Source organism: Mycolicibacterium vulneris, from assembly GCF_002104765.1.
Taxonomy (GTDB): Bacteria; Actinomycetota; Actinomycetes; order Mycobacteriales; family Mycobacteriaceae; genus Mycobacterium; species Mycobacterium vulneris.
Genome location: NZ_NCXM01000002.1, coordinates 1 through 57671 on the forward strand (window position 1 = coordinate 1; position 57671 = coordinate 57671).

Annotated in this window: 43 protein-coding genes, 2 pseudogenes and 1 riboswitch (1 of these 46 running past the window's edge); of the genes and pseudogenes, 29 read left to right on the forward strand and 16 right to left on the reverse strand. The window is 68.9% G+C overall.

All coding sequences use genetic code 11. From position 1 onward, the window contains the following. The 8 genes and pseudogenes from B8W69_RS01995 to ileS form a co-directional block, all read left to right on the forward strand. Window positions 1–6570, forward strand: a 6570-nt coding sequence (locus B8W69_RS01995) for a non-ribosomal peptide synthetase (protein WP_085288341.1), incomplete at its 5' end; no start/stop codon positions are given. A 364-nt stretch (window positions 6571–6934) separates the two neighbouring features. Next, window positions 6935–7132 carry a hypothetical protein gene (locus B8W69_RS31030; protein WP_085288342.1) on the forward strand — a complete coding sequence of 66 codons (198 nt, stop codon included), beginning with the start codon at window positions 6935–6937 and terminating at the stop codon, window positions 7130–7132. A 445-nt stretch (window positions 7133–7577) separates the two neighbouring features. After that, window positions 7578–7768: pseudogene (locus B8W69_RS02005) on the forward strand (helix-turn-helix transcriptional regulator); the annotation flags it as partial. Between the two features lie 4 nt (window positions 7769–7772). Beyond that, a pseudogene (locus B8W69_RS31920) lies at window positions 7773–7928 on the forward strand (VOC family protein); the annotation flags it as partial. A 75-nt stretch (window positions 7929–8003) separates the two neighbouring features. Beyond that, window positions 8004–8573 (forward strand): carboxymuconolactone decarboxylase family protein, encoded by a 570-nt coding sequence (locus tag B8W69_RS02015; RefSeq protein ID WP_085288343.1) that lies wholly within the window; start codon window positions 8004–8006, stop codon window positions 8571–8573. A gap of 132 nt (window positions 8574–8705) precedes the next feature. Continuing rightward, window positions 8706–9830, forward strand: coding sequence for an NAD(P)H-dependent flavin oxidoreductase (locus B8W69_RS02020; RefSeq protein ID WP_085288344.1), 1125 nt, complete (start codon window positions 8706–8708; stop codon window positions 9828–9830). A gap of 183 nt (window positions 9831–10013) precedes the next feature. Next, window positions 10014–10199: riboswitch (M-box (ykoK) riboswitch) on the forward strand. A gap of 282 nt (window positions 10200–10481) precedes the next feature. Next, window positions 10482–10733 (forward strand): Rv1535 family protein, encoded by a 252-nt coding sequence (locus tag B8W69_RS02025; protein ID WP_085288555.1) that lies wholly within the window; start codon window positions 10482–10484, stop codon window positions 10731–10733. 372 nt (window positions 10734–11105) lie between these two features. Continuing rightward, the gene (ileS, locus tag B8W69_RS02030) at window positions 11106–14234 is read left to right on the forward strand and encodes an isoleucine--tRNA ligase (protein WP_085288556.1); all 3129 of its coding nucleotides are present in this window, start codon (window positions 11106–11108) and stop codon (window positions 14232–14234) included. A 4-nt stretch (window positions 14235–14238) separates the two neighbouring features. On the opposite strand, the gene B8W69_RS02035 is transcribed toward ileS, so the two are convergent. Next, on the reverse strand, window positions 14239–14760 hold the full coding sequence (locus tag B8W69_RS02035) for a hypothetical protein (protein ID WP_181447316.1): 522 nt from the start codon (window positions 14758–14760) through the stop codon (window positions 14239–14241). 122 nt (window positions 14761–14882) lie between these two features. Here B8W69_RS02035 and B8W69_RS02040 point away from each other — a divergent pair, with 122 nt between their 5' ends. Beyond that, window positions 14883–16292 (forward strand): DNA polymerase IV, encoded by a 1410-nt coding sequence (locus B8W69_RS02040; RefSeq protein ID WP_085288345.1) that lies wholly within the window; start codon window positions 14883–14885, stop codon window positions 16290–16292. Here the strand turns inward: B8W69_RS02040 and B8W69_RS02045 are convergent. Next, entirely contained in the window at window positions 16257–17213 is a 957-nt protein-coding gene (locus tag B8W69_RS02045) for an asparaginase (protein WP_085288346.1), read from the reverse strand. The two genes, B8W69_RS02040 and B8W69_RS02045, sit on opposite strands and share 36 nt — an antisense overlap. A gap of 54 nt (window positions 17214–17267) precedes the next feature. On the opposite strand from B8W69_RS02045, the gene lspA reads away from it, so the two are divergent. Together lspA and B8W69_RS02055 are read left to right on the forward strand one after the other, a co-directional pair. Continuing rightward, window positions 17268–17948 carry a signal peptidase II gene (gene lspA / locus B8W69_RS02050; protein ID WP_110881812.1) on the forward strand — a complete coding sequence of 227 codons (681 nt, stop codon included), beginning with the start codon at window positions 17268–17270 and terminating at the stop codon, window positions 17946–17948. Then, a complete protein-coding gene (locus B8W69_RS02055) occupies window positions 17941–18867 on the forward strand; it encodes an RluA family pseudouridine synthase (RefSeq protein WP_085288348.1) in 927 nt (308 codons plus the stop codon). Before lspA ends, B8W69_RS02055 begins: the two co-directional genes overlap by 8 nt. A 1-nt stretch (window position 18868) precedes the next feature. On the opposite strand, the gene B8W69_RS02060 is transcribed toward B8W69_RS02055, so the two are convergent. Continuing rightward, entirely contained in the window at window positions 18869–19627 is a 759-nt protein-coding gene (locus tag B8W69_RS02060) for a methyltransferase domain-containing protein (protein ID WP_085288349.1), read from the reverse strand. Window positions 19628–20135: 508 nt separating this feature from the next. On the opposite strand from B8W69_RS02060, the gene B8W69_RS02065 reads away from it, so the two are divergent. From B8W69_RS02065 to B8W69_RS02110, 10 genes are all read left to right on the forward strand, one after another. Then, window positions 20136–21176: an SDR family NAD(P)-dependent oxidoreductase gene (locus B8W69_RS02065; RefSeq protein WP_085288350.1), complete on the forward strand. Its 1041-nt coding sequence runs from the start codon at window positions 20136–20138 to the stop codon at window positions 21174–21176. Window positions 21177–21180: 4 nt separating this feature from the next. Next, complete coding sequence (locus B8W69_RS02070) at window positions 21181–21984, forward strand: SDR family NAD(P)-dependent oxidoreductase (protein WP_085288351.1); 804 nt, start codon at window positions 21181–21183, stop codon at window positions 21982–21984. Between the two features lie 26 nt (window positions 21985–22010). Then, window positions 22011–24263 (forward strand): MMPL family transporter, encoded by a 2253-nt coding sequence (locus tag B8W69_RS02075; protein WP_085288352.1) that lies wholly within the window; start codon window positions 22011–22013, stop codon window positions 24261–24263. Window positions 24264–24357: 94 nt separating this feature from the next. After that, window positions 24358–24789, forward strand: coding sequence for a type II toxin-antitoxin system Rv0910 family toxin (locus tag B8W69_RS02080; protein ID WP_085288353.1), 432 nt, complete (start codon window positions 24358–24360; stop codon window positions 24787–24789). 67 nt (window positions 24790–24856) lie between these two features. Beyond that, window positions 24857–28429: a DNA polymerase III subunit alpha gene (dnaE, locus tag B8W69_RS02085; RefSeq protein ID WP_085288354.1), complete on the forward strand. Its 3573-nt coding sequence runs from the start codon at window positions 24857–24859 to the stop codon at window positions 28427–28429. 131 nt (window positions 28430–28560) lie between these two features. Beyond that, window positions 28561–28962, forward strand: a complete 402-nt coding sequence (locus B8W69_RS02090) for a MerR family transcriptional regulator (protein WP_085288355.1) — start codon at window positions 28561–28563, stop codon at window positions 28960–28962. Next, on the forward strand, window positions 28959–29435 hold the full coding sequence (locus B8W69_RS02095) for a VOC family protein (protein WP_085288356.1): 477 nt from the start codon (window positions 28959–28961) through the stop codon (window positions 29433–29435). Before B8W69_RS02090 ends, B8W69_RS02095 begins: the two co-directional genes overlap by 4 nt. Before the next feature lie 101 nt (window positions 29436–29536). Continuing rightward, entirely contained in the window at window positions 29537–31363 is a 1827-nt protein-coding gene (gene fadD11, locus B8W69_RS02100; RefSeq protein WP_085288357.1) for a fatty acid--CoA ligase FadD11, read from the forward strand. Further along, window positions 31360–33252, forward strand: a complete 1893-nt coding sequence (locus B8W69_RS02105) for a lysophospholipid acyltransferase (protein WP_085288358.1) — start codon at window positions 31360–31362, stop codon at window positions 33250–33252. Before fadD11 ends, B8W69_RS02105 begins: the two co-directional genes overlap by 4 nt. 118 nt (window positions 33253–33370) lie before the next feature. Continuing rightward, window positions 33371–34156, forward strand: coding sequence for a DUF6065 family protein (locus tag B8W69_RS02110; RefSeq protein WP_085288359.1), 786 nt, complete (start codon window positions 33371–33373; stop codon window positions 34154–34156). A gap of 7 nt (window positions 34157–34163) precedes the next feature. Here the strand turns inward: B8W69_RS02110 and B8W69_RS02115 are convergent, their stop codons facing one another. Continuing rightward, on the reverse strand, window positions 34164–35627 hold the full coding sequence (locus B8W69_RS02115; protein WP_085288360.1) for an FAD-dependent oxidoreductase: 1464 nt from the start codon (window positions 35625–35627) through the stop codon (window positions 34164–34166). Further along, complete coding sequence (locus B8W69_RS02120) at window positions 35624–36031, reverse strand: hypothetical protein (protein WP_085288361.1); 408 nt, start codon at window positions 36029–36031, stop codon at window positions 35624–35626. Before B8W69_RS02120 ends, B8W69_RS02115 begins: the two co-directional genes overlap by 4 nt. Before the next feature lie 96 nt (window positions 36032–36127). Here B8W69_RS02120 and B8W69_RS02125 point away from each other — a divergent pair, with 96 nt between their 5' ends. From B8W69_RS02125 to ilvA, 3 genes are read left to right on the forward strand one after another with little or no spacing between them, the layout of a single operon-like run. Further along, complete coding sequence (locus B8W69_RS02125) at window positions 36128–36685, forward strand: TetR/AcrR family transcriptional regulator (protein WP_085288362.1); 558 nt, start codon at window positions 36128–36130, stop codon at window positions 36683–36685. A gap of 55 nt (window positions 36686–36740) precedes the next feature. Beyond that, window positions 36741–37178, forward strand: a complete 438-nt coding sequence (locus B8W69_RS02130) for a nitroreductase family deazaflavin-dependent oxidoreductase (protein WP_085288363.1) — start codon at window positions 36741–36743, stop codon at window positions 37176–37178. A gap of 38 nt (window positions 37179–37216) precedes the next feature. Further along, complete coding sequence (gene ilvA, locus B8W69_RS02135) at window positions 37217–38512, forward strand: threonine ammonia-lyase (protein ID WP_085288364.1); 1296 nt, start codon at window positions 37217–37219, stop codon at window positions 38510–38512. Here the strand turns inward: ilvA and B8W69_RS02140 are convergent. Then, window positions 38509–39171, reverse strand: a complete 663-nt coding sequence (locus B8W69_RS02140) for a pyridoxamine 5'-phosphate oxidase family protein (protein ID WP_085288365.1) — start codon at window positions 39169–39171, stop codon at window positions 38509–38511. The genes ilvA and B8W69_RS02140 overlap by 4 nt on opposite strands. 40 nt (window positions 39172–39211) lie before the next feature. On the opposite strand from B8W69_RS02140, the gene B8W69_RS02145 reads away from it, so the two are divergent. Beyond that, window positions 39212–40540, forward strand: coding sequence for an aminotransferase class I/II-fold pyridoxal phosphate-dependent enzyme (locus B8W69_RS02145; RefSeq protein WP_085288558.1), 1329 nt, complete (start codon window positions 39212–39214; stop codon window positions 40538–40540). Window positions 40541–40547: 7 nt separating this feature from the next. Here the strand turns inward: B8W69_RS02145 and B8W69_RS02150 are convergent, their stop codons facing one another. The 7 genes from B8W69_RS02150 to B8W69_RS02180 all read right to left on the reverse strand — a co-directional run bounded on the left by B8W69_RS02150 (window position 40548) and on the right by B8W69_RS02180 (window position 50991). After that, window positions 40548–40733: a hypothetical protein gene (locus B8W69_RS02150; protein ID WP_085288366.1), complete on the reverse strand. Its 186-nt coding sequence runs from the start codon at window positions 40731–40733 to the stop codon at window positions 40548–40550. Window positions 40734–40789: 56 nt separating this feature from the next. After that, window positions 40790–42520: a malto-oligosyltrehalose trehalohydrolase gene (gene treZ / locus B8W69_RS02155; protein ID WP_085288367.1), complete on the reverse strand. Its 1731-nt coding sequence runs from the start codon at window positions 42518–42520 to the stop codon at window positions 40790–40792. Next, window positions 42513–44813, reverse strand: coding sequence for a malto-oligosyltrehalose synthase (gene treY / locus B8W69_RS02160; protein ID WP_085288368.1), 2301 nt, complete (start codon window positions 44811–44813; stop codon window positions 42513–42515). The genes treZ and treY overlap by 8 nt, the downstream gene beginning before the upstream one ends. 3 nt (window positions 44814–44816) lie before the next feature. Further along, window positions 44817–47018, reverse strand: a complete 2202-nt coding sequence (gene glgX, locus B8W69_RS02165) for a glycogen debranching protein GlgX (protein WP_085288369.1) — start codon at window positions 47016–47018, stop codon at window positions 44817–44819. A 61-nt stretch (window positions 47019–47079) separates the two neighbouring features. Continuing rightward, window positions 47080–49242, reverse strand: a complete 2163-nt coding sequence (sucT, locus tag B8W69_RS02170) for an acetyltransferase SucT (protein WP_085288370.1) — start codon at window positions 49240–49242, stop codon at window positions 47080–47082. Between the two features lie 147 nt (window positions 49243–49389). Then, entirely contained in the window at window positions 49390–50184 is a 795-nt protein-coding gene (gene ripD / locus B8W69_RS02175) for an NlpC/P60 family peptidoglycan-binding protein RipD (RefSeq protein ID WP_085288371.1), read from the reverse strand. Between the two features lie 330 nt (window positions 50185–50514). Then, a complete protein-coding gene (locus B8W69_RS02180) occupies window positions 50515–50991 on the reverse strand; it encodes a hypothetical protein (RefSeq protein ID WP_085288372.1) in 477 nt (158 codons plus the stop codon). 62 nt (window positions 50992–51053) lie between these two features. Between B8W69_RS02180 and B8W69_RS02185 the strand changes: the two genes are divergently transcribed. From B8W69_RS02185 to B8W69_RS02200, 4 genes are all read left to right on the forward strand, one after another. Further along, the gene (locus tag B8W69_RS02185) at window positions 51054–52364 is read left to right on the forward strand and encodes an adenosylmethionine--8-amino-7-oxononanoate transaminase (RefSeq protein ID WP_085288373.1); all 1311 of its coding nucleotides are present in this window, start codon (window positions 51054–51056) and stop codon (window positions 52362–52364) included. Between the two features lie 111 nt (window positions 52365–52475). Beyond that, on the forward strand, window positions 52476–53621 hold the full coding sequence (locus B8W69_RS02190; protein ID WP_085288374.1) for an 8-amino-7-oxononanoate synthase: 1146 nt from the start codon (window positions 52476–52478) through the stop codon (window positions 53619–53621). A gap of 9 nt (window positions 53622–53630) precedes the next feature. Then, complete coding sequence (bioD, locus tag B8W69_RS02195) at window positions 53631–54311, forward strand: dethiobiotin synthase (RefSeq protein WP_085288375.1); 681 nt, start codon at window positions 53631–53633, stop codon at window positions 54309–54311. Continuing rightward, the gene (locus tag B8W69_RS02200; protein WP_085288376.1) at window positions 54311–54820 is read left to right on the forward strand and encodes a 2'-5' RNA ligase family protein; all 510 of its coding nucleotides are present in this window, start codon (window positions 54311–54313) and stop codon (window positions 54818–54820) included. Before bioD ends, B8W69_RS02200 begins: the two co-directional genes overlap by 1 nt. Window positions 54821–54904: 84 nt before the next feature. On the opposite strand, the gene B8W69_RS02205 is transcribed toward B8W69_RS02200, so the two are convergent. The 3 genes in view from B8W69_RS02205 to B8W69_RS02215 are tightly spaced (at most 4 nt apart) and all read right to left on the reverse strand, a layout consistent with a single transcriptional unit that may run on beyond the window. Further along, the gene (locus tag B8W69_RS02205) at window positions 54905–56269 is read right to left on the reverse strand and encodes a hypothetical protein (RefSeq protein WP_085288377.1); all 1365 of its coding nucleotides are present in this window, start codon (window positions 56267–56269) and stop codon (window positions 54905–54907) included. After that, window positions 56266–56628, reverse strand: a complete 363-nt coding sequence (locus tag B8W69_RS02210; RefSeq protein ID WP_085288378.1) for a hypothetical protein — start codon at window positions 56626–56628, stop codon at window positions 56266–56268. Before B8W69_RS02210 ends, B8W69_RS02205 begins: the two co-directional genes overlap by 4 nt. 4 nt (window positions 56629–56632) lie before the next feature. Further along, window positions 56633–57671: the 3' portion of a hypothetical protein gene (locus tag B8W69_RS02215; protein ID WP_085288559.1), read on the reverse strand. The gene runs 794 nt beyond the window's last position; 1039 of the gene's 1833 nt are visible here — the last part of the coding sequence; its start codon lies beyond the right edge, outside the window; it ends in the stop codon at window positions 56633–56635.

Sequence of the window (57671 nt, forward strand, 5' to 3'; positions counted from 1 at the left end):
CGGCCCGCGCCGGAAGGCGTGGTCGGCGAGTTGTATGTGGCCGGCCGTGGCGTCGCCACCGGGTATGCCCGCCGGGCCGGACTGACGGCGTCGCGCTTCGTGGCCTGCCCGTTCGGTGGGCCGGGCGCGCGGATGTATCGCACCGGTGACCTGGTCCGCTGGGGCGCCGACGGGCAGCTGCAGTACCTGGGCCGCGCCGACGAGCAGGTGAAGATCCGTGGGTATCGCATCGAGCTCGGCGAGATCCAGTCGGCCCTCGCCTCGCTGGAGGGCGTCGAGCAGGCGGCCGTGATCGCCCGCGAGGACCGCCCCGGCGACAAGCGTCTGGTGGGTTACATCACCGGTACCGCCGACCCGACCGAGCTACGCACCCAGCTGGGCAAGCGGCTGCCGGCCTACATGGTCCCGGCCGCGGTCGTCGTGCTGGAGGCCCTGCCGCTGACGGTCAACGGCAAGCTGGACAAGCGCGCCCTGCCCGCGCCCGAGTACCACAAGCGCGGCGGCCAATACCGCGCGCCCGGCAACCACACCGAGGAGATCCTGGCCGGCATCTACGCCCAGGTGCTCGGCGTCGAGCGGGTCGGCGTGGACGACTCGTTCTTCGACCTCGGTGGCGACAGCATCCTGTCGATGCAGGTTGTGGCCCGGGCCCGCGCGGCCGGGGTGATGTGCCGCCCGCGCGACGTGTTCGTCGAGCAGACCGTCGCCCGGCTGGCCCGGGTGGCCACCGACGGCGCCGGCGAGGACGCCGTGGTCGACGAGGGGATCGGGCCGGTGCTGGCCACCCCGATCATGCATTGGCTGCAAACCGTGCAGGGCCCGATCGACGACTTCAACCAAACCATGGTGCTGGCCGCACCCACGGGCGTCACCTCCGAGGACGTCCTGGTCGTGCTGCAGGCCTTGCTCGACCGTCACCCCATGCTGCGGCTGCGCGTGGAGGACGACGGCAAAGGCGGCTGGTCGTTGCAGGCGCCCGAACCGGGCAGCGTGCAGGCCGCCGACTGCCTGCAGTCGGTCGACCAGCTGTCCGACGCGACCCTGGTGGCCGCCCGATCCCGGCTGAACCCGGGCGCCGGCGTGATGGTGAGCGCGGTCTGGGCAAGCGAGACAAGCCAATTGGCGTTGATCATCCACCACGTGGCCGTGGACGGCGTGTCGTGGCGGACCCTGATCGAGGACCTCAACATCGCGTGGGCGCAGCACCACAGCGGCCAGCCGGTGGCGCTGCCCGCGGGTGGCACCTCGTTCGCCCGGTGGTCTTCGCTGCTGGCCGAGCACGCGCAGAGCCCGGCAGTGGTCGAGCAGGCCGACGCGTGGCGCGAGGTGGTCGCGACCCCGGCCGTGCTGCCGGCGGTGCGCCCCATGGAGGACACCTACCAGACCGCCGAGCAGTTGTCGGTGTCGCTGGATGTCGAGACGACCCGCCTGCTGCTGGGCGAGGTGCCCGCGGCGTTCCACGCCGGGGTGCAGGACATCCTGCTGATCGCGTTCGGGATGGCCTGGACGGAATTCCTCGGCAGCGCAACGCCGATCGGCATCGACGTCGAGGGCCACGGTCGTCAGGAAGAGCTCGGCCCGCACGTCGACCTGTCCCGCACCGTGGGCTGGTTCACCACCAAGTACCCGGTGTCGCTGACCGTCGACGGCCTGGACTGGGCGAACGTGGTCGCCGGCGACGACGCGCTGGGCGCGGCGATCAAGACCACCAAGGAGCAGCTGCGCGCCCTGCCGGACGGCTTGACCTACGGCCTGCTGCGCTACCTGAACCCCGACATCGATCTGGGTGGATCCGACCCCGTGATCGGGTTCAACTACCTCGGACGGCTGGGTGCGGCCGCCGACCTGCCCGGTGAGCTGTGGCGGTTGAGCCCCGACAGCCTGTCGCTGAGCGGCGCGGCCGCGGCGGTGGCGATGCCGTTAATGCACACCGTCGACCTCAACGCCGGCACCATGGACACCGAAGAAGGTCCCCACCTGCACGCCAACTGGACGTGGGCGGCCTCCGCGATGGACCGCGAGCAGATCAGCCGGCTCAGCCAGCTGTGGTTCGAGGCGCTGACCGGCATCTGCGCCCACGTGCAGGGCGGCGGCGGCGGGTTGACCCCGTCGGACATCGCGCCCGCGCGCCTGAACCAGCCGCAGATCGACGAGCTGAGCAAGCAGCACCAGATCGCCGACATCCTGCCGCTGACCCCGCTGCAGCAGGGGCTGCTGTTCCACGCCAGCTTCGCGCAGGACCCGGGCGACGACGTCTATGCCGTACAGCTCGGTATCACCGTGACCGGTGAGCTGGACTCGCACCGGCTGCACGACGCCGTCCACACCGTGGTCAACCGCCACCCGAACCTGGCGGCCCGCTTCTGCCCGCAGTTCGGTGAGCCCGTCCAGGTCATCCCGGCCGACCCGGTCATGGCGTGGCGGTACATCCAGTTGGGCCCCGAGGATCTCGACCCCGAGCAGCGGGTCGAGGAGCTGTGCGCCGCCGAGCGCGCCGCGGTGAGCGACCTGGCCAACCGTCCGGCATTCCGGGCCGCGCTGATCCGCACCGCGGACAACAGGTACCGGTTCGTCCTCACCAACCACCACATCGTGATGGATGGCTGGTCGCTGCCCATCCTGCTGCGCGAAATCCTCGCCAACTACTACGGCGACCAGTTGCCCGCGCCGGCGACCTACCGCAGCTACCTGACGTGGCTGGCCGGACAGGACCGCACCGCCGCGCAAGCGGCGTGGCGCCAGGTCCTCGACGGGTTCGAAACGCCCACCCTGGTGGGCCCGGCGGGGCGGATGCGGCTCGGCCGGCGGGCCGTGGAGTCCTACCGGCTGTCCGCGGAGACCACGCTCGCCCTGGGCGAGCTGGCCCGCTCGTGCCACACCACCGTCAACACCGTGCTGCAGGCCGCCTGGGCGCAGCTGCTGATGCGCCTGACCGGCCAGCATGACGTCGCGTTCGGTACCGCGGTGTCGGGCCGGCCGGCCGACCTGATCGGCGCCGAGTCCATGGTGGGTCTGCTGATCAACACCGTGCCGGTGCGGGCCAGCATCACATCGGAGACCACCGTCGCCGACGTGCTGGAGCAGCTGCAGCAGCACCACAACGACACCCTCGAACACGAGCACCTGGCGCTGAGCGACATCCACCACGTGACCGGTCACGATGCGCTGTTCGACACCTTGTTCCTGTACGAGAACTACCCGATCGACACCAGCGTGCCGTTGGGCTTCCACGAGTTGGCCATCACCGATGTCACCAACCGGGAGTACAACCACTACCCGCTGTCGGTGATGGCGCTTCCGGGCCGCGAGCTGGGCCTGCGCGTCGAATTCGACACCGACGTGTTCGACTCGGCCGGCATCGAGAAGCTGACCGAGCGGTTCCAGCGGGTGCTGTCGGAGATGACGGCCGACCCGACCCGACGGCTGATGTCGCTGGACGTCGTCGACGAGCACGAGCACGCGCGGCTGGACGAGCACGGCAACCGCGTGGTGTTGAGCCAGCCGGCGACCGGCAAGTCCATCCCGGCCATGTTCGCCGCGCAGGTGGCCAGCACCCCGGACGCGGCGGCGCTGACCTTCGACGGCCGCTCGATGACGTATCGCGAGCTCGACGAGGCCGCCAACCGGATGGCGCGCCTGCTGATCGAACAGGGCGCCGGTCCGGGCGAGCGGGTCGCGCTGCTGTTCTCCCGCTCTGCCGACGCGATCGTCGCGATCCTGGCGGCGCTCAAGACCGGGGCGGCCTACCTGCCGATCGACCCCGCGCTGCCGGCCGCGCGGATCGAATTCCTGCTCGCCGACGCCGAGCCGGTCGCCGTGGTCACCACCGCGGCCCTGCGCGGACGGCTGGACGGCTGCAGCCCGACGGTCATCGACGTCGACGACCCGGCGCTGGCCTCCCAGCCCAGCACGGCGCTGCCGATCCCGTCGTCGGACAACATCGCCTACGTCATCTACACCTCGGGAACCACCGGTGTGCCCAAGGGCGTGGCGGTCACCCACGAGAACGTCGCGCAGCTGCTGGAGACGCTGCACGCCGACCTGCCGGAGGCGGGCGTGTGGGCGCAGTGGCACTCACTGGTGTTCGACGTGTCGGTGCACGAGATCTGGGGCGCGCTGCTGCACGGCGGCCGCCTGGTGGTGGTGCCCGAGTCGGTGGCGGCTTCGCCCCACGACCTGCACGCGCTGCTGGTCTCCGAAGGGGTCACCGTGTTGAGCCAGACCCCGTCGGCGGTGGGAATGCTCTCGCCCGAGGGCCTGGAGTCGACGGCGCTGGTGGTGGCCGGTGAGGCCTGCCCGGTCGAGGTTGTCGACCGGTGGGCGCCGGGACGCGTGATGATCAACGCGTACGGCCCGACCGAGGGCACGGTGTACGCGGCGATGAGCGCGCCGCTGCAGAGCGGAACGGGATCGGCGCCGATCGGTTCGCCGGTGCCGCGCGCCGCGCTGTTCGTGCTGGACCGGTGGCTGCGCCCGACACCCGAGGGTGTCGTCGGCGAGTTGTACATCGCCGGTCACGGTGTTGCCACGGGTTATTCGCGCCGGCCTGGTCTGACGGCGGGGCGCTTCGTCGCCTGCCCGTTCGGCAGCCCGGGTGCGCGGATGTACCGCACGGGCGACCTGGTCCGATGGGGCCGGGACGGTCAGCTCGAGTACCTGGGGCGGGCCGACGAGCAGGTCAAGCTGCGCGGCTACCGCATCGAGCTCGGTGAGGTGCAGTCGGCTCTCGCCGGACTGGACGGAGTCGAGCAGGCCGCGGTGATCGCCCGCGAGGACCGTCCCGGTGACAAGCGCCTGGTCGGTTACATCACCGGAACCGCCGACCCGGTCGGGATCCGCATCCAGCTCGCTGACCGGCTGCCGGCCTACATGGTGCCGGCCGCGGTGGTGGTGTTGGACGCGCTGCCGCTGACCGTCAACGGCAAGCTGGACAAGCGCGCCCTGCCCGCACCGGAGTACCAGAAGCGGGGTGGCGAGTACGTCGCGCCGGCCGACCCGACCGAGGAGATCGTCGCCGACATCTTCGCCCGCGTCCTCGGCATGGAGCGGGTCTCGGTAGAGGACTCCTTCTTCGAGCTGGGCGGGGATTCGCTGTCCGCGATGCGAGTGATCGCCGAGATCAATACCGCCGTCGACGGCGCACTGTCGGTGCGCACCCTGTTCGAATCGCAGTCGGTCCGCGCGCTGGCGCACCGGATCACCAGCGGTGCCGACACCGAGGGCGCCGCGGGACCCGGCTTCGCGGCGGTGCACGGCGCCGACGCCAAGGAGGTGTTCGCCCGCGACCTCACGCTGGACAAGTTCATCGACGCGACGACGCTGTCGACCGCGCCGACGCTGCCCGGCCCGAGCGCCGAGGTCCGGACGGTCCTGCTGACGGGGGCGACCGGTTTCCTGGGTCGCTACCTGGCACTGGAATGGCTCGAGCAGCTGGAACAGGTCGACGGCAAGCTGATCTGCCTGGTGCGTGCCAAGTCCGACGAGGACGCGTGGCGCCGTCTGGAGAAGACCTTCGACAGCGGTGACCCGGAACTGCTGCAGCACTTTCAGGAACTGGCCGAGGAGCACCTGCAGGTGGTCGCCGGTGACAAGGGACAGGCCAACCTCGGCTTGGACGAGGAGACTTGGCAGCGGCTGGCCGACACCGTCGACCTGATCGTCGACTCGGCGGCCGTCGTCAACGGTGTCCTGCCCTACAACGAGCTGTTCACCCCCAACGTCGGGGGCACCGCGGAGCTGATCCGGTTGGCGCTCACCACGAAGAAGAAGCCGTACGCGTACGTGTCGACTTCGGACGTGGGCCGCCAGATCGACCCGGCGGAGTTCACCGAGGACGGCGACATCCGGGTCATCAGCGCCCGGCGCGTCATCGACGGCGGCTACGCCAACGGGTACGGCAACAGCAAGTGGGCGGGGGAGGTCCTGCTGCGCGAGGCCAACGACCTGTGCGGGCTGCCGGTCTCGGTGTTCCGCTCCGACATGATCCTGGCCGACACCACCTACGCCGGTCAGCTCAACGTGGCGGACATCTTCACCCGGATGATCCTGAGCATCGTGGCCACCGGCACCGCGCCCAAGTCCTTCTACCAGCTGGACGCCGACGGCAACCGGCAGAACGCGCACTTCGACGGCCTGCCCGTCGAGTTCGTCGCCGAGGCCATCGCCAAACTGGGCGCCCAGGTGATGGACGGGTTCGAGACGTACCACGTGATGAACCCGCACGACGACGGCATCGGGCTCGACGAATACGTCGACTGGCTGATCGAAGCCGGCTACCCGATCGAGCGCGTCGGCGACTTCGGCGAGTGGCTGCGGCGCTTCGAGACCGGCCTGCGCGGCCTGCCGGAACGTCAGCGGCAGAACTCGGTCCTGCAGATGTTGACATTGCTGCTGCGGGATCCGAAGAGCCTGCAGCCCGCCGAGCCGGCCCGGGGTGCCTTCGCGCCGACGGATCGCTTCCGCGCCGCGGTGCAGGAAGCGAAAGTCGGTTCCGACAACGACATCCCTAATGTCAGCGCGTCGGTGATCCTCAAATACGTCACCGACCTGCAACTGCTCGGTTTGCTGTAATCCCTTTGAGGAGCTCGAAAGCGGCGTGGTCCACCCGGGCCACGCCGCTTTCGAGTAATGCGCAATTCGCTTTGGTGGCCGGCCACTGCCGGCGGGGATCTGGCGATCTATAACTGGGCGATCACGGTCAATGCCGCAATGCGTGGCGACCAATGCCGAAACCCCCCCGAACCACGCCATACCGCCTGTTGCTGTCACGATCTTAACCAGTACTAACGGTATGCATCAAGGCCCAGCGTTGAGTCGCGATCTATTGTTTTGGGTAATTCACAGCACATTAAGTTTGAATAACCCTGGACCTACGGGGTGGTTCTCTACTAACGTTGCCAACTGTTGCACCCATGTTGACAACGGGGTCTTCGGAGTGGGTAAGCGTCGACCGTTCGGTGACGGCACACCTCCCAATTTCGTCGTCCCGGCCAACGACAAGGAGCAACGAAGATTGCGGTCAGTCTTTGCCGACCCGGCATCCGGCCTGATCAACCGGACGCCCACGGCAAACGGTGTCGACGAGGATGCCTGCTGGCCCAACGTGCAGCAGAACGAGGTGAAGCACCCATGACCGAAGTGCGATGCGAACGATGCGCGAGAACCATCAGGACATCCCATGGGTCACCGTCACGGCCGGCCCTGCAGTTACTGGGGTGGACCGTCATCGACGGCGACCGGTATTACTGCCCCACGCACGCGGGAGATAAGTACGCAGCCAGGACTATTTCGAAGCCAGAAGCGGGCCGGGCGTCGGCCTGAGCGACTGCGGGAGCCGCACCAGTCAAGCGGTTTGGCGTGGGGGCAGGCGGTGGTGGTTGTTCGTGACGAGGGTGCCGGCGAGAAGCGTCTCGTCTTGTGACCGGAGCCACTGACCCGGCCGACATTCGGGCCCGGCTGGGTCAGCGGCTCCCCACCTATGTGCTCCCCGTCGGCGGTGGTCCCGCCAAATGCGCTGCCGCTGACACCCAGCGGCAATCTCGACACCCGTTCGCTCCGCGGAACGCACTCCACCCTCAGGGCGAATTCCTGTGAACGCGTTGGCAGATCGCGTCGGGGTGAGCGCCAGATGGATGACCGCGCTGTTCCAGCGGGAGGTTGGCAGATCCCCAAAGACGGTGTTGATGGTGCATGCGATTCCAGCACGCGACGGCCAGGATCGCGGCGTCGGCACGTCGGAACGGCCGGGGTCGACCTCGCCGCGGTCGCAGATCCCGGCTGCCCTCTACGGACGGGTGCTCTCACACGAGGCGGAAATCGTTCGCCCGCTCGGCAGAACCTATTACGGTGCAACCGAATTCGCCGTCCGCGATCCCGAAGACAACTTGTGGTCATTCGGCGACTACGTCGGCGAGCCTATGCCGAGCTGATCATCGAGACCATTCCGCTGACTACCATGACCGTAGAACGCGATGGTCCCGCCAGCACGGAGGAGTGCTCATCCGATGACAACAGCGCGCCTGCCTCGACTGCCACTCGACGAAGCCAGGGCCGCCGCCGACGAAGCGGCCGTCCCCAACTACATGGCCGAGCTCAGCATCTTCCAGGTGCTCCTCAATCATCCGCCACTGGCGCGCGGCATCAACGACCTGCTCGCCACCATGCTCTGGCACGGGACCCTCGACTCGCGGCTGCGCGAGCTGGTGATCATGCGGATCGGCTGGCTCACCTCCTGTGATTACGAATGGACACAGCACTGGCGGGTGGCGTCCCGGCTCGGCGTGCCGGCCGACGATCTGCTGGGCGTGCGGGATTGGCCGAACCACGCGGGGTTTGGGTCCATCGAGCGGGCCGTGCTCGCCGCCACCGACGACGTGGTCCGCGACGGCGCGGTGAGCGCCGCGAGCTGGGCGGCATGTGAGCGCGAATTCCAGTTCGACACAACGATTCTCGTCGAGCTGGTGACGGTGATCGGCGCCTGGCGGATGGTCGCGTCGATCCTGCAGAGCCTCGAGGTGCCGCTGGAGGAGGGCGTGTCGAGCTGGCCGCCGGACGGCCGGTCTCCCCGGTCTTAGGGGCGATCGCGAGCGCGGCGCAGCCGGGCGAAGCGGGTCGCCCCCATCGGCCCTAGCGCCGGCGCGCACACATGAGTTGCCCACGCGCCCTGGCCGATTGACTTAGCAGTCGATAACTCTTAGCGTCGGGCGATGAGAACCAGGGTCGCCGAGATGCTCGGAGTCGAATTCCCGATCTGCGCCTTCAGCCACTGCCGCGACGTGGTGGCGGCGGTGACCAATGCGGGCGGTTTCGGGATCCTGGGCGCCACCGCGCACAGCCCCAAGCGCCTGCAGAGCGAGCTGACCTGGATCGAGGAACAGACCGGGGGCAAGCCCTACGGAGTCGACCTGCTGCTGCCGCCCAAATACGTCGGTGCCGAGGAAGGCGGCATCGACACCACGCAGGCCCGCACCCTGCTGCCCGAGGAACATCGCGCGTTCGTCGACGACCTGCTGGCCCGCTACGGCGTCACCGCGACCGCCGAGCAGCCGCGCGCATCGCTGGGTGGCCTGAACATCTCGCCCAAGACTTACGAGCCGCTGCTGGACGTGGCCTTCTCCAACAACATCCGGCTGATCGCCAGCGCGCTCGGCCCGCCTCCGGCGGACCTCGTCGAACGCGCGCACGACCGGGACGTGCTGGTGGCCGCGCTGGCCGGCACCACCCGGCACGCGCAACGGCACGCTGCCGCGGGCGTCGACCTGATCGTCGCGCAAGGCACCGAGGCGGGCGGGCACACCGGCGAGGTGGCGACCATGGTCCTGGTGCCCGAGGTCGTCGATGCCGTGGCGCCGGTGCCCGTGCTCGCCGCCGGCGGAATCGCCCGCGGTCGTCAGATCGCCGCGGCGCTGGCCCTGGGTGCCGAGGGCGTGTGGTGCGGCTCGGTGTGGCTGACCACCGAGGAGGCCGAGACGGCGCCCGTGGTCAAGGAGAAATTCCTGGCCGCCAGCTCGTCGGACACGGTGCGGTCGCGCTCGATGACGGGCAAGCCGGCGCGGATGCTGCGCACGGCCTGGACCGACGAGTGGGAGCGGCCGGAAAACCCGGATCCTCTGGGCATGCCGTTGCAGACCGCGCTGATCACCGAGCCGCAGGTGCGCATCAACCAGGCCGCCGCCCATCAGGGCGCCAAGGCGCGTGAGCTGGCCACCTACTTCGTCGGGCAGGTGGTGGGCTCGCTCGACCGGGTCCGTCCGACCCGTTCGGTGGTGCTGGACATGGTCGAGGAGTTCATCGACACCATCGGCCGGCTCGAGGGCCTGGTCGAGAAGTGATTCGCGGCGGCCGGGCCAACCGCGCGGAATTGACGGATTCTTGACGGCCGTCGGGCGCATCCCCAGCTCAGCGCCGTGAACCTGGCCGAATGCTGTGTGCGCCCCTAATGAATGCGTACAGAATCTCCGACACGCTGTCCGGGGATTTGACCGCGTCATAGTCGTCGTGCATCATCGGTCGAGTAAGCACCTCGTTAGGTGAGGCGTCTACACGAATACAGGCCACTGACCCCGAACGTCGAAAGACGCCCCGGGTCAGGACAGCTCCTCCCGGCTTAAGGGTTGAGCCCAGGTGGCTTCCGGCTCGGATTGTTTTCCCGGGCCAGGACACGTCGTGTGGTGCCGAAGCTACGACGAGAGGGGTGCGGCTCCGACGGTCGTCGGGTTCTGCTCCCTTGCTGCGCATAGATTGCATGCGACCCGCGCATGCGTCGTGACCGCGAGGAGGTGAGGGACACATGAGTTCTAGCGATAGCGACAGTCCGGACCGAAGTCCGAACTGTGTTTCGTCCCGATCCGGGCTCCGGCGCGACTTTCTCGGCTGAGACGTCGCAACGCTGAGTGGTTATCGCCCAAGCGTTCTGAGATCACACGGGATGGGACACGTCAGTCCAGTCAGTCCCCGTTGGATCTCCCCTTTAGGAGGCGATGATGACCGCAGCTTTCTACGACGAAGTGCTCACCGTAGCTCCCACCCCCACGCTGACCGTGGTGCGCGACACCGACACGATCCCGGCTCCCGCCCAGGCTCCCGTGGCCAAGGGCCGCCGCCGGTCCGACAGCGCACCGTTCGGCGCCGGGGGCGACCCACTGGTCGACGGCGCCGCCCGCCTGCTGAGCGTCCCGCTGCGTCACGTGTACGCCGCGCTGTGGCGGGTTGGCGTCCTCGAAGTCCGGGCCTGAAAGCCGAACTTCGATGGACGTCGAACAACCGTGGCTCCAAGGGGTCGCCTGGCCGCAAACCTAGTTCTGCGCCTTGGCGACCCCTTGGAGTGCACCCGGATTTGCGGGTCTTCGTAGAATCGATCTACTGGCGTCGATCCGGCCATCACCGGGGAGCCTTCGGAAGAACAGCCGTCCCGGCTCAGTAGAACCGAACGGGTAGGCCCGTCACAGCCGTCATCGAGCGGCCACGCGAAAGCGCGGCAAGCGGGGTGGTACCGCGGCGCTCGCGCAGCCCGCGCGTCGTCGTCCCCGGTTTGCACCGTGGCACAGGAGACAACGCGCATCGTGACCGACACACCCGGCCCCGAAGCTGACCTCGAGGCTCAGCCGGTGGGCTCCGTCCGGGCCTACCCCAAGCCGGCCGGCGGAGCGCCCGACTTCCCGGCGCTCGAGCTCGAGGTGCTGGACTATTGGGCCCGCGACGACACCTTCCGGGCCAGCATCGCCCGCCGTGACGGCGCGCCGGAATACGTGTTCTACGACGGGCCGCCGTTCGCCAACGGGCTGCCGCACTACGGGCACCTGCTCACCGGCTACGTCAAGGACATCGTCCCGCGCTACCGCACCATGCGCGGCTACAAGGTTGAGCGCCGCTTCGGCTGGGACACCCACGGGCTGCCGGCCGAACTCGAAGTCGAGCGCCAGCTGGGCATCACCGACAAATCGCAGATCGACGACATGGGCATCGCAGCGTTCAACGACGCCTGCCGCGCCTCGGTGCTGCGCTACACCGACGAGTGGCAGGCCTACGTCACCCGCCAGGCCCGCTGGGTCGACTTCGACAACGACTACAAGACGCTGGACCTGCCCTACATGGAGTCGGTGATCTGGGCGTTCAAACAGCTCTGGGACAAGGGCCTGGCATACGAGGGCTACCGGGTGTTGCCCTACTGCTGGCGCGACGAAACCCCGCTGTCCAACCACGAATTGCGGATGGACGACGACGTGTACCAGAGCCGCCAGGACCCCGCGCTGACCGTGGGATTCAAAGTCACCGGCGGTGACTTGGACGGCGCTTATTTGTTGGTGTGGACGACGACGCCGTGGACCCTGCCGTCCAACCTGGCCGTCGCCGTCAACCCCGACGTGACCTACGTCGAGGTCGAGGCCGAGGGCAAGCGTTTCGTCCTCGCGGAGCCGCGGCTGGCCGCGTACGCGCGCGAATTGGGCTTCGAAAAAGGAGATGCGCCCGCGATTTTGGCCACCTATCGCGGCGCCGACCTGCTCGGCACCCGCTACCTGCCGCCGTTCCCGTACTTCATGGATACGGCCAACGCGTTTCAGGTGCTGCCCGGTGAGTTCGTCACCACCGAGGACGGTACCGGCATCGTGCACATGGCGCCGGCCTACGGCGAGGACGACATGGCCACCACCGACAAGGTCGGCATCACCCCGGTCACGCCCGTCGATTCCAAGGGGCGCTTCGACGCCACGGTCCCGGATTACCAGGGACAGCACGTCTTTGACGCCAACCCGCACATCATCCGCGACCTGAAGAACGGCAGCGGTCCCGCCGCGGCCAACGGCGCGGTGCTGCTGCGCCACGAAACCTACGAGCACCCCTACCCGCACTGCTGGCGCTGCCGCAACCCGCTGATCTATCGGGCGGTGTCCTCGTGGTTCGTCGCGGTCACCGAATTCCGGGACCGGATGGTCGAGCTCAACCAGCAGATCACCTGGTACCCCGAGCATGTCAAGGACGGCCAGTTCGGCAAGTGGCTGCAGGGCGCGCGCGACTGGTCGATCTCACGAAACCGCTACTGGGGCACCCCGATTCCGGTATGGAAGTCCGACGACCCCGCCTACCCGCGGGTCGACGCCTACGGCAGCCTCGACGAACTCGAACGCGACTTCGGGGTGCGGCCCACCAACCTGCACCGGCCCTACATCGACGAGCTGACCCGGCCCAACCCCGACGACCCGACCGGGGCCAGCACAATGCGCCGCATCCCCGACGTGCTCGACGTGTGGTTCGACTCGGGATCGATGCCTTACGCCCAGGTGCACTTCCCGTTCGAGAACTCCGAGTGGTTCGACGGTCATTACCCCGGCGACTTCATCGTCGAGTACATCGGGCAGACCCGCGGCTGGTTCTACACCCTGCACGTGCTGGCCACCGCGCTGTTCGATCGTCCCGCCTTCAAAACCTGTGTGGCACATGGCATCGTGCTGGGATCCGACGGCCAGAAGATGAGCAAGTCGCTGCGCAACTATCCCGATGTCAGCGAGGTGTTCGACCGCGACGGCTCCGACGCCATGCGCTGGTTCCTGATGGCCTCGCCGATCCTGCGCGGGGGCAATCTCATCGTCACCGAGCAGGGCATCCGCGAGGGTGTGCGCCAGGTGCTGCTGCCGTTCTGGAACGCCTACAGCTTCCTGGCCCTCTATGCGCCCAAAGTCGGTACCTGGCGCACCGATTCGACGCAGGTGCTGGACCGCTACATCCTGGCCAAGCTCGCCGAGCTGCGCGACGACCTGACCCACGAGATGGACACCTGTGATATCTCGCGGGCCTGCGAGCAGCTGCGCCAGTTCACCGACGCGCTGACGAACTGGTATGTGCGACGGTCGCGTTCACGGTTCTGGGAAGAAGACGTCGACGCCATCGACACCTTGCACACCGTGCTGGAGGTGACGGCGCGGCTGGCCGCGCCGCTGCTTCCGTCGGTGACCGAAATCGTTTGGCGCGGCCTGACTTCGCAGCGGTCGGTGCACCTCACCGATTGGCCGCAGGCCGGCGACGTTCCCGCCGACCCCGACCTGGTCGCCGCGATGGATCAGGTCCGCGCGGTCTGCTCGGCTGCGTCCTCGTTGCGCAAGGCCAAGAAGCTGCGGGTGCGGCTGCCGCTGCCGAAACTCACAGTGGCGGTGGAGAATCCGCAGCGGCTGGAGCCCTTCGCCGACCTGATCGCCGATGAGCTGAACGTCAAGAGCGTCGAGCTGACCGATGCGATCGACACCTACGGCCGCTTCGAGCTCACCGTCAACGCGCGGGTGGCCGGGCCGCGGCTGGGCAAGGACGTGCAGGCGGCGATCAAGGCGGTCAAGGCGGGGGAGGGCGTCGTCAATCCGGACGGGACCCTGACCGCCGGGCCCGCGGTGCTGCAACCCGAGGAATACAGCTCACGGCTGGTCGCGGCCGACCCGGAATTCACTGCGGCGCTGCCCGACGGGGCGGGGCTGGTGGTGCTGGACGGCACGGTGACCCCGGAACTCGAGGCCGAAGGCTGGGCCAAGGACCGGATCCGCGAGCTGCAGGAGCTGCGCAAGTCGACGGGTCTGGATGTGTCCGACCGGATTTCGGTGGTGATGGCCGTGCCCGGCGAGCGGGCCGACTGGGCGCGCACCCACCGCGACCTCATCGCGGGCGAGATCCTGGCCACCAGTTTCGAGTTCGGCGATCCGGCCGGTGGCGTTGAGATCGGCGACGGCGTGCGGGTGAGCATCGCCAAGGCCTGACCGGTCAAGCGCGAGATCGCAGCGCCCGGTGGGCATGCGGCCAGAACGGCATGCCCACCGCCACCGTTGCCCCGGTGGCGATCAGGGCGACCGCGACGTCGACGCTCTCGCGGCCATCGGAGGCCCAGTAGACGTCCTTGAGATCCAACAGCAGCGCCAATTCGTCGACGATCATCGCGTTGGCGGCACCGTACGCCACCGCTGCCGCGGGATGGCGCCGTTGCTTCTCGCTTCCGCGCAGACCCACGCCGGCCACCGTCGCCAGCATCCCGATCCCGATGTTGTAGTGGTGAAAGTGCTTGCCGCCCAACGACACACCGCCGCCGGACGGTCCATGGCCGGCGCGGATCCAGTGGGTGAGGCCGCGCAGGCCCGCGAAGGTGAGGGTGAACGACGCCCACGCCAGCACCGTGGCCTGCTCCCCGGGTTGCAGGCGTTCGTTCCATTGATGGCGCAGCCGCGCCCATTTCGTCGAGGGCGACGCGCCCTTGTGCGGGGCGGCCGTGTCGCCATGCCCGGCGTTCATCGGCCGTCCTCGACCGCGTTGGCCCAGCGCTGCGAGTTGCAGATCCGCCGGTGCGCCAGGTTCATGGCCATGACAAAACGTTAGTCCAACTGGCCGCTCGTGCGGGCCCTAGCATCGAGCGTGTGGAGTCGCGGTGGGTGCTGCACCTGGACATGGACGCGTTCTTCGCCTCCGTCGAGCAACTCACCCGCCCGACGTTGCGCGGACGCCCGGTGCTGGTCGGCGGTGTGGGCGGGCGCGGCGTGGTGGCCGGGGCCAGCTACGAGGCGCGCGTCTTCGGGGCGCGCTCGGCCATGCCCATGCATCAGGCCCGCCGGCTGGTCGGTGTGAGCGCGGTGGTGCTGCCGCCGCGCGGCGTGGTGTACGGGCTGGCCAGCAGGCGCGTATTCGACACCATCCGCGCCGTGGTGCCCGTGGTCGAGCAGTTGTCCTTCGACGAGGGATTCGGCGAACCCGCGCAGCTCGCCGGGGCGTCCGCCGAGGACGTCGAGGCGTTCTGCGAGGACCTGCGGCGCCGCGTCCGCGACGACACCGGCCTGATCGCCTCGGTGGGCGCCGGATCGGGCAAGCAGATCGCGAAGATCGCCTCCGGGCTGGCCAAGCCCGACGGGGTCCGGGTGGTGCGCCCCGCCGAAGAACGATCGTTGCTCGGCGGGCTGCCGGTGCGCCGGCTGTGGGGGATCGGCCCGGTCGCCGAGGAAAGGCTGCATCGCCTGGGTATCGAGACCATCGGCGAGCTGGCCGCGCTGACCGAGGCTGAGGCGGCCAACATCCTGGGCGCCACGATCGGGCCGGCGCTGCACCGGCTGGCCCGCGGTATCGACGACCGCCCGGTCGCCGAGCGCGCCGAGGCCAAGCAGATCAGCTCCGAATCGACCTTCGTCGCCGACCTGACCAGCCTGGAGCAGTTGCGTGAGGCCATCGAACCGATCGCCGAGCACGCCCATCACCGCCTGCTGCGCGACGGGCGTGGCGCGCGCACCGTCACCGTCAAGCTGAAAAAATCCGACATGAGCACGCTGACCCGGTCCGCGACGCTGCCCTATGCCACCACCGAGGTCGCCGCGTTGGTGGGCATGGCCCGCCGGCTGCTGCTCGATCCGCGCGAGATCGGGCCCATTCGCCTTCTCGGCGTGGGCTTTTCGGGGCTGAGCGATGTGCGCCAGGAATCGCTGTTCCCGGATTTGGAACTGGCGGCGCCGCAGCCGGATTCATCGTCGGTGGAGACCGCGACCGAAGCCATGTATGGGCCCGGCCCCCAGACAACAGAAGCCGCGGGGTGGCGGGTCGGCGACGACGTCGCCCACCGCGAGCTCGGGCACGGCTGGGTGCAGGGCGCGGGCCACGGCGTGGTCACCGCGCGGTTCGAAACCCGCAGCTCCGGCCCCGGCCCCGCCCGGACGTTTCCCGCCGACGGCGGCGAGCTGGTGCGCGCCAACCCGATCGATTCCCTGGATTGGCCCGAGTACGCGGGGGGGCTGCAGGCCGATGCGATGTCAACCCCACCGGGCCACGACGTCGGGGACCGGTAGCTCGGCGGCCAGCGCGGCGATCAGCAGGACGCGCGCCTGAGGCGGTCGCAGCCGCGGCACCATCACCGCCCCGGCCGCCGCCATGTCGTGCCCGGGGCCGTAGCTGGCGCCGACCCGTCCGCCGGGTACACGGGTGGACACCGCGACGACGACCCCGTCGCCGCAGTGCCGCCGCACCGCGTCGACGACCGCGGGCCCGGCGTTTCCCGAACCCAGCGCCTCGAGCACCACGCCCCGCGCCCCGGCGGCCACGCACGCATCGAGGGCCACCCCGTCGCTGCCCAGGTACGCCGCGACGATGTCGACGCGCGGCGCGTCGGCGGCCCGCAGATCGCCGACGTACGGGCGGGTCTTCGGGCCGGTGAGGGTCACGCCGCCGGCCACGGTGCCGAGCAGCCTGCCGGTGAAGCCGCTGAGGTCCTCGGTGGCCACCTTGCTCATGCCCAGCGGCTGCCGCACCCGGCCGGCGAAACACAGCACCACGCCCAGGTCGCGGGCGGCGGGGCTGGCCGCCACCGCCAGGGCGTCACGCACATTCGCGGGGCCGTCCGCGTCGGGGGCGTCGGCGCTGCGCATGGCGCCGGTCAGCACTACCGGGGCCCGGCCCGCGTAGGTGAGATCGAGCCAGAGCGCACTTTCTTCCATGGTGTCGGTGCCGTGCAGCACCACCACACCGTCGGCCCCGCCGTCGACCGCGGTCGTCACCGCGTCGCGGATTCGGTCCCAATCGGCCAGCGTCAGCTCCGAGCTGTCGACCGCCAGCAGGTCGACGACGTCGACATCGTGTTCGCCGCGGAAGGGCGCCGTCAGGTCCGAGCCGCTGTACGAGGGTCGGTGCACCCCGTCGGCGCCGGTGCCGGTCGATATCGTGCCCCCGGTGGCGATCACGGTGAGGCGGGCCATGGTGGCATCATTGCGCATTGCCGCTGCGCGGACATGGCTAGCCTGCGTGGGGCAGTAGGGGATGATGGGGAAGTGCCTGAAGAACCAACGAAATCGACTGAGCCGGTGACCTCAGCCGAAGAGGCTGGTGAGGCCGCCCCGGTCGAGCGAGACGCGGAGCCCGAAACCGCCGCTTCGCCCCAACCCGCTCCACGGCGGATACGGCTGCTGCTGTCGATCGCGGCGATAGTCCTGGCCCTCGATGTCGTCACCAAGGTGCTTGCCGTCAAACTGCTGCCGCCCGGCCAGCCGGTGCCGATCATCGGCGATACCGTGACCTGGACCCTGGTGCGCAATTCGGGTGCGGCCTTCTCGATGGCGACCGGCTACACGTGGGTGCTGACGCTGATCGCGACCGGTGTGGTGGTCGGCATCTTCTGGATGGGACGCCGGCTGGTGTCGCCCTGGTGGGCGGTGGGCCTGGGCATGATCCTCGGCGGCGCGATGGGCAACCTGGTCGATCGCTTCTTCCGCGCCCCCGGGCCGCTTCGTGGGCATGTCGTGGACTTCTTGTCGGTCGGCTGGTGGCCGGTCTTCAACGTCGCCGACCCGTCGGTGGTCGGCGGCGCCATCCTGCTGGTGGTGCTGTCGATCTTCGGGTTCGACTTCGACTCGGTTGGTCGGCGCCACGCCGACGGCGACTCTCCGGGTCGGCGCACCGCCGGCGACCGGCACAAGGACGAGGGCGACAGCCAGGACAGCGCGGGTGAGTGACCGCTCGATGCCCGTCCCGGAGGGACTGGCGGGGATGCGCGTCGACGCCGGGCTGGCCCGCCTGCTGGGGCTGTCGCGCAGCGCGGCGGCCGCGCTCGCCGAAGACGGCGGCGTCGAACTCGACGGCGTCCAGGCCGGCAAGTCCGACCGGCTGACCGGCGGCGCCTGGCTGCAGGTGCGGCTGCCCGCGGCGCCCGCACCGCTGCAGAACACGCCGGTCGACATCGAGGGCATGACGATCCTGTACTCCGACGACGACATCGTCGCGGTCGACAAACCGGCGGCGGTGGCCGCGCACGCGTCGGTCGGCTGGACCGGGCCCACGGTGCTCGGCGGCCTGGCCGCCGCCGGCTACCGGATCACCACATCGGGCGTGCCCGAGCGGCAGGGCATCGTGCACCGCCTCGACGTCGGCACGTCCGGGGTGATGGTGGTGGCGCTGTCCGAGCGGGCCTACACCCTGCTCAAGCGGGCGTTCAAACAGCGCACCGTCGACAAGCGCTATCACGCGCTGGTGCAAGGACATCCGGACCCGTCCAGCGGGACCATCGACGCGCCGATCGGGCGGCACCGCGGCGGCGAGTGGAAGTTCGCGGTCACCAAGGACGGCCGGCACAGCCTCACCCACTACGACACCGTGGAGGCCTTCGTCGCCGCCAGCCTGCTCGACGTGCACCTGGAAACCGGCCGCACCCACCAGATCCGGGTGCACTTCTCCGCGCTGCATCACCCGTGCTGCGGTGACCTCGTCTATGGCGCCGACCCCAAACTCGCGAAAAAGCTTGGGCTGGAACGCCAATGGCTGCATGCCCGCTCGCTGTCCTTCGCCCACCCGGCCGACGGCAGGCGGATCGAGATCGTCAGCCCCTACCCGCCCGACCTGCAGCACGCGCTGGACGTGTTGCGCGACGAGGGCTGACTCAGGCGGGCTTGCGGGCCTCGACGAGCAGCCGCACGGAGTGCGTGACGAACGGCCCGCTGGATTCGATGCGCTCGTGCAGTTCGGCCAGCCGCTCCCGGTACCGCTGCACGCTGAAGTCGGGCACCGTCCAGATCACCTTGCGCAGGAAGTACACGACGGCGCCGATGTCGAAGAACTCGGCGCGCATCCGCTCCATCCGCACATCGACGATCTCCAGCCCGGCGGCCTCGGCCTGTGCACGCACGGCATCCGGGTGGAACTCGGCCCACTTCTCCGGCTGCGGCCCGATGAAGTACTCGACCAGCTCGCCCATGGTGGCCGGGCCGATGTGCTGCGCGAAGTAGGTGCCGCCCGGCCGGAGCACCCGGAGGACCTCGGTCCACCAGACGGAGATCGGGTGACGAGTGGTCACCAGGTCGAACGCGTCCTCGGCGAACGGCAGCGGCGGCTCGTCGCGGGTCGCGACGACCACCACGCCGAGCGCGTGCAGGCGCTTGGTGGCCAGCGCCGCGTTCGGCGGCCACGTCTCGATGGCCGCCATGGTCGGCGGGAACGGTGCCGCGCCGGACAGCACCTCGCCGCCGCCGGTGTGAATGTCCAGCGCGGCCGACACCGTCGCCAACCGGCCCCGCAGCAGCCGCTGATACCCCCACGACGGGCGTTCCTCGGTGGCCCGGCCGTCCAGCCACGAAAAGTCCCAGCCGTCGACCGGCGCGGCTTCCGCCTCGGCGATCAGGTCGTCAAATGTGCGCCGCATGTCAGGCATGCTAGGCGGCAGACCTGGCCCGCGACATGCCGAGATTGCCACCCTGGTCGTGCTTGGGGCCGCGATCGCAGCCCTCACGGCAATCTCGGTGCGCGGCCCGCCTCAACCTAACCCGTCAGACCCGGCCTTGCCGGCGTCGCCCGTGGCGATCTCGGGGGCCAGGGTGCTATCGCGCCGAGTATCTCGGTGACCGTCTCCGACGGCACCCCGGCGGCGGCCAGCGCGTGGAACATGCGGCGTTGCTCATCAGTTAGTGCGCGATCACTTCGGGATTGCCCTGTGTAACAAGCGGATTGCCCACGACTGGCGGCCGCTGTCGGCGAACCGTGAGAGCCGGCGTCGCGTTACATGACGGCAATCTGCGTCGAGGTGAGCGGCTGATGTCCTAGGTTGGCTTAATGATGCACATCACATCACTCGCGCAGCCCCGCAAGGCGGTCGTGGCCAACGGGCAGGCCAGTTGCGGTCGGGGGGCTCACATCATCAGGAGCGAAAGCCGATGAATCTTGGTGACATAACGAACTTGGTGGAGAACTCGATCGGGAACCTGGTGGAAAAACCACTGGCCGCGGTGTCCCACATCGTCAACACCCCGAACTCGGCCGGACGGTATCGGCCGTTCTATCTGAGGAACCTGCTGGACGCGGTGCAGGGCCGCACGCTCGAGGAGGCCGTCGAGGGCAGGACCGCCCTGATCACCGGGGGATCCTCGGGCATTGGTGAGGCCGCCGCGAAGAAGATCGCGGAGGCCGGCGGTGCGGTGGCGCTGGTGGCGCGCACCCAAGAGAACCTCGAGAAGGTCGCCGACGAGATCCGCGCCGACGGCGGGGCCGCCCACGTCTACCCGTGCGACCTGTCCGACATGGACGCCATCGCCGCGATGGCCGATCGGGTGCTCGACGATCTCGGTGGCGTCGACATCCTGATCAACAACGCCGGGCGCTCGATCCGGCGCTCGCTCGAGCTGTCCTACGACCGGATCCACGACTACCAGCGCACGATGCAGCTGAACTACCTCGGCGCGGTCCAGCTGATCCTCAAGTTCATCCCCGGGATGCGTGAGCGGGGATACGGGCACGTGCTCAACGTCTCCTCGGTCGGCGTCCAGACCCGCGCGCCGCGCTTCGGCGCCTACATCGCCAGCAAGGCCGCGCTGGACAGCTTGTGTGACGCGCTGCAGGCCGAGACGGTGAACGACGACGTGCGGTTCACCACCGTGCACATGGCGCTGGTGCGCACGCCGATGATCAGCCCGACCACGCTCTACGACAAGTTCCCGGCGCTGACGCCGGAGCAGGCGGCCGGGGTGATCACCGACGCGATCGTGCACCGGCCGCGGCGGGCCAGCTCGCCGTTCGGGCAGTTCGCCGCCGTCGCCGACGCCGTCAACCCGGCGGTGATGGACCGGGTGCGCAACCGGGCGTTCGTCATGTTTGGTGATTCCGACGCGGCTAAGGGTGATGAACCATCAACCGAAGCAACGAAATTCGATAGACGCAGCGAAAACTTCGTGCGGGCGACCCGAGGGATACATTGGTGACACCATGAGCCTTCCAAAACCTGACATTCAGACCACCGTCGTCATCACCGGCGCCTCGTCCGGCATCGGCGCCGAACTGGCCCGCGGGTTGGCCCGCCGTGGCTTCCCGCTGCTGCTGGTCGCGCGGCGCCGCGAGCGCCTCGACGAGTTGGCCAACGAGGTGGGCCAGGAGTACTCGGTCGCCGTCGAGGTGCTGCCGCTGGATCTCAGCGACGGCAAATCCCGCGCCAAGCTGGCGGGCCGGCTGCGCAGCGAGCCGATCGCCGGCCTGTGCAACAGCGCCGGTTTCGGCACCAGCGGGGTGTTCCACGAGCTGCCGGTGGACCGCGAGAGCGAAGAGGTCACCCTCAACGCGCTGGCGTTGATGGAACTCACCCACGCGACGTTGCCCGGCATGGTCGAGCGCGGTGCCGGCGCTGTGATGAATATCGCGTCGATCGCGGGATTCCAGCCCGTTCCCTTCATGGCGGTCTATTCGGCGACCAAGGCCTTCGTGCAGACGTTCTCCGAAGCGGTGCACGAGGAGCTGCACGGGACGGGGGTCTCGGTCACCTGCCTGTGCCCGGGACCGGTGCCGACGGAGTGGGCCGAGATCGCCAACGCCGAGCGGTTCAGCATCCCCATCGCGCAGGTGTCGCCGCGCGACGTGGCCGAGGCGGCCATCGGCGGCATGCTGGCCGGCCGACGCACGGTGGTGCCCGGCGTGGTGCCCAAGGTGGTCAGCACCGGCGGCCGGTTCGTGCCGCGCAGCCTGCTGTTGCCGGGCATCCGGATCGGCAACCGATTCCGCGGCGGGCCCAAGAACTGACGCGGGGCGCATAGGGAGAGCACTGCGTGCTACGGGGAGCCGCTCGACTTGCCATAATCGCGCCGCGCAGGATCGTCGCCGCGGCTTTCCTGCTCATGGTCGCGGCCGGAATTTTCGGCTTCTCCGCCCTCGACGTGCTGTCGGCGGGCGGCTATCAGGATCCGTCATCGCAGTCTTCGCGGGCTCAGCGGGTGCTCGCGGAGAAGTTCGACTACGGCGACCAACAGATGGTTTTCGAGGTGACTACCGGGGCGGGTGCCCAAAGCGAGTCCGCCCGAAAGGTGGCCACCGACATCGTCGCGCAGCTGAAAGTGTCGCCGGACGTTGCTCAAGTCAGCTCGGCGTGGACCGTTCCGTCGCCGGCCGCGGCGGGCCTGATCAGCAAGGACGGTAAGACCGGATTGATCGTCGCCGGCATTCGTGGCGGCGAGACCGGCGCCCAGAAGAACGCCGCGGCACTGGCCAAGAAACTCGTGCGCGATCGTGACGGCGTCACCGTGAAGGCAGGCGGCGAGGCCCTGACCTATGCGCAGATCAATAAACAAAGCGAAAAAGACCTGTTGGTCATGGAATCCATCGCGTTTCCATTGAGCTTCGTTGTACTGGTCTGGGTGTTCGGCGGCATGCTCGCCGCGGCGATTCCGATGGCGGTAGGCGGCTTCGCCATCGTTTGCACGTTGGCGACACTGCGGGCGATCACACTCTTCGCTGACGTCTCGATATTCGCGCTCAACCTGACGGTGGCCATGGGACTGGCGTTGGCCATCGACTACACCCTGCTGATCATCAGCCGATACCGCGACGAGCTTGCCGACGGGATGCAGCGCGAGGATGCACTGGTTCGCACCATGTGCACGGCCGGGCGAACCGTGCTGTTCTCAGCGACGACCGTCGCACTGTCCATGGCCACGATGGTGCTGTTTCCGATGTACTTCCTGAAGTCGTTCGCCTACGCGGGCGTCGCGGTGGTCGCCTTGGCGGCCGTTGCCGCGGTGGTGATTACGCCTGCCCTGATCGTGCTGCTTGGCGACCGGCTGGACTCGTTCAACGTGCGGCGGCTGATTCGCCGGGTGGGCGGGCGTCCCGAGCCGGTGTCAGGCCCGATCGAAGAGAGCTTCTTGTACCGCTCCACGAAAGCCGTGATGCGACGGCCGATTGTGATCGGCGTGGCGGTCATCGCGTTCTTGCTGGTGCTGGGGGCGCCTTTTCTCGGGGCGAATTGGGGCTTCTCCGACGACCGAGTGCTGCCGACATCGGCATCGGCGCGGCAGGTCGGCGACGACATGCGCACAAATTTCGCGGTCAGCACGGACAGGGACGTGACCGTCGTGATCCCTGATGCGTCCGGGTTGGTGCCCGGCGAGATCGAGCGCTATGCCGCCCAACTCTCGCAGGTAGCCGACGTCGTGTCCGTGTCGTCGCCTGGCGGGACCTTCCAGAACGGCGCGCCGGTCGGGCCGCCTTCCGCACCCACCGGCGCGAAGGACGGCAGTGTCTTCCTCACGGTGCGCAGTGCCGCCGCGTTGTTCTCCACCGCATCGGAAAGACAGCTGGATCGTCTTCAGGCCATCGCCGGACCCGGCGGCCGCGACGTGCTATTCACCGGCAGGGCGGAGATAAACCGCGACAGCGCGGGAGCGGTGACGTCGCGGCTGCCGCTCGTCTTGTCGATCATCGCGGTGATCACCTTCGCGCTGTTGTTCTTGTTGACCGGCAGTGTGGTGATGCCGCTGAAAGCCTTGGTGCTCAACCTCTTTTCGCTGACCGCTGCATTCGGCGCGCTGGTATGGATCTTCCAGGAAGGCCACCTGGGTGCCCTGGGCACCACGGCCAACGGCACCCTGATGGTCCACATGCCGGTGCTGCTGTTCTGCATCGCGTTCGGTCTCTCCATGGATTACGAGGTCTTCTTGGTGTCTCGGATCCGGGAGCACTGGTTGGCCTCCGACCGAACGCCGGAGGATAACGACGAGGCCGTCGCGCAAGGTTTGGCTCGGTCCGGTCGGGTTGTGACCGCGGCGGCGCTGTTGATGTCGATCTCGTTCGCCGCGTTGATAGCCGCGCGGGTGTCGTTCATGAGGATGTTCGGTCTGGGACTCACTCTGGCGGTGGTGGTCGATGCGACGCTCGTTCGTATGCTGTTGCTTCCGGCGTTCATGCGCTTGATGGGCCGCGCCAACTGGTGGGCGCCTGAACCGTTGGTCAAGCTGCACGAGCGCATTGGCATCAACGAGGAAGCAGGCGACGTTCGGCCTGGCGCCCTCGGTGCCGAACAGTGAATTCCGCGATTTCCGCCGGGCGTGAGTCGAGGATCCGGAGACGCGCGGTACCGAACGACCGACGTAGTTGGTCGACACAATCTAGGCTCAGGCGGTGGCTGCTGTGGACCTGACCGCCGACCTCCCGATGACCCCGCAGGACATGTGGGACCGCGTCTCCGATCTGTCGGACCTGGGCGACTGGCTGGTCATGCACGAGGGATGGCGCAGCGAACTGCCCGACGAGATCGCCGAGGGCACCCAGATCGTCGGCGTGGCAAGGGCCAAGGGCCTGCGCAACCGGGTGAGCTGGACGGTCACCACGTGGGACCCGCCGCACGAGATGGCGATGTCCGGTTCGGGCAAGGGCGGCGCCAAGTACGCCGTCACGCTCACCGTGCGGCCCACCGGTGAGGGATCGACGCTGGGTCTGCGCCTCGAACTGGGCGGACGGGCGCTGTTCGGTCCGGTGGGCTCGGCGGCGGCGCGCGCCGTCAAAGGCGACGTCCAGAAGTCGCTGGAGAACTTCGTCGAGTTGTACGGATAAACCGGTCAAGACACACGCCGCGACACGCCGAACTCGTGTCGGTCGACGGTCATAGACTGGCGTCCCTATGACCGGTTCGTCTGCTCCGAGCGCGAGCGCTCCTCGCGGGTCGTCCTTCGTGCACCTGCATAACCACACCGAGTATTCGATGTTGGACGGTGCCGCGAAGATCGCGCCGATGCTGGCCGAGGTGGACCGGCTGCAAATGCCCGCGGTCGGGATGACCGACCACGGAAACATGTTCGGCGCCAGCGAGTTCTACAACGCGGCGACCAAGGCTGGGATCAAGCCGATCATCGGCGTCGAGGCCTACATCGCGCCGGCCTCGCGCTTCGACACCCGGCGGATCCTGTGGGGTGACCCGGGCCAGAAGTCCGACGACGTGTCGGGCAGCGGCTCCTACACGCACATGACGATGGTGGCCGAGAACGCCACCGGCCTGCGCAACCTGTTCAAGCTGTCCTCGCTGGCGTCGTTCGAGGGCCAGCTCGGCAAGTGGTCGCGGATGGACGCCGAGATCATCGCCGAACACGCCGAGGGCATCATCGCCACCACCGGGTGCCCGTCAGGGGAGGTGCAGACCCGGCTGCGACTGGGGCACGAGCGCGAGGCGCTGGAGTCGGCCGCGAAGTGGCGCGAGATCTTCGGCGCCGACAACTACTTCCTGGAGCTGATGGACCACGGGCTGTCCATCGAGACGCGGGTCCGCGAAGGGCTGCTGGAGATCGGCCGCAAGCTGGGCATCCCGCCGCTGGCCACTAACGACTGCCACTACGTCACCCGCGACGCCGCCCACAACCACGAGGCGCTGCTGTGCGTGCAGACCGGTAAGACGCTCTCGGACCCCAACCGGTTCAAGTTCGACGGCGACGGCTACTACCTCAAGTCGGCCGCCGAGATGCGACAGATCTGGGACGACGAGGTGCCCGGCGCCTGCGACTCCACCCTGCTGATCGCTGAGCGGGTGCAGTCGTATGACGAGGTGTGGGCGCCGCGGGACCGGATGCCGATCTTCCCGGTGCCCGAGGGACACGACCAGGCGACATGGCTGCACCACGAGGTGCTGGCCGGCCTGCAGCGCCGCTTTCCGTCCGGCGTCGGACAGGACTACATCGACCGGGCCGAGTACGAGATCAAGGTCATCTGCGACAAGGGTTTCCCGTCGTACTTCCTGATCGTCGCCGACCTGATCAACTACGCACGGTCGGTCGACATCCGGGTGGGTCCGGGGCGTGGCTCGGCGGCGGGCTCGCTGGTGGCCTATGCGCTGGGCATCACCAACATCGACCCGATCCCGCACGGTCTGCTGTTCGAGCGGTTCCTCAACCCGGAACGCCCGTCGGCGCCCGACATCGATATCGACTTCGACGACCGTCGTCGCGGCGAGATGGTGCGCTACGCCGCCGAGAAGTGGGGCTCCGACCGCGTCGCCCAGGTCATCACCTTCGGCACCATTAAAACCAAAGCAGCACTGAAGGATTCGGCGCGCATCCACTACGGCCAGCCCGGGTTCGCGATCGCCGACCGGATCACCAAGGCGCTGCCGCCGCCGATCATGGCCAAAGACATTCCGCTGTCGGGCATCACCGACCCGGGCCATGAGCGCTACAAGGAGGCCACCGAGGTCCGCGGCCTGATCGAAACCGACCCGGACGTGCGCACCATCTACCAGACCGCGCGCGGCCTGGAAGGCCTGATCCGCAACGCCGGCGTGCACGCGTGCGCGGTGATCATGAGCAGCGAGCCGCTGACCGAGGCCATCCCGCTGTGGAAGCGGCCCCAGGACGGCGCCATCATCACCGGCTGGGACTACCCGTCGTGTGAGGCCATCGGCCTGCTGAAGATGGACTTCCTGGGCCTGCGGAACCTGACGATCATCGGCGACGCCCTGGAAAACATCAAGAGCAACAGGGGAATTGACCTCGACCTGGAATCGGTGCCGCTGGACGATAAGCCCACCTACGAGCTGCTCGGCCGCGGCGACACCCTGGGCGTGTTCCAGCTCGACGGCGGTCCGATGCGAGACCTGTTGCGCCGCATGCAGCCCACCGAATTCAACGACATCGTCGCGGTGCTGGCGCTGTACCGCCCCGGCCCGATGGGCATGAACGCCCACAACGACTACGCCGACCGCAAGAACGGTCGTCAGGCGGTCAAGCCGATCCACCCGGAGCTCGAGGAGCCGCTGCGCGAGATCCTGGCCGAGACGCACGGCCTGATCGTCTACCAAGAGCAGATCATGTTCATCGCCCAGAAGGTCGCGTCCTACACGATGGGCAAAGCCGACGCGCTGCGCAAGGCGATGGGTAAGAAGAAGCTCGAGGTGCTCGAGGCCGAGTACAAGGGTTTCTACGACGGCATGACCGCCAACGGCTTCTCCGAAAAAGCGGTGAAAGCGTTGTGGGACACCATCCTTCCGTTTGCCGGGTACGCGTTCAACAAGTCGCACGCGGCCGGCTACGGCCTGGTGTCCTATTGGACGGCCTATCTGAAGGCCAACTATCCGGCCGAGTACATGGCCGGCCTTCTGACGTCGGTGGGTGACGACAAGGACAAGGCCGCGGTTTACCTGGCCGACTGCCGCAAGCTGGGTATCACGGTGCTGCCGCCGGACGTCAACGAGTCCCTGGTGAACTTCGCCTCGGTGGGGAAAGACATCCGGTTCGGGCTGGGCGCGGTGCGCAACGTCGGCGCCAACGTGGTCGGCTCGCTGATCGGCACCCGCAACGCTAAGGGTAAGTTCACCGACTTCTCGGACTATCTCAACAAGATCGACGTCGCGGCCTGCAACAAGAAGGTCACCGAATCGTTGATCAAGGCGGGCGCCTTCGACTCGCTGGGTCACGCCCGCAAGGGCCTGTTCCTGGTGCACACCGACGCGGTCGACTCGGTGTTGGGCACCAAGAAGGCCGAGGCGATGGGGCAGTTCGACTTGTTCGGCGGCGGCAGTGACGGCAGCCTCACCGACTCGGTGTTCAACATCAAGGTGCCCGACGACGAGTGGGAGGACAAGCACAAGCTCGCGCTGGAGCGAGAAATGCTGGGCCTGTACGTGTCCGGGCATCCGCTCAACCAGGTGGCGCACCTGCTGACCGCGCAGGTCGACACCCAGATCCCGGCCATCCTCGACGGCGATGTGCCCAATGACACCCAGGTGCGGGTGGGCGGCATCCTCGCCTCGGTCAACCGCCGGGTCAACAAGAACGGAATGCCGTGGGCGTCAGCCCAATTGGAGGACCTCACCGGTGGCATCGAGGTGATGTTCTTCCCGCAGGCGTACTCCGTGTACGGGGCCGACATCGCCGACGACGTCGTGGTGCTGATCAAGGCCAAGGTGTCGCTGCGCGACGACCGGGTCGCGCTGATCGCCAACGAGCTTGTGGTGCCCGACTTCTCCAACGCGCAGCCGAACCGGCCGCTGGCGGTCAGCCTGCCGACGCGGCAGTGCACCATCGACAAGGTCACCGCGCTCAAGCAGGTGCTGGCCCGCCACCCCGGCACGGCGCAGGTGCACCTGCGCCTGATCAGCGGTGACCGGATCACCACGCTGGAACTGGATGCCTCCCTTCGGGTTACGCCGTCGCCGGCGCTGATGGGGGATCTCAAGGCACTGCTCGGCCCCGGCTGCCTGGGCGGCTAGGCGGTCAGTCGGAGCGCCGCCTGGTGGTCGTGGGTCGGGACGATGGTGACCGCAATCGGGGGATGGTCATAACCACAGTCAAGGACTTAGAGTTGGCTCGAAGGCAAGCGTCGACGTCTCGGGAGGGTGCGATGGCGCCAAGCCTGACGATCGGGGAGGTGGCGCGCCAGGCCGGGGTGGCCGCGACGGCGTTGCGCTACTACGAGCAGATCGGCCTGGTGCCGGAGCCGGCGCGGCTGGGCGGTCAGCGCCGCTATGACGACTCGATTCTGGCCCGCCTCGAGGTGATCGCGCTGCGCAAGGCCGCCGGATTCTCGCTGGACGAGATCCAGCTGCTGTTTGCCGACGACGCGCCCGGGCGGCCGGCCGGCTGCGCGCTGGCCGAGGCCAAGCTCGCCGAGATCGACGCGCAGATGGGTTCGCTGGCCCGTGCCCGGGCCGTCATCGAGTGGGGAATGCGCTGCACGTGTCCCTCGATTGACGCCTGCACCTGTGGCATTCACCCACCCCACGCCGGCAAGGAGCACCCATGACCCAGCAGCACCCCATCGCCGTGCAGAACTTCTCGCACGTCTGCATCGGCGTCTCCGACATCGCGGCGTCGCTGGCCTTCTACACCGCGGTGCTGGGGATGGACGTGGTGTTCGACGTCGAGCTCGAGGGCGCCGGACTGGATACGGTCACCGGCGGTGCGGCCCAGCGGGGCCGCATGGTCGGCGGGCTGATCGGGACGGCGATGGTGGAGTTGTTGTCATTGGGCACGGTGCCGGAGTGCCCGAGCGGGCCGCACCTGGGCTACACCAACATGTCGTTTCGCGTCGACGATCTCGACGCCACCTTCGAGACCATCACGCGCCACCACCCCGGCGTCCGGGCCGACCCGCCCGTCGATATCGGGGGAGTGCGGATGTTCTTCATCTACGACCCCGACGCGACGCCGATCGAGCTGGTCGAACTGCCCGGCGGCGTGACGAGCACGGTGCAGTTGTGGCGACCCGAGTCATGACCCGGCCGCAGCGGCGAAGCCACGCGATATGGTCCCCGCCGCCCTGTGCTCGGACGTAGGCTCACGAAGGCAGTGCTGATGTGGTGCCGAGGAGGACGGAAATGACGACCGCGCAGGATCCGGCCACTTTGTGCGAGGCGTTCCAGCGCACCGCGTCGATCGACCCGGAGGCCGTCGCGCTGCGGACGCCCGGTGGCGCGCAGGCGTTGACGTGGCGAGAGCTCGCCGCGCAGGTGCGCAAGGTCGCCGCCGGCCTGGCGGGTCTGGGGGTCCGGCGGGGTGACACGGTGTCGCTGATGATGGCCAACCGGATCGAGTTCTACCAGTTCGAGATCGGCGCCCAACACGTCGGGGCTACATCGTTTTCGGTGTACAACACGTTGCCCGCCGAGCAGCTGACCTACCTGTTCGACAACGCCGGTGCCGAGGTCGTGATCTGCGAGGAGCAGTACGTGGACCGCATTCGCGCCAGCGGCGCACCCATCGAGCACATCGTCTGCATCGACGGATCGCCGCCCGGCACCATCTCCGTCGACGACCTGTATGCCGCGGCCCCAGAGGACTTCGATTTCGAATCAACTTGGCGGGCCGTACAACCCGACGACGTCGTCACGCTCATCTACACCTCCGGAACCACCGGAAACCCCAAGGGCGTCGAGATGACGCATGCCAGCCTGCTGTTCGAGGCGTACGGGCTCGACGCCGTGCTCGGCAGCCGGTTCGGCGATCGGACCACGTCGTACCTGCCGTCGGCGCACATCGCCGACCGGATGATGGCCCTGTATCCGCTGGAGGTGTTCGGCACCCAGGTAACCGCCGTGGGTGACGCGCGCGCCGTTGCGGCGGCGCTGCCCGACGTGCGGCCGACGGTCTGGGCGGCGGTGCCGCGCGTGTGGGAGAAGCTCAAGGCCGCAATCGAATTCGTCGTCGCCAACGAAACCGACAAAGCGAGGCGCCAAGGTTTGCAGTGGGGCTTGTCGGTGGCGGCCAAGCGCGCCGCCGCGCTGGTGTCCGGCGAGCCGGAGCCCGCTGAGCTGACGGCCGAGTGGGCCAAGGCCGACGAGCTGGTGCTGTCCGCGCTGCGCGAGCGGCTCGGGTTCGCTGAACTGCGGTGGGCCGTGTCCGGCGCCGCCCCGATCCCCAAAGAGACGCTGGCGTTCTTCGCGGGCATCGGGATCCCGATCAGCGAGGTCTGGGGCATGTCGGAGCTGAGTTGCGCTGCCAGCGTGGCACACCCGGATGACACACGACTGGGCACCGTCGGCAAGCTGCTTCCCGGCCTGGAGGGCAAGGTCGCCGCGGACGGCGAATATCTGGTCCGTGGTCCGCTGGTGATGAGGGGCTACCGCAAGGAACCGGCCAAGACCGCCGAGGTGATCGACGCCGACGGCTGGCTGCACACCGGCGACATCATCGAGGTCGACGCCGAGGGTTACCTGCGAATCGTCGACCGCAAGAAGGAGCTGATCATCAATGCGGCCGGAAAGAATATGTCCCCGGCAAACATTGAGAACGCCATCCTGGCCGCGTGTCCCATGGTCGGGGTGATGATCACCATCGGCGAGGGGCGACCGTACAACACCGCGCTGATGGTCTTCGACGCCGACTCAGTCGGCCCGCATGCGGCCCAGCGCGGGCTGTCCGACGCTTCGCCGGCCGCCCTGGCGGCCGACCCGGAGGTCGTCGCGCAGATCGCCGCGGGGGTGGCCGCGGGCAACGAAAAACTCTCCCGGGTGGAGCAGATCAAGCGGTTCCGCATCCTGCCCACCTTGTGGGAACCCGGCGGTGACGAGATCACGATGACGATGAAGCTCAAACGCAAGCCGATCATGGCCAAATACGCCCGCGAGATCGAGGAGCTCTATGCGTCCGGATCGCATCCGGACGTGCACGAGCCCGCCGTAGCCGCCGCGGTGCAGCCGGCATGAGCGGGGGACCGGCGGGGAGCGCCCGCGAAGTCGGCCGGGTGGGGGTGCGAAAGTTGTTGCAGCGCACTGGTCTGGTCACCGAAGCGACGTCACCGTTGCCGACCGACCCGCCCGAGGTCGTCGAATTGTTGCGCGCGCCATGGTATGAGCAGCGGCTGAACAAGCTGGCCCACGAACTGGGCCGCGACCCGGACAGCGTGCGCGCCGAGGCCGCCTGTTATCTACGCGAGATGGCGCCCTCGCTGGACCAGCGGGCGATAAAGGCCTGGCGCAGCTTCAGTTGCTGGCTGATGCGCGCCTATGACGTGCTGACCGACGAAGACCAGATCGCTGCGCTGCGCAAGCTGGATCGCAAAGCCACGCTGGCATTTGCCTTTTCGCATCGCTCCTACCTGGACGGCATACTGTTGCCCGAGGTGATTCAGGCCAACCGGCTCTCACCCGCGCTCACCTTCGGCGGCGCCAACCTGAACTTCTTCCCGATGGGCGTCTGGGCCAAGCGCACCGGGACCATCTTCATCCGCCGGCAGACCAAGGACATTCCGGTCTACCGCTTCGTCCTGCGCGCCTACGCCGCCCAGCTGGTGCAAGAACACGCCAACCTGGCCTGGTCCATCGAGGGGGGCCGGACCAGGACCGGCAAGCTGCGTCCCCCGGTGCTCGGAATCCTGCGGTACATCGCCGACGCGGTCGACGAAATCGATGGCCCCGAAGTGTATTTGGTGCCGACGTCGATCGTCTACGACCAGCTGCACGAGGTGGAAGCCATGACCACCGAGGCCTACGGTGCGACGAAGCGGCCCGAAGACTTTCGCTTCCTGATCCGGCTGGCACGCCAGCAGGGTGAGCGGCTCGGCCGCGCCTACCTCGACTTCGGTGAACCGCTGCCGCTGCGCAAGCGCCTCGAGGAGTTGCGCGCCGAGGAGTGCGGCACGGGCACCGAAATCGAGCGCATCGCGCTGGACGTCGAGCACCGTATCAATCGCGCGACGCCGGTCACCCCGACCGCGGTGGTCAGCCTTGCCCTGTTGGGGGCCGACCGCTCGCTGTCCATCAGCGAGGTGCTGGCCACGGTGCGGCCGCTGGCGAGCTACATCGCGGCCCGCAACTGGGCGGTGGCCGGGGCGGCCGACCTGACCAATCGCTCGACCATCCGCTGGACCCTGCACCAAATGGTCGCCTCCGGCGTCGTCAGCGTCTACGACGCCGGCACGGAACCGGTCTGGGGCATCGGCGCGGAGCAGCACCTGGTCGCCGCGTTCTACCGCAATACCGCCATTCACATCGTGGTCGACCGTGCGATCGCCGAGACGGCATTGCTGGCCGCCGCGGAACGCGCCGAGGACTCGGTGGACGCCCTGGTACACCCCACGGCTGTGCTCGATCAGGCGTTACGCCTGCGTGAGTTGCTGAAATTCGAGTTCTTGTTTTCGGCGCGCGCCCAGTTCGAGAAGGAGCTTGCCGACGAGGTGCGCCTGATCGGGCGGGTGGAAGACACCAGCAAGGCAGCCGACCCGGCCGACGTGCGGGGCCTCCTGGAAAAGGCCGACGTGCTGCTGGCGCACCTGGTGCTGCGCCCCTTCCTGGACGCCTACCACGTCGTCGCGGACCGGCTGGCCGCGTACGAGGACGAATCGTTCGACGAGGACGCGTTTCTTGCCGAGTGCCTCGACGTGGGCAAGCAGTGGGAGCTGCAACGCAGGATCGCCAGCGCCGAGTCGAGGTCGATGGAACTGTTCAAGACCGCGCTGCGGCTGGCCCGGCACCGGGCACTCGTGGACGGCTCCGACGATCCGAACATCGCCCGGCGGCGCCGCGAGTTCGCCGACGAGATCGCCACCGCGGTCCGGCGGGTGAATACCATTGCGGAACTGGCCAGGACGCGTTGAGACGCGGTTCGTCGCGGGCGGTGTCGTTCACGGACCGTTAACGTCTGGTCGCGATAGTGCGTTGGCGACGTCGGTGATGGTCGGCGGTGTTCGATAGGGCCGGTGAAGCGAGGATTTGATGAGTGAGAAGTCCAGTGGGCAGTCCCGCCCGCTGATCGGGTACGTCACCCACGAGATCGCGCCGCCGATCAGCCCCGCGCCGATCGGCCGGGAGTGGATGTCAGAAATACGGCAAGGGTGGCCCCACCGGTGTCTGCCGATGCTGATCGCCAACCAGAGCGGCTGGGAGGTGCGCAACCGCAGCGCGTTCACCGCGACGTGGATGGGCGGCAACGACCGCACGAACCTCATAATCGCCCCCGACACCCGCGAAAGCGGCCAGTTCCTGCCCTCCAGCCACTTCGGCTACGGCATCTTGACCTGGCATCTGCCGATCCTGTTTCGCACCCCCCCGGGCTACAACCTCCTGGCCCGCGGGCCGGCCAACTATCCGAAGGACGCCATCTCCCCGCTGGAAGGCATCGTCGAAACCGATTGGTCCACCTCGAGTTTCAGCATGAACTGGAAGTTCACCCGCGAGTTCATGCCGGTGCGGTTCGAGGTCGGCGAGCCGATCTGCATGATCGTGCCGCAACGCCGGGCCGAGCTCGAGGAGTTCGCCCCCGAATTGCGGCCCATCGAATCCGACGAGGAACTGCACCGCAAGCACGAGCACTTCCTCGGTTCACGCGGCGCACTGGGCCGCGAGCAGGAGGTCGCGGGTGGCGCCGGGAATGAGAAGGTGCCGTGGCAAGGCGATTACACGCGGGGCCGGCACAGCGACGGCGAGCCCGGCGCGGAAGACCACCAGACCCGCCGTCATCTCCGGTCTTTCGTCCAGTACCAACCCGAGAACGCGGACTAGAACGAAATCACCGCGCGTGCACGGTCGTTGCCGCGGCCATGTTCGTGATCCGGTCCGGCGCATGCGCCGAAGCACCGGCCCATGCGATGTGGCCGTCGGGGCGCACCAGCACGGCCGGCCCGCGGTCGGCGCGCTCGGCCTGCAGCACCCCGGGCGTCTCGACGGGGGCGGCGCCGTATTCGCGGATGAAGACGAAGCCGCCGCCGCGCTGCAGGTGCGTCAACTGGCCCTCGACGAGGGGGATTGTGGCCGCACGGGTGCCGACCGGTCCGCGCCGCCCGTACCGCAACGTCGTGCCCGCGAAACTGCCGGCCACGAAGTCCTGCACCGCGGGTATCCGAAGCAGGTTGGGAGCCAACAGGTTACGAAGCCAGATCGCCGGCCGCCGGTGCAGCGTCGCGCCCCGGGCGATCATCCCGGACTGCAACAGCACCCGCTGGCCGATCGGGTGGCGTTCGTCCTGGTAGGTGTCCAGCAGGGCGTCGTCGGCGCCGCCGAGCACCGCGTCGAGCTTCCAGGACAGGTTCGCGGCATCCTGGATGCCGGTGTTCATGCCCTGGCCGCCCATCGGTGAGTGCACGTGCGCGGCGTCGCCGGCCAGGAACACCCGCCCGTGCCGGTACTGCGCGACTTGCCTTTCGTCGCAATGGAATCGCGATTTCCAGCCGATCTCGATCACGCCGAAGTCGGTTCGCATGGCGCGGGCCAGGACGTCGATGATCTCGGCGTCGTCGACGGGCGCGCTGTCGGGCAGCTGGTGGTCGCGGTCCCAGACCAGGGCCCGGTACCACGAGCCGTCCTCGTCGTGGCGGTTGTACGGGGCCAAGAACCCCAACACGTCACCGGTGATGCCCACCACCAGCCCGCCGTGCGACGGGCCGTGGGCCAGCTTGACGTCGGCCAGCATGAGCGAGGTCAGCACCATCTTGCCGGGAAAGTCGGCGCCCAGCAGCGTGCGGACCGTGCTGTGCGCGCCGTCGGCGCCGATCACGTACCGCGCCCGCCACGTCTGCCGGTGTGCGGGATCGCCGTCGCCCTTGGGGCGGGCGGTGACGGTGACGCCCGCGGCGTCCTGCTCGAGCGCGACCACCTCGACGCCGCGCCGGATGTCGGCGCCCTCGGCCACCGCGTAGCGGCGCAGTGCCGCGTCGACGTTGGTCTGCGGGGTGATCAGGACGAACGGGTACGCCGAGTCGAGGCGGGTCAGGTCGAGGCGGGCCTTCGCGAACAGGGTCACGTCCGGTCCGCGCTGCCCGACCGCGAGCAACTCGTCGGCCGCGTCGCGCGCGTCGAGGATTTCCAGCGTCCGGGGCATGACGGCGAACGCCCGGCTGGTCGGGTTTTCGGCGGGCCAGCGCTCCAGCACCGTCACCGACCGTCCGGTGCGCGCCAGGTCACCGGCGGCGGTCAGGCCGGTGGGGCCGGCTCCCACCACCAGGACGTCGACGTCGAGAACTGTGGTTGTGCTCATCGGACCGCTCCTTCCGGTTGCGGGTACCAGCGCCGGATGTCGCCGGGGGTGGATTGCGCTGCCTGGTTGAAGACGAAGCGGCAGCCGGGCTGGGTGATGTGCGCGACGTTGACGATCGACTCGAACAGCAGGGTGTTGCCGGCGACCAGGCGAATCCCGGCGCCGATCAGCACGGCGTCGTACCGCTTGGCGCGCAGCCACTCGCCGGCCTTCTCGGCCCCGGCACTGCCGAAGTCGATCAAGCAGTTGTCGACCTGGTAGCCGGCGGCGCGCAGACCCGCGACGTTGTCGTCGTTGGCGGTCCGCAGCACCTCCCGCGACAGGCCCGCGAACTGGGCGAACTCCGGTGACGAGTAGTCGATCACGTCGGGATCGAGCCCGATCTGGATGACGGTCACGGTCATGTCTGAGCCTCCTCGATCAACCGATTCAACAACTGTTGAAATCAACCTAAGCCCGGTTGCTGGCGATGTCAACAGTTGTTGAACTAGAATTTCGGCATGCCCGGTAAAGCCCGCGACGGCAAAGTCACCCGCGCGACGATCCTGAGTGCGGCGCGGACCCTGTTCTCCACCCACGGCTTCGAGCGGACCACCATCCGTTCCATCGCGGCCGAGGCCGGCGTCGATCCCGCGCTCGTCATGCACTACTTCGGCAATAAGGCCGACCTGTTCGCCGCGGTCTCGCGGCTCGAGATCACCTTCCCGGATCTCACCGGCGTCGCCCCGGACCGTATCGCCGACGTGCTGGTGCCGTTCCTCATCCGGGTGTGGGATCCGGCCGGGTCGTTCCTGCCGCTGCTGCGCGCGGCCGCCACCAACCGGACGGCCGCCGAGGCGCTCCTGGAGGTGTTCGTCGAAAAGGTGGCGCCGGCCCTGGCCACCGTCACCCCCGACCGCACCGCCGAGCGGACCGCGATGGTGGGATCGCAAGTGTTGGGAATCGCCATGGCGCGCAACGTCGTCGGGGTGCCCGCGCTGGCCGAGATGGACGACGCGACGCTGACCGAATGGCTGCGCCCGGTGCTCACCCACTACCTCACCGGGGCGGCGCCGTGATCGCCGGCCGCGGCGAAGAGTGGACGAGCGAGAACCGCCGCCTAGAGTTGAGGCCATGCCGCTAGAAGGGGAGTACCTGCCGAGTCCTTTGGATTGGTCTCGCGAGCAGGCTGACAAATACGCCGAGTCGGGGGGAGCCGAGGCCGCCGACATGAAGGGCAAGCCGATCATTCTGCTGACCACGGTCGGCGCCAAGACCGGCAAACTGCGCAAGACGCCACTGATGCGGGTCGAGCACGACGGCCAGTACGCGGTCGTCGCCTCGCTGGGCGGGGCGCCGAAGAACCCGGTCTGGTACCACAACATCAAGAAGAATCCCCGAGTCGAACTGCAGGACGGCTCGGTGACCCGGGATTATGACGCCCGGGAGGTCTTCGACGACGAGAAGGCCACCTGGTGGGAGCGTGCCGTCGAGGCGTGGCCGGAGTACGCCGAGTATCAGACCAAGACTGACCGCCAGATCCCCGTGTTCGTGCTGACCCCGGTCGGCTGAATTCCGGAGTTGGTCGGCCGTCGTGGCACCATTAGTCAGTGTCCGCCGAATTGAGCCAGAGCCCGAGCGTCTCGCCGTTATCCGCGGCTGACATCGACAGGGCGGCCAAGCGGATCGCCGCGGTGGTCACGCCAACCCCGCTGCAGTTCAGCGACCGGTTGTCGGCGCTCACCGGAGCGCAGGTCTACCTCAAGCGCGAGGACCTGCAAATCGTGCGCTCCTATAAGCTGCGCGGCGCCTACAACCTGCTGGTCCAGCTGTCCGAGGCGGAGCTGGCCGCGGGCGTGGTGTGCTCCTCGGCGGGCAACCACGCGCAGGGCTTCGCCTACGCGTGCCGGATGTTGCAGGTGCACGGCCGCGTCTATGTGCCGGCCAAGACGCCCATGCAGAAGCGCGACCGGATCCGCTACCACGGCGGCGACTTCATCGACCTGATCGTGGGCGGCAGCACCTACGACCTCGCCGCCGAGGCGGCGCTGGCCGACGTGCAAAGCACCGGCGCCACCCTGGTGCCGCCCTACGACGACCTGCGCACCATGGCGGGCCAGGGCACCATCGGCGTCGAACTGCTCGACCAGCTCGACAAACTTGGTTTCGGGGAGCCGGATCTGGTGGTCGTCCCGGTGGGCGGCGGCGGCTGCATCGCCGGCATCACCACCTATCTCGCCGAACGCACCGACAACACCTCGGTGCTGGGCGTCGAGCCGGCCGGCGCCGCGGCGATGATGGCCGCGCTGTCCGCCGGCGAGCCGGTGACTCTGGACCACGTCGACCAGTTCGTCGACGGCGCCGCGGTGCGCCGGGCGGGCGACCTGACCTACGCCGCGCTGGCGGCCGCCGGCGACATGGTGTCGATCACCGCGGTCGACGAGGGAGCCGTCTGCACCGCGATGCTCGGCCTCTATCAGAACGAGGGCATCATCGCCGAGCCCGCGGGCGCGCTGTCCGTCACCGGATTGCTGGACGTCGACATCGAGCCGGGATCCACTGTGGTGTGCTTGATTTCGGGCGGCAATAACGACGTCTCGCGCTACGGCGAAGTGCTCGAGCGCTCGCTGGTCCACCTCGGCCTCAAGCATTACTTCCTGGTGGACTTTCCGCAGGAGCCCGGCGCGCTGCGCCGCTTCCTCGACACGGTGCTCGGGCCGGACGACGACATCACTCTGTTCGAGTACGTCAAGCGCAACAACCGGGAGACCGGCGAGGCGCTGGTCGGCATTCAGCTGGGGTCCTCGGCCGACCTGGACGGCCTGCTGCACCGGATGCGTGCGACGGAGCTGCACGTCGAAAGCCTGAAACCGGGCTCGCCGGCCTACCGGTACCTGCTGCTCTAGCCCGCCAGGTAGCGCGGCAGCGCGACCCCGGGGTCGAGGTCGTCGGCCGGGACCGGCGGTCCGGCCGTCAGGCTCAGCGGCACGACGCCCGCCCAGTGGGGCAGCGGGAGGTCCTGCGGGTCGTCGGCCGGGGGACCGCTGCGCACCTTCGCCGACACCTCGACGAGGTCGAGCGCGAGCACCCCGGTCGCGGCGAGCTCGCGGGCATCGGGTGCCCTGCAGTCGGCGGCGCGTCCCGGCGCGATGTGGTCGAGCAGGCAGCTCAGCGCGCGCGACTTCTCCGCCGGATCGTCGACGACGCGCGCGTCACCCACCACGACCACCGAGCGGAAGTTCACCGAGTGGTGCATCGCCGACCGGGCCAGCACCAGCCCGTCGACGAGGGTGATGGTGACGCAGACCGGCAGGCCCGACCCCGACGCCTGGGCCGCCTTGGCCGCCAGCAACGGACCGCCGCCCGTCGAACCGTGCAGGTAGAGCGCTTCGTCGAGCCGAGCATGCGTGGTGGGCAAGACAACCGGCCGACCGGCGCTCGAGTAGCCCAGATGGCAGATCAGCGCCTCGTCGAGGATGTCGTGAATGGTGCGGCGGTCGTAGTGGGCGCGCTCCCTGTAGCGGGTCGGGGTGGTGCGTGCCGTCGGCTGGTATGCGGTGTCCACAAGATTGCTCTCTAATTTGTTCTAGTACATAATGTATTGCGTGCCAGTACAAAGCATGATAACCGGGTCTGGGGCCGAATCCATAGCCGCCAGCATCGAAGCGGCGATCTCGGCCGGCTCCCTGGCGCCGGGAGAAGCGCTCCCGCCGGTGCGCGAGCTGGCCGCCCGGCTCGGCGTGAACGCGAACACCGCCGCCGCTGCCTACCGCCTGCTGCGTCATCGCGGGGCCGTCGAGACCGCCGGCCGACGCGGCACCCGCGTGCGCCATCGCCCGGCGACCACCCCGCGCTCGCTGCTCGGCCTCGACGTGCCGGCGGGCGTGCGCGACCTGTCGACCGGCAACCCGCACCCGGACCTGTTGCCCATCGCCCGCGCCTCGCTGGTCGGCCCGGGCGCCGGCCATCCCGTGCTCTACGGCGAGCCGGCCCTGTCGCCGGCGCTGGAGGAATTCGCCCGCCGCGCGCTGGTCGTGGACGGGATCCCCGCCGATCACCTGGCCGTGACCAGCGGCGCGCTGGACGGCATCGAGCGCGCGCTCACCGCACATCTGCGCCCGGGCGATCGCGTCGCCGTCGAGGACCCGGGCTGGGCCAACCTCCTCGATCTCCTTGCCGCACTTGGGCTTTCGGCCGAGCCGGTGCGGCTCGACGACGACGGCCCCGTGCCCGACGACCTGGCCCAGGCGTTGGCGAGCGGGGTGCGTGCGCTGGTGCTCACCAACCGCGCCCAAAACCCTACGGGCGCCGCGCTTTCGGCGGAACGCGCCGAGTCGCTGCGTCCGCTGTTGGCGCGGCGGCCCGAGGATGTGCTGCTGGTCGAAGACGACCACTGCGCGGGCATCTCCGGGGCACCGCTGCATACCCTGGCCGGGTGCACCGCGCACTGGGCGTTCGTCCGCTCGGCGTCCAAGGCGTACGGCCCCGATCTGCGGGTGGCCGTCCTCGCCGGGGACCACCGCACCGTCGAGCGCGTGCACGGCCGGTTGCGGCTGGGGCCGGGCTGGGTGAGCCACTTCCTGCAGCGGCTCGCCGTCGACCTGTGGTCCGACCAGGCGGCCGGGGACCTGGTCGCGACGGCCGAGCGGCACTATTCCGACCGCCGCCAACGGCTCTGCGACGCCCTGACCGAACGCGGTCTACCGGCTCACGGCCGCTCGGGGCTCAACGTGTGGGTGCCGGTTCCCGACGAGGCCGTCGCGATATCCCGGCTGCTCGGCGCGGGCTGGGCGGCGGCACCGGGCAGCCGGTTCCGGATGAACACGCCGCCGGGCATCCGCATCACGATCTCTGACGTGACGCCCGACGAGATCGATCCACTCGCCGACACGGTCGCCCGGGCGGTGCATCCGGCCGGGCGGGCCATCGTGTAGCCGCAGCTCAAGCGCCCTCGTCGTCGTCGCTGGCGCCGGGCCCGGGGCCGCGCCACAGGAGCTCGACGCTGGGATACGGCGGCATGTCGTGACGCACGGTGCGCCGGCCCGGCGCCGGATCGGTGGCGCGGCGGGTCGGCTTGCGCAGACAGATCCGCCGCCGCAACGGGTGACCGAATTCAGATTGACTCATGGCGGCATCATCGGGGGTGAGCCCGCTCTGCCGCTATTCAGTTATCCACAGGCCGCTCAGACCGACAGGATGGCGAACGAATGGCCTTGTAGCACAGTGCCGTCGGCGCCGACGGCCGGCTCGTCCCAGGCCAGCACCACCTCGCCGCTGACCGGGACCGTCACCTGCTCGGCGCCCAGGTTGCACACGATGCGCAACCGGCCACGAGACACGCTGATCCAGCGTTCGTCCTCGTCGTAGTCGACCGCGAGGTGTTCCAGCCAGGGATCGGCCATGTCGGGGTGGTTGCGCCGCAACGCGATCAGGTCGCGATACAGGCGGAGCAGCCGCGCGTGCTCGCCGGTCTCGACCTCGGCCCAGGCCAGTTTGGAGCGCGCGAACGTCTCGGGATCCTGCGGGTCGGGGATCTCGTCGGCGTCCCAACCGTGTTCGGCGAACTCGGCCTTGCGTCCTTCGGCCGTCGCCCGCGCCAGCTCGGGTTCGGGGTGCGAGCTGAAGAACTGGAACGGGGTGGAGGCTCCGTATTCCTCACCCATGAAAAGCATGGTGGTGTAGGGAGATCCGAGCACGAGCGCGGCCTTGATGGCCAGCTGGCCGCCGGTCAGGTTCTGCGACGGGCGATCTCCCAGGGCGCGATTGCCGACCTGATCGTGCGTGCAGGTGTAGGCGACCAGCCGGGTGGCCGGGATGCCGGACTTCTCGCTGGTGTCCAGCGGCCGTCCGTGGCGGCGATGCCGGAACGACGAATAGGTGGCGGCGTGGAAGAAGCCGTGGCGCAGCGTCTGCGCCAGGGTGGCCAGGCTGCCGAAGTCACCGTAGTAGCCCTGGCGCTCGCCGGACACCGCGGTGTGGATGGCGTGATGAATGTCGTCGGCCCATTGTCCGGTCAGGCCGTAGCCGCCCCGATCGCGCGGGGTGATCAGCCGCGGGTCGTTCAGGTCGCTCTCGGCGATCAGCGACAGCGGACGCCCCAATTGCTGTGCCAGCCAGTCTGTTTCGGTGGCGAGCTCTTCGAGGATGTGGATCGCGGTGGTGTCTACCAGCGCATGCACCGCGTCCAATCGCAGGCCGTCGGCGTGAAAATCGCGCATCCAGCGCAGCGCGCACCCGATGATGTAGCGGCGCACCTCGTCGGAATCGGCGTCGGCGATGTTGATGCCCTCGCCCCACGGGTTGCTCGCCGACGACAGGTAGGGGCCGTATCGCGGCAGGTAGTTGCCCGACGGGCCGAGGTGGTTGAAGACCGCGTCGATCAGCACCCCCAAACCCTTCGCGTGGCAGGCGTCGACGAAGCGGACCAGCCCGTCGGGGCCGCCGTAGGGTTCGTGCACGCTGTACCACAGCACGCCGTCGTATCCCCAACCATGAGTGCCGGCAAAGGAATTCACCGGCATCAACTCGACGAAGTCCACGCCGAGATCGACCAGATAGTCCAGCTTCTCGATGGCGGCGTCGAAGGTGCCGGCCTCGGTGAACGTGCCCAGGTGCAGCTCGTAGATCACCGCACCCTCGACCGCGCGGCCGGCCCACCCGGTGTCGGTCCACACGGCGGTGGCCGGATCCCACAACTGCGAGCGGGCATGCACCCCTTCGGGCTGGCGGGCCGACCGCGGGTCGGGCAGCACGGCGGGGTCGTCGTCGAGCAGATAGCCGTAGCGGGCGTCCGGCGCGGTGTCCACGCTCGCATGCCACCAACCGTCGTTCGAGCGCGTCATGGCGTGCGCCCGGCCGTCGACGTCGAGCCGAACGCGCGCGGGTTTGGGTGCCCAGACCCGGAACTCAGTCATGGTGGCGCTCCAGCAGAACCACCGGCAGATCGGCGAACAATTGGGCGGCCGACATCGGGCCGTCGGCGATCACCCCGGTGAGCGCGTCCTTCCAGGTACCGTCCGGGAGCGGCAAAACAGTGTTACCCCAGCCTGTTTCGGTCAGCCGCACGGTCCACCGGGTCACCGCCACCACGATATCCTCGCCCCGGCGGAAGGCCAGCACGTGATCGGCGGCGTCGCCGTTGGCCAGCACCGGGACGTAGTCGCCGTGCAGGAAGGTGTCCGGATGGCCGCGGCGCACGCGAAGTGCGGTGGTGACGACCCGGATTTTCGGATGCTCCAGCGCCTGCAGGGCGGCGCGCCGGGCGGCGTAGTCGACGGCCCGGCGGTTGTCCGGGTCGACCAGGCTGTCGTCCCACAGCTCGGTGCCCTGATACACGTCCGGGATCCCGGGCACGGTCAGCGCCAGCAGCTTCTGGGCCAGCGCGTCACTGGCGGCGTGCGGATTGAGTTGGGCGACAAGCTCGGTCAGCTGGCCGGCCACCGGGCCGTCGAGCACGGTGTCCAGCCACCGGTGCACCGCGTCCTCGAAGTCGGCGTCCGGGTCGTTCCACGAGGTGTGCCAGGACGCTTCCCGGATGGCCTTCTCGGTGTAGGCGTGCAGCCGGTCGCGCAGCGCCTCGGTGACCTCGCCGTTGACCGGCCACACGCCGAAGATGTTCTGCCACAGGAACTGTCCGGTCGCCGGATCGGGGGAGGGCGCGGCGATCTCCCAGCGCGCGAGGAATTCGGTCCACAGCGACGGCACCTGGGACAGCACCGAGATGCGGGCGCGCACGTCCTCGCCGCGCTTGGTGTCATGGGTGGTCAGCGTGGTCATGGTCTGCGGCCACAACCGGGCCCGGGTGGCGGCGCTGTGATGGAATTCGGCCGCGCCGACACCGAAGCGGTGCGGCTCGCCGCCCACCTCGTTGAGCGAAACCAGGCGGGCGTCACGGTAGAACAAGCAGTCCTCGACGGCCTTGGCGGTGACGGCGCCGCACAGCTGCTGCAGCCGGGTGGCCGGCTCACCGCCGCGGGCCAGCGCCGCGGCCAGCACCTGCAGCGCGGGGCCCAACTCCGGTGCGGCCATCTGGGTTTCGGCCAGCGCGGTGGGCAGCAGCGCGACCAGGCCGGGGTAGTCGCAGCGGTACACCCCGATATGGGTGAGCAGCGCGGCCACCGCCTCGGGCAGCTGCGGGTGGTCGGCGCCGGCGGCGGCCACGATGCTGCGGCGCAGTCGGCGCAGCTCACTGGCCAACGTGTCGGTGGCCGCGCGGATCTTGAGGTCCACCAGCATGTCCGGCATCGCCTGGTAGTCCACGCCGGCGGAGTTAACCAGCGCGGTCAGCGCCGGGGCGCCCTTCGGATCCACCAGGACGCCACCGGTTTCGCGCAGCACGTCGTAACCGGTGGTGCCGCCGATGGGCAGGGTGGGCTCGAGCGCCTCGTCGACGGCCAGGATCTTCTCGATCACGATCCAGGCCTCCGGCCCGGTCAGCTCGCGCAGCCATGCCAGGTATCCACACGGGTCGGAAAGCCCGTCGGGGTGGTCGATGCGGATGCCGTCGACCAGGCCCTCGGCGAACCACCGCCCGACTTCGGCGTGTGTGGCATCGAAGACCGCGCGATCCTCCTGGCGCAGCCCCGCGAGCGAGGTGATCGAGAAGAACCGACGGTAGCCGCAGACGCCGTTGCGCCAGCCCACCAGCCGGTAGTGCTGACGGTCGTGCACCTCGGGGCCACTGCCCTCCGCGGTGCCGGGCGCGATCGGGAACGCCAGATCGCCCAGGCGCAACAGGTCCCCGTCGACGGTGAGGCCGGCGGCGTCGTCGTCGGAGCCCAGCACCGGCAACACGATGCGGCCGTCGTCGTCGAGGTCCCAGTCGATGTCGAAATACGTTGCGTAGGGCGAAGAACGGCCGTTCTGAAGGACATCCCACCACCAGGGGTTCTGCCGGGGCTGGTCGATGCCCACATGGTTGGGCACGATGTCCACGATCAGTCCCATGCCGCGCTCCCGGGCCGCCGCCGACAGTCGCGCCAGACCCTCTCGGCCGCCGATCTCGGGTGACACCGTCGTGGGGTCGGTGACGTCGTAGCCGTGGCTCGACCCCGCGGTCGCGGTCATGATCGGAGACAAATACAGGTGCGACACCCCGAGGTCGTTCAGGTAGTCGAGCAGGTTTTCCGCGTCGGCGAAGGTGAACGCGAACCCGCTGGATTCACCACGCAGCTGCAATCGGTAGGTGGAGATGACAGGTAAAGCCATGTGTCAGTGCGTCTTACGCAATACCAGCAGTGAACGCGACGGCAGCGACACCTTCTCCTCGGCGGTCACCACCTGGTCGGCTCCCTCTTTGCGGCCCGTCGGTTCGTTGGTGTCCAGTTCCACGGTCCACTCTTTCGCATAGTCGGTGTTCGGCGTCACGAACTCCACCGGGTCTTCACCGGCGTTGAAACACAACAGGAACGAGTCGTCGACGACCCGTTCACCGCGTGCGTTGGGTGCGCTGATGGCCTCGCCGTTGAGGAACACCGCCACACACTTGTGAATGCTTTCGCCCCAGTCCTCGTGCGTCATCTCGCGGCTACTCGGATTCAGCCAGGCGATGTCGCGCACCTCGTCGCCGGTCCGGATCGGCTCACCCTCGAAGAACCGGCGCCGCCGGAACACCGGATGCCGCTTGCGCAACGTGCTCACCCTGCGGGCGAACGCGAGCAGGTCGGCATTCTTGTCGACCAAAGACCAGTCCATCCAAGATAATTCGGAGTCCTGGCAGTACACGTTGTTGTTGCCGTTCTGCGTACGCCCGAACTCGTCACCGTGGGCGATCATCGGCGTGCCCTGACTGAGCATCAGCGTCGCCCAGAAGTTGCGCATCTGGCGGCAGCGCAGCTCGGTGATGTCGGGGTCGTCGGTGGGGCCCTCGACGCCACAGTTCCACGATCGGTTGTAGCTTTCCCCGTCCCGGTTGTCCTCCCCGTTGGCCATGTTGTGTTTTTCGTTGTAGGACACCAGGTCGTTGAGCGTGAATCCGTCGTGCGCGGTGACGAAGTTGATGCTGGCGCTGGGGCGACGACCGGTCGCCTCGTAGAGGTCCGACGACCCGGTCAGCCGGGAAGCGAACTCGCCCAGGGTTGCGGGCTCGCCCCGCCAGTAATCGCGCACAGTATCGCGATACTTCCCGTTCCACTCGGTCCACAAACCCGGGAAATTTCCGACTTGGTAGCCGCCCTCGCCGACGTCCCACGGTTCGGCGATCAGTTTGACCTGGCTGACGATCGGATCCTGCTGCACCAGATCGAAGAACGCGCTCAATCGGTCGACGTCGTGCAGTTCGCGGGCCAGCGTGGCTGCCAGGTCGAAGCGGAACCCGTCCACGTGCATCTCGGTCACCCAGTAGCGCAGCGAGTCCATGATGAGCTGCAGCACGTGCGGGTGGCGCGGGTTCAGGCTGTTCCCGGTGCCGGTGTAGTCCTTGTATAACCGCAGGTCGGTGTCGACGAGCCGGTAGTACGCGGCGTTGTCGATGCCGCGGAAATTGATGGTCGGCCCGAGGTGGTTGCCCTCGGCCGTGTGGTTGTAGACCACGTCGAGGATCACCTCGATGCCGGCTTCGTGGAAGCTGCGCACCATGGATTTGAACTCGGCGACGCTGGACGCGCGGTTGGCCGCGTACTGGTTGTGCGGGGCGAAATACCCAAAAGTGTTGTAGCCCCAGTAGTTTCGCAGGCCCAGGTCCAGCAGTCGCGAGTCGTGCATGAACTGGTGTACCGGCATCAGCTCGATGGCCGTGACCCGCAGCGACTTGAGGTGGTCGATGATCGCGGGGTGGGCCAGGCCGGCATAGGTGCCCCGAAGCTCCGCGGGGACGCTGGGATGGGTCTGCGTCATCCCCTTGACGTGTGCTTCGTAGATGACGGTCTCGTGGTACGGGGTCAGCGGTGCGCGGTCCGATCCCCAGTCGAAGAACGGGTTGCTCACCACGCTGTTCATGGTGTGGCCCAGCGAATCGACCATGGGCGGAGTCCCCGGGTCGGCGCCGTCGGCGTTGGGCCCGTCCGGGTCGACCGCCTTCATGTCGTAGGAGAACAGCGCCTGGCCGAACGTGAAGTCGCCGTGAAAAGCCTTGCCGTACGGGTCGAGCAGCAGCTTGCTGGGGTCACAGCGGTGACCGGCCGCCGGGTCGAACGGGCCGTAGACCCGGAAGCCGTAGCGCTGGCCGGGGGTGATGTTCGGCAGGTAGGCGTGCCAGACGAATCCGTCCACCTCTTCCAAGGGAATCCGTGACTCGCTGCCGTGATGGTCGATCAGGCACAATTCGACCTTCTCGGCGATTTCGGAGAACAACGAGAAGTTGGTCCCCGCGCCGTCGTAGGAGGCGCCGAGCGGATACGGGTTTCCCGGCCAGACGGTGGCGAGCTTGGGTTGGTGGTTGCCGCCTGCTTCTGAAGCGGGACTGTTGGTTGACACCTATCGACCTTATCCGCGTCCGGTTGCGCTCACTCGGCTAAGCGGCCAGGAGTAAGGCGGGTCACCACCAGCCGGTGGCCTCGGCGATCTGGCGGCCCAATTCGGGTGTCATCGACCGCACGTAGGTGGGGGTCAGGTGGTGGGCGCCGTGGTAGATCAGGATGTTTCCCTCGACCGGACGGCACACGTCGGTGCGGCAGATCGCGTCCGACATGTCGAGCACCTTGAGCTGCGGGAACTGTCCGACGAAATCGAGCGTTTGATTGCGGTCCGAGAGCAGGTCGGAACGCTTGATTGCGCATGACTGCGCGGTGCCGCCCCGTTTGGCCAGGCAGTCCGCCGGGTCGAACGGTTGTCCGTTCTTCACCAGCCACGGGGTGTCTCGCATGCCGAGAATCGGAATGTTGTTGTCGGACAACGTCTGCCAGATGCCGATATAGGTGGCGGGCATGACGTCGCCGCTCTTGATATTCCACGGCCGGGTGGTCGTGGTGAAGACGTAGTCGGGCCGGTCGGTGACCAATTTGGTCATCGTGCGTTGCACCCACTCGCGGCACTGCGGGTAGGGGGCGTTGTTGCCCATGATCAGCGGGACCTGCTCGGTCGACAGCGGGCAGCCCATCTTCAGATACGTCACGACCTTGAAGTGGCGCGTCTTGCCCAGGATGTCCAGCGCGGGCAGCCAGTGCTCGGCGTGTGACCCGCCGGCCAGCGCGATGGTCCGGTCGGCGGCCACATCGCCGTAGGTGCAGGTGACGACCGCGGGGTTGACGAAGTCGCTGATGCAGCCGGCCCGGGTGGTGGCGGGCAGGTCCTGTTTGACCTCCAAGACTGAGGGCCGCATCGGCAGCGCGGGCACCCGCAAGCGCTCGGTCAGCGCACGCGCGCCGGGATAGTCCTGTGGGTTGAGGACGCTGAGCTCCTTGCCGGCCGACCGTAGGACGGTGACGTGCTGACGCCAGGTGAATGAGGTCGCGGTCAGCGTCACGCCCAGCAGCACGACGGCCGATCCCAGCGCCATCGTCGGCCGGGCCAGGCGCGTCGGCCACGGCCTGGTCGGCGTTGGCGCCGGCGCCGGAGGCTTCGAGGATGCGCGGTAGCGCAACGGGTCCTCGACGAGTCGGTTGGTCAGATAGGCCAGCACACCGGACACCAGCAGCAGCACCGCGCCTTCGATGAAGTTGGCGTGCTTGTGGCCGCTGTAGGACAGCCAGAAGATCAGCAGCGGCCAGTGCCAGAGGTACAGCGCATACGCCATGGCGCCCAGCTCCACCAGTGGGCGCGTCGCCAGGATCCGGTTGGGCAGCGGCAACCGGCCGGCCTGCAGGTTGGCCCCGACGAGGATCAGCAGCATGGCGGCACCCACCGGTACCAGCGCCCACGGGCCGGGGAACTCCTGCACGCCGTCGATCAGCGCGCCGCAGGACAGCACCGCGCCGAGCGCGACGGTGGCCACCACCGTCCGCAGCCACATGGGCCAGCGGACCCGGCTCACCAGCGCGCCGACCAACGCGCCCAGCAACAACTCCCAGCCCCGCGCGAAGGTGTTGTAGTAGGCGGCCGCCTGGTCCTGCTGGTGCGCGATGAGCGCGTAGACGAACGAGGCCACCGTCAACGCGGTCAGCACGATCAGGAACAAGGTCCGCAGCCGGGCGCCCAGCCGGCGCCGGAGCAGGTAGGCCAACCCCGCGATCAACACCAGGAAGCTGACGTAGAACTGGCCCTGCACCGACATCGACCAGATGTGCTGCAGCGGGCTGACGGCTTCGCCCGCCCGCAGGTAGTCCGAGGCGGTGTTGGCCAGCTCCCAGTTCTGGTAATAGCCGAGGCTGGCGAGGCTTTGGTCGGCGAACGTCTCCCAGCGGGTCTCCGGTTGAACCAGGATGGTCAGCACCGCGCAACCGGCCAGCACCACGACGAGCGCGGGAACCAGGCGGCGGATGAGCCGGACCACCTCGGATGCCGGCGACAGCGTCACGGCCGGGTTCAGCGCGGCGCGAATCACCTTGCCGCCGAAGAAGAATCCGGACAGCGCCAGGAACACGTCCACGCCGCCGGAGACGCGGCCGAACCAGATGTGGAAGACGGCGACCAACGCGATCGCGATGCCGCGCAGCCCGTCGAGGTCGTAGCGATAGAACCCCTGCGACCCCGCCTTGCGCACCCCCGTGGCCCCCGGATCGGTGGTGGCGTCCGGTGCGGGAGAGGGGGGCGGGGTCTGCATGATCGACAGCTAATTTACCGAAAACCCGCCACCCGCTCCCGACAGCTCGCTGCGGCGAGGCTGCTCAGCCGGGTCGGGAGAGCATCCGCGCCGGGCGGCGGGGGAGCGAGTGGCGGGCGTCGGACGGCCGAGGATCGACCGGGGAAACTACCTGCCGATGCCCGCGCCGGTCGGCTGCAACGGCGTCTGCTGGGTCGGCAGTTGCTGGACGGGCGCTTGCTGGAACGGCGACTGCTGCAGCGGGGCCTGCTGGGTCGGAACCTGCTGCAACGGCGCCTGCTGAGCGGGCAGCTGCTGCGGCGTCTGCTGGTACGGCGACTGCTGCAGCGGGGCCTGCTGGGTGGGCAGTTGCTGCGGTGTCTGCTGGGTGGGCAGCTGTTGCGGCGTCTGCTGCAGCGGGGCCTGCTGGGTGGGCAGCTGCTGCGGCGCCTGCTGCGCCGGCGCGGAGGCCCCGAGAATCCGGACCATGTAGGGCGTCATGCCGTTGGTGCGCACCGGCGAGACCTGCACCACGTCGCCGACCTCGAGCATCTGGTTGTTGCCCAGGTACATCGCGACGCTCTGCGTGCCCTCGGGGCCGTAGAAGATCAGGTCACCCTTGCGGGCCTGCTGGGGGACGATCTTCTGGCCGACGCGGTAGATCGCGCCCGACGACCGCGGCAGCTTGATGCCGGCGCCGGCGTACGCGTACTGCATCAGCCCGGAGGCGTCGAAACCGACGGTGTTGATGCCGGTGCCGGTGCCGCGGGTGGGGCCGTTGATGCCGCCACCGGCCCAGGAGAACGGCACACCGCGCTGCGACAGACCGCGGGCTATCACCACGTCGGTGGCCTGCTGATAGTCCATCGACCTGGCGCCCGGGTCGGCGGTCGCGATGGTGGGAACCACCATCGGCGCCCCGAGCAGGGCCAAACCGATCGCGAAGGCGTAGATGCGTTTCATTGTTCGTGGCCTCTCAGGCGCTCAATGGGCCTCGACGCGGTGACCTCGCGCGTCCGCCCCCGGTTCATGGACCAAGCGAGGGCCCCCACGCTGGGGCCGGACGCCGTCCATGGCACTTGCGAAGTGAATAGGCGGTCAGGCCGCTGTATTCACATCAGTCACACAAGCCACTTTGACAACAGATTTTGGTAGCCGCCAGGCCCACGCGGGATTTTTTGTCGTACCGTGACCGGACGGTGACTGCCGCGCCGAATCTCGTATGCGCAGTTGTGATTTCGGTCTCAGTCGGCTACGAAATCGCACGTCCGCCGGGCGCCGGCGGCGGGGCGATCAGAGCCAGTAGCGTTCGCTGAACATGGTCAGCAGCGACCCGGCCACCGAGCTGACCATGACCAGCGCCAGCGCCAGAACCGGCCAGAAGGACATGTACCAGCCCTTCAGGACCGATATGACCGGTCCGATGATGGCCGCGGCTATGGCCGCACCGATACCGCCCCACACCACCGGGTGGATGTACAGGTCCAGCCCGTAGGGCACCGGCCCGCAGGTTTCGTCCTCGCAGACGTTCGCCAGGAAGCCGAAAAGCCGCGTCGGCCAGGTCGTCGCCGTGGCCAGCACCGCGAGCAGGATCAACAGCACGACGGTGCAGACGACGTCCCATGGCGCCAGCCGCACCCGAATCACCCGGGGGGCCTCGTCGTCGTAGTCCACCAGCGGGTAGTGCGTATCCCTCGACCAGCCGGGCCCCTGCGCCGGCTCCGCCTCGGGTCCCGGCGCTGCGCTGTCGGACTGCTGCGGCGTGGCCATGATGTCCCATGCTTCCCGACGTCGGAGTTTTGCGCGAATCGGCTGCTTTACCCTCGATCACTATGCCCGCGGCCAAGGCCGGGCTGACGCCCGAGCAGATCAGCGCGATCGACGCCGCGCACCTGTGGCATCCCTACAGCACCATCGGCGCCGAGTCCGTCGCCCCCGCGGTGGCCGTCGGCGCCCGCGGCGCGTGGCTCACCCTGATCCGCGACGGCACGCCGGTCGAGGCGCTCGACGCGATGAGCTCTTGGTGGACCGCGATCCACGGCCACGGCCACCCGGTGCTGGATGCGGCGCTGACGGCCCAGCTCGGCGCGATGAACCACGTCATGTTCGGCGGCCTGACCCACGAACCCGCAGCGCGACTGGCCCAGCTGCTGGTGGACATCACCCCGGCCGGGCTGGACACGGTCTTCTTCAGCGACTCCGGGTCGGTGTCTGTGGAGGTGGCGGTGAAGATGGCGCTGCAGTACTGGCGCAGCCGCAACCGGCCCGGCAAGCACCGGCTGATGACCTGGCGCGGCGGCTACCACGGCGACACCTTCACGCCGATGAGCATCTGCGACCCCGACGGCGGCATGCACTCGCTGTGGACCGACATCCTGGCCCGGCAGGTGTTCGCCCCGCAGGTGCCCCGCGACTACGACCCCGCCTACAGCGCGGCGTTCGAGGAACAGCTGGCCCGGGGCGCGGCCGAGCTGGCCGCGGTCGTCGTCGAGCCGGTCGTGCAGGGCGCCGGCGGCATGCGCTTTCACGACCCGCAATACCTGCGCGACCTGCGTGACATCTGCCGGCGACACGACGTGCTGCTGATCTTCGACGAGATCGCCACCGGGTTCGGGCGCACCGGCGAGCTCTTCGCCGCCGACCACGCCGGCGTGAGCCCGGACATCATGTGCGTCGGGAAGGCGCTGACCGGGGGATATCTGACCCTGGCCGCGACCCTGTGCACGACCGACATCGCCCACACCATCAGCGCGGGTGAGGCCGGAGCGCTGATGCACGGCCCCACGTTCATGGCCAACGCGCTGGCCTGCGCGGTGTCGGTGGCCAGCGTCGAAGTGCTACTCGGGCAGGACTGGCGGGCGCGGGTCGGCGAGATCGGCGCCGGCCTGGCGACCGGACTCGAGCCGGCCCGGGCGCTGTCCGGGGTCAGCGACGTGCGGGTGTGCGGCGCCATCGGCGTCATCGAGTGCGAGCACCCCGTCGACCTGGCCGTCGCCACCCCGGCGGCGCTGGACAACGGCGTCTGGCTGCGCCCGTTCCGCAACCTGGTCTACGCGATGCCGCCCTACATCTGCACGCCCGCCGAGATCGACCAGATCACCTCGGCGATGGTGCAGGTCGCCCGCCACGTCGCCCAGCGGTGACGACCCGCTGCGCCCGGCTTCGCCGCGCTGGCGGTCGCCACGTCGGCCATCGTTGACGACCCGCTGCGCCCGGCTTCGCCGCGCTGGCGGTCGCCACTAGGCTGAACGCCGATGAAGGCACCGATCGAGGTTTCCCCGCTGGCCTGGCTGGAAGCGGTGGAACGGCAGCGCCGCGAGGCCGGACTGCGCCGCTCACTGCGCCCGCGCCCCGCCGTGGCCACCGAGCTGGACCTGGCCTCCAACGACTACCTCGGGCTATCCCAACACCCCGACGTGATCGACGGCGGGGTCACCGCGCTGCGCATGTGGGGCGCGGGGGCGACCGGGTCCCGCCTGGTCACCGGCGACACCGAGCTACACCAGCAGTTCGAGTCCGAGCTGGCCGACTACGTCGGCGCCGCCTCCGGGCTGCTGTTCTCGTCCGGCTACGCGGCCAACCTGGGCGCGGTCGTCGGCCTGTCGGGCCGGGGTTCGCTGCTGGTGTCCGACGAGTACTCGCACGCGTCGCTGGTGGACGCCTGCCGGCTGTCGCGGGCGCGGGTGGCGGTGACGCCGCATCGCGACGTCGGTGCCGTGGAGGCGGCGCTGCAGGCCCGCGACGAGGAGCGCGCGGTCGTCATCACCGAGTCGGTGTTTTCCACCGACGGCGCGCTGGCGCCGCTGCGGGAACTCCACGAGGTGTGCCGCCGGCATCGCGCCCTGCTCATCGTCGACGAGGCGCACGGCCTGGGCGTGCGCGGCGGCGGCCGCGGGCTGCTGGACGAGGCCGGGCTGGCCGGTGCGCCCGACGTGGTCATGACCACCACGTTGTCCAAGGCGCTGGGCAGCCAGGGCGGCGCGGTGCTCGGGCCGGCGTCGGTGCGTGCCCATCTGATCGACGCGGCGCGCACGTTCATCTTCGACACCGGCCTGGCCCCGGCGGCCGTGGGCGCCGCGCGGGCCGCGCTGACGGTGCTGCGGTCCGAGCCGTGGCGGGCGGACGCGGTTCTGCGCCACGCCGCCTTCCTGGCCGAGGTCTGCGGCGTGCCCGAGACGCCGCAGTCGGCGGTGGTGTCGGTGATCCTGGGCGACCCGGAGCTGGCGGTGGCAGCCGCGACGGCCTGCCTGGACGCCGGCGTGCGGGTGGGATGCTTCCGGCCCCCGACCGTGCCCGCCGGGACGTCGCGGCTGCGGCTGACCGCGCGCGCGTCGCTGGACGACGCCGAGCTGGAGGTCGCGCGCCGGGTGCTCACCGATGTGCTCGCCAAGCTGGGTTGAGGCGCGCCGGTGACGGTTCTGGTCGTCACGGGCACCGACACCGGGGTCGGCAAGACGGTCGCCACGGCCGCGCTGGCCTGCCACGCCCGTCAGGCCGGCCTCGACGTGGCGGTCTGCAAACCGGTCCAGACCGGCATCGACGCCGGAGACGACGACCTCGCCGAGGTGGCGCGGCTGTCGGGGGTGACCGAGCTGGCCGGGTTCGGCCGTTATCCGCTGCCGTTGGCGCCGGTGGCCGCCGCCGAGGCGGCCGGGATGCCGTTGCCCACCCGCGAGCAGCTACTGGCGCTCATCGGGGAGCTGGACCGCCCGGGTCGGCTGACGCTGGTCGAGGGCGCCGGGGGACTGCTGGTCGAACTCGGCGAAAACGGTGTCACCGCCCGCGATCTCGCCGTCGCGCTGGGCGCGGCGGTGCTGGTGGTGGTCGGCCCGTCGCTGGGCACCCTCAACCACACCGCGCTGACCCTGGAATCCATTGCCGCACAGAATCTTTCATGCGCGGGTCTAGTCATCGGCAGCTGGCCCCGGCAGCCCGGGGTGGTGGAGGCGACGAACCGGCCCGCCCTGGCCCGGCTGGCCCCGATCCGCGCCGTGCTCCCGGAAGCTGCGGCGTCGCTGGATGCCGCCGAGTTCGCGGCCCTGTGTGCCCAGGCGTTCGACCGCGACTGGGTCACCTCGCTGGTGGGCTGATGGTCCACTCCATCGAGCTGGTCTTCGACCGCGACACCGAGTCGACGATCCGGAACATCTGGGAAGCGTTGGCCGCGGTCGGAATTCCCAGTCAGGCACCGGCCAGCCGGCCGCACGTGACGCTGGCCGTGGCCGAAGGCATCGCCCCCGACGTCGACGAGCTGCTGAGCCCGCTGAGCGAGCGGCTGCCGCTGCGCTGCATCATCGGCGCGCCAGTGTTATTCGGCCGCGCCAGCCCGGTTTTCGCGCGGCTGGTGGTGCCGACGGGCGAGCTGTTGGCCCTGCACGCCCAGGTGCACGGGGTGTGCGGGCCGTATATGTCGCCCGGTCCGATGCCCAACAGCCTGCCCGGTCAGTGGACCGCGCACGTCACGATGGCCCGGCGCGTCGGCGGCGCGCAACTCGGGCGGGCGCTGCGCATCGCGGGCCGGCCCGCCCAGATCGACGGCAGCTTCGCGGGTTTGCGCCGCTGGGACGGCAACAAGAAGCTCGAGCATCCGATTTCCTAGTGGCGATCGCAAGCGCGGCGTAGCCGGGCGCGGCGCCACGGCGCCGCTTCTCGCGATGGCGTCAGGAAGCGCACGCCCCGACGCCTACCCCCCGAAGAGCAAATACAAACCGGTGAAGGTGTAGCCGACCATCACCAGCATCATCGTCAGCTGGCCGGTGAGCTGATGCCCGGCGGGCAGCAGCCGCAGGGCTTTGTCGTGGGCCGCGATCACCGCGACGATGTGCCCGGTGACCACGCAGGTCACCTTGATCGCGGCCAGCACCGGCGGGTGCATGGACAAGACGTAGGCCACGTGCAGATGCGCCAGGCCGAGCAGATTCCACCCGTGGCCGAACGGGTCAGCCAGCGCGAACACCGCCTGCTGTCCGCGCTCCACCAGATAGGACAGGTAGTGCGCGAAGATGTAGCCGACGACGATCGGGATCAGTGAATGCGCCATCTCGCCCGGCAATTCGCGGCGCCGCTCCGCGGTGACCCCGCCGGTGGCGCGTGCCGCAAGTGAAAATGTCACTGCCACAACGCAAATGAAGACGATCAGCCCGACGGTGCGAAGTATCGACGACGCCAGTGTCGGGGGAGCGCCGAATTCACGGGTGAGCTGATCGGAGAAGCCGCGCCACGTCGGCGACGACGAGAAACTGTCGAACGCCGTCGAGCCGAGCAGCACCGCCAGCAGCACCACGACGCCCGGCCGCACCGGCAGCGACGGCAGATGGTCGAGCGGGTTTCCGACAACGATCTTTCCGGTCTCCGGGTTGCGCCGAAACGGCGAGAGCCGGGAGACGGCCATGCTGTACACGCCGAACGGGTCGGCGCGGGCCAGCCAGCGCTGGCCGCACAGCCAGGCGCCGACCAGCATCAGCACGGCGTAGGCGGCTATCCACGTCCTGACCCACGGCAGTGAAGCGGAGTTCGGGCTGGCCAGCTCCATCCAGACGAAGGCGAATAGGCCGAACGCGGCGGGCCGATAGCCCCAGCCCTCGGGGTAGGACAGCCGGGGCCGGCCGAGGCGCTCCGGGACGACGCGACGCAGCAGCAGATACACCGTGCGCATCGGCGAGATCCCCCGCCACACCGGCCCGATGACCAGCGACAGCGCCATCAGCCCGACCCACAGCAGCACGTAGAACGCACCGAGCAGCGCGTTGGACTCCGATTCGGGACCCCACACCCCGGCGGCCACCACCCACGCCGCGAATACCAGCGCCACCGCGGCCACCGACCACCGGGCCACCCGGGAGTCGACGAACGTCGTCAACGCCGTCGGCAACGGCCGGCCCGGCTTGAGCGGATCGAACCGCGGCTGCCGCCACGCGAACGCCACCAGGGCGAACGTAAAGGTCAGCGCCCATGCCGCGCCGACCATTGCGTACGCGTAGGGCACCGGAAGGTCACCCGACCCCCCGAGACCGTGCGCGAGCACCACCGCCGCGGCGGCGGAGCTCACGACTGCACTTGGATCGTTGCGATGGTGCGGTCCAGATGGTGCAGCTCCACCGCGACGTTGCCCGGAACGTCGACGGCGAATCCGAACGTCTGGTTGGGAGCGGCAGCGACCTGGAACTTGTGGTCCGGCGTCGAATGCACGTGCAGCTCGTCGGCGGCATCGCTGGTCACGTGCAGGGTGATCTGCTGATGCACCGTGGCCTGCAGCGTGGCGTTGGTCGGGGTGACCTGCCCGTTCGCGATGGTCACGTCGATCATCAGCGGTGCGGCCGGCGACTTACTGGTCGAACCGGCGCAGCCGACCAGGCCGCAGACCAGCGCCGCCGCCCACGCTGCGATGAGTGTGCGTCGAACCGTCATGGGCTCAGGCCGCCCGGGGGACCGGCTGCTTGTCCTCCACCGGTTCCGGCTCGGCGATGGAGTTGTTGAGCCGGCCGGCACCCCAGGTCAAGCCGCCGATCACCATGAGCGTCAGGAACAGCACCACGATCCCGCCCGCGGTAAACAACCAGGCCGGCGCGTTCTGGTCGCGTTCGCGCTGCAGAATTGTGACTTCCAGGACGAACGGCCGCGTGCTCGATGGCAGCGCGGGGACCTCGGGGGCCGGAATGGCGGCGTCCGCCGGTTCCCAGATCGGCACGGCCGTCATTGTGCGGCCGTCCTGGACTCGCAGCAGGGTCTTCCATTCCCCCCACACCGGAACCGGCTGGGTGGAGCGGTAGTGCCCGGGCCCGACCTTGGCGAGCCGGTCGATGACCAGGCCGCGGTCGTTATTCATGCGCCCCTGCCAGGACAGGATCGTCAGCCAGTCCGGATGGTCGCTGACCATGTCGGCGGGTAGGAGTTGTACGTCGGCCGACACCATGCGCTGCCCCGGTGCACTGGGCAGATCGGTCAGCGTGACGGTGGCGTTGTTCTTGCCCGGCACCACGATGTGCAGGCCGTTGGCCACCGCGCCGCCGATCACCAAAACCGTCACCACGATCACCGAGATGCCGATGGCGCGCCCCGGGAGGCGCTGTCCGGTGAGCACCATGCCGAACATGGCGCCGCACATACCCATCAGGATCGCCACCGGCACCGCCGTCGCCAGGGCCTCACCCCACATGCTGGTCGGCCACGGGTAGTGGTAGACCGCCGAGATCCACAGCGATTCCAGGAACAGCCCGACGGACCCCACGCCCAGGCCGGCGATGGCGCCAAACACGACGGGGCGCTTGAAAAGCGGGGTCAGCGCGATCAGCTCGACCACCAGAGCGGGGCCGAGGTAGAGCGGGAACCAGTTGATCGGGGCTCCGAGTATCGGCCCGACCAGCAGGGCGACCCCGCCACGCAGGGCGATGGCGAAGACGGCCGCGATCAGGGCCGCACCCCGCCCCATGGTGGTGCGCGCGGCGACCGCC

What these genes read in the sequence shown, in the direction of transcription:
- ripD (WP_085288371.1), bottom strand. Translation starts at nt 50,184, where the DNA reads ATGAAACGCATCTACGCCTTCGCGATCGGTTTGGCCCTGCTCGGGGCG.
- B8W69_RS02200 (WP_085288376.1), top strand. Translation starts at nt 54,311, where the DNA reads ATGGTCCACTCCATCGAGCTGGTCTTCGACCGCGACACCGAGTCGACG.
- B8W69_RS02070 (WP_085288351.1), top strand. Translation starts at nt 21,181, where the DNA reads ATGAGCCTTCCAAAACCTGACATTCAGACCACCGTCGTCATCACCGGC.
- B8W69_RS02105 (WP_085288358.1), top strand. Translation starts at nt 31,360, where the DNA reads ATGAGCGGGGGACCGGCGGGGAGCGCCCGCGAAGTCGGCCGGGTGGGG.
- B8W69_RS02180 (WP_085288372.1), bottom strand. Translation starts at nt 50,991, where the DNA reads ATGGCCACGCCGCAGCAGTCCGACAGCGCAGCGCCGGGACCCGAGGCG.
- treZ (WP_085288367.1), bottom strand. Translation starts at nt 42,520, where the DNA reads ATGACTGAGTTCCGGGTCTGGGCACCCAAACCCGCGCGCGTTCGGCTC.
- B8W69_RS02110 (WP_085288359.1), top strand. Translation starts at nt 33,371, where the DNA reads ATGAGTGAGAAGTCCAGTGGGCAGTCCCGCCCGCTGATCGGGTACGTC.
- B8W69_RS02015 (WP_085288343.1), top strand. Translation starts at nt 8,004, where the DNA reads ATGACAACAGCGCGCCTGCCTCGACTGCCACTCGACGAAGCCAGGGCC.
- B8W69_RS02120 (WP_085288361.1), bottom strand. Translation starts at nt 36,031, where the DNA reads ATGACCGTGACCGTCATCCAGATCGGGCTCGATCCCGACGTGATCGAC.
- B8W69_RS02150 (WP_085288366.1), bottom strand. Translation starts at nt 40,733, where the DNA reads ATGAGTCAATCTGAATTCGGTCACCCGTTGCGGCGGCGGATCTGTCTG.
- B8W69_RS02045 (WP_085288346.1), bottom strand. Translation starts at nt 17,213, where the DNA reads ATGCGCAATGATGCCACCATGGCCCGCCTCACCGTGATCGCCACCGGG.
- B8W69_RS02190 (WP_085288374.1), top strand. Translation starts at nt 52,476, where the DNA reads ATGAAGGCACCGATCGAGGTTTCCCCGCTGGCCTGGCTGGAAGCGGTG.
- treY (WP_085288368.1), bottom strand. Translation starts at nt 44,813, where the DNA reads ATGGCTTTACCTGTCATCTCCACCTACCGATTGCAGCTGCGTGGTGAA.
- B8W69_RS02020 (WP_085288344.1), top strand. Translation starts at nt 8,706, where the DNA reads ATGAGAACCAGGGTCGCCGAGATGCTCGGAGTCGAATTCCCGATCTGC.
- fadD11 (WP_085288357.1), top strand. Translation starts at nt 29,537, where the DNA reads ATGACGACCGCGCAGGATCCGGCCACTTTGTGCGAGGCGTTCCAGCGC.
- B8W69_RS02090 (WP_085288355.1), top strand. Translation starts at nt 28,561, where the DNA reads ATGGCGCCAAGCCTGACGATCGGGGAGGTGGCGCGCCAGGCCGGGGTG.
- B8W69_RS02130 (WP_085288363.1), top strand. Translation starts at nt 36,741, where the DNA reads ATGCCGCTAGAAGGGGAGTACCTGCCGAGTCCTTTGGATTGGTCTCGC.
- B8W69_RS02115 (WP_085288360.1), bottom strand. Translation starts at nt 35,627, where the DNA reads ATGAGCACAACCACAGTTCTCGACGTCGACGTCCTGGTGGTGGGAGCC.
- B8W69_RS02065 (WP_085288350.1), top strand. Translation starts at nt 20,136, where the DNA reads ATGAATCTTGGTGACATAACGAACTTGGTGGAGAACTCGATCGGGAAC.
- B8W69_RS02060 (WP_085288349.1), bottom strand. Translation starts at nt 19,627, where the DNA reads ATGCGGCGCACATTTGACGACCTGATCGCCGAGGCGGAAGCCGCGCCG.
- B8W69_RS02025 (WP_085288555.1), top strand. Translation starts at nt 10,482, where the DNA reads ATGACCGCAGCTTTCTACGACGAAGTGCTCACCGTAGCTCCCACCCCC.
- sucT (WP_085288370.1), bottom strand. Translation starts at nt 49,242, where the DNA reads ATGCAGACCCCGCCCCCCTCTCCCGCACCGGACGCCACCACCGATCCG.
- B8W69_RS02095 (WP_085288356.1), top strand. Translation starts at nt 28,959, where the DNA reads ATGACCCAGCAGCACCCCATCGCCGTGCAGAACTTCTCGCACGTCTGC.
- B8W69_RS02035 (WP_181447316.1), bottom strand. Translation starts at nt 14,760, where the DNA reads ATGAACGCCGGGCATGGCGACACGGCCGCCCCGCACAAGGGCGCGTCG.
- B8W69_RS02185 (WP_085288373.1), top strand. Translation starts at nt 51,054, where the DNA reads ATGCCCGCGGCCAAGGCCGGGCTGACGCCCGAGCAGATCAGCGCGATC.
- B8W69_RS02125 (WP_085288362.1), top strand. Translation starts at nt 36,128, where the DNA reads ATGCCCGGTAAAGCCCGCGACGGCAAAGTCACCCGCGCGACGATCCTG.
- B8W69_RS02210 (WP_085288378.1), bottom strand. Translation starts at nt 56,628, where the DNA reads ATGACGGTTCGACGCACACTCATCGCAGCGTGGGCGGCGGCGCTGGTC.
- dnaE (WP_085288354.1), top strand. Translation starts at nt 24,857, where the DNA reads ATGACCGGTTCGTCTGCTCCGAGCGCGAGCGCTCCTCGCGGGTCGTCC.